This is a genomic window from Aquabacterium sp., assembly GCF_035476535.1.
Taxonomy (GTDB): Bacteria; Pseudomonadota; Gammaproteobacteria; order Burkholderiales; family Burkholderiaceae_C; genus Pseudaquabacterium.
In genome coordinates, this window is the sequence record NZ_DATILJ010000330.1 from 1 (window position 1) to 55,272 (window position 55,272).

General features: G+C 67.5%; 52 protein-coding genes and 2 pseudogenes. 28 read left to right on the forward strand and 26 right to left on the reverse strand.

Features of this window, described 5'->3' with window-relative positions; translation table 11 throughout:
* Positions 1 to 225 (forward strand): annotated as a pseudogene (locus VLK61_RS31435) (PQQ-dependent dehydrogenase, methanol/ethanol family); the annotation flags it as partial.
* A gap of 13 nt (positions 226 to 238) precedes the next feature.
* A complete protein-coding gene (locus VLK61_RS31440) occupies positions 239 to 559 on the forward strand; it encodes a high-potential iron-sulfur protein (protein ID WP_325427564.1) in 321 nt (106 codons plus the stop codon).
* 253 nt (positions 560 to 812) lie between these two features.
* On the opposite strand, the gene VLK61_RS31445 is transcribed toward VLK61_RS31440, so the two are convergent.
* From VLK61_RS31445 to VLK61_RS31455, 3 genes are all read right to left on the reverse strand, one after another.
* Positions 813 to 2,450: an FAD-binding oxidoreductase gene (locus tag VLK61_RS31445; protein ID WP_325427566.1), complete on the reverse strand. Its 1,638-nt coding sequence runs from the start codon at positions 2,448 to 2,450 to the stop codon at positions 813 to 815.
* 243 nt (positions 2,451 to 2,693) lie between these two features.
* Complete coding sequence (locus VLK61_RS31450; protein ID WP_325427568.1) at positions 2,694 to 4,160, reverse strand: amidase; 1,467 nt, start codon at positions 4,158 to 4,160, stop codon at positions 2,694 to 2,696.
* Positions 4,161 to 4,202: 42 nt separating this feature from the next.
* On the reverse strand, positions 4,203 to 4,658 hold the full coding sequence (locus VLK61_RS31455; RefSeq protein ID WP_325427570.1) for a VOC family protein: 456 nt from the start codon (positions 4,656 to 4,658) through the stop codon (positions 4,203 to 4,205).
* Positions 4,659 to 4,881: 223 nt separating this feature from the next.
* Between VLK61_RS31455 and VLK61_RS31460 the strand changes: the two genes are divergently transcribed.
* The 4 genes and pseudogenes from VLK61_RS31460 to VLK61_RS31475 all read left to right on the forward strand — a co-directional run bounded on the left by VLK61_RS31460 (position 4,882) and on the right by VLK61_RS31475 (position 6,982).
* Positions 4,882 to 6,324 carry a PLP-dependent aminotransferase family protein gene (locus VLK61_RS31460; RefSeq protein ID WP_325427573.1) on the forward strand — a complete coding sequence of 481 codons (1,443 nt, stop codon included), beginning with the start codon at positions 4,882 to 4,884 and terminating at the stop codon, positions 6,322 to 6,324.
* A 71-nt stretch (positions 6,325 to 6,395) separates the two neighbouring features.
* Entirely contained in the window at positions 6,396 to 6,713 is a 318-nt protein-coding gene (locus tag VLK61_RS31465) for a hypothetical protein (protein WP_325427734.1), read from the forward strand.
* Positions 6,659 to 6,781: pseudogene (locus VLK61_RS31470) on the forward strand (hypothetical protein); the annotation flags it as partial. The gene VLK61_RS31465 and the pseudogene VLK61_RS31470, both read left to right, overlap by 55 nt.
* A gap of 60 nt (positions 6,782 to 6,841) precedes the next feature.
* On the forward strand, positions 6,842 to 6,982 hold the full coding sequence (locus tag VLK61_RS31475) for a hypothetical protein (RefSeq protein WP_325427736.1): 141 nt from the start codon (positions 6,842 to 6,844) through the stop codon (positions 6,980 to 6,982).
* 98 nt (positions 6,983 to 7,080) lie between these two features.
* Here the strand turns inward: VLK61_RS31475 and VLK61_RS31480 are convergent, their stop codons facing one another.
* The 3 genes from VLK61_RS31480 to VLK61_RS31490 form a co-directional block, all read right to left on the reverse strand.
* Entirely contained in the window at positions 7,081 to 12,411 is a 5,331-nt protein-coding gene (locus tag VLK61_RS31480; RefSeq protein ID WP_325427575.1) for a trifunctional serine/threonine-protein kinase/ATP-binding protein/sensor histidine kinase, read from the reverse strand.
* Positions 12,412 to 12,605: 194 nt separating this feature from the next.
* A complete protein-coding gene (locus VLK61_RS31485) occupies positions 12,606 to 13,460 on the reverse strand; it encodes an isocitrate lyase/PEP mutase family protein (protein ID WP_414636896.1) in 855 nt (284 codons plus the stop codon).
* Positions 13,461 to 13,519: 59 nt separating this feature from the next.
* The gene (locus VLK61_RS31490; protein ID WP_325427577.1) at positions 13,520 to 15,643 is read right to left on the reverse strand and encodes a sigma-54-dependent Fis family transcriptional regulator; all 2,124 of its coding nucleotides are present in this window, start codon (positions 15,641 to 15,643) and stop codon (positions 13,520 to 13,522) included.
* 229 nt (positions 15,644 to 15,872) lie between these two features.
* Here VLK61_RS31490 and pedF point away from each other — a divergent pair, with 229 nt between their 5' ends.
* Together pedF and VLK61_RS31500 are read left to right on the forward strand one after the other, a co-directional pair.
* The gene (gene pedF / locus VLK61_RS31495) at positions 15,873 to 16,439 is read left to right on the forward strand and encodes a cytochrome c-550 PedF (RefSeq protein ID WP_325427579.1); all 567 of its coding nucleotides are present in this window, start codon (positions 15,873 to 15,875) and stop codon (positions 16,437 to 16,439) included.
* Positions 16,436 to 17,281, forward strand: a complete 846-nt coding sequence (locus VLK61_RS31500; RefSeq protein ID WP_325427581.1) for an ABC transporter substrate-binding protein — start codon at positions 16,436 to 16,438, stop codon at positions 17,279 to 17,281. Before pedF ends, VLK61_RS31500 begins: the two co-directional genes overlap by 4 nt.
* Positions 17,282 to 17,326: 45 nt before the next feature.
* Here VLK61_RS31500 and VLK61_RS31505 read toward each other — a convergent pair whose 3' ends face one another.
* The 6 genes from VLK61_RS31505 to VLK61_RS31530 are packed head-to-tail and all read right to left on the reverse strand — an operon-like array spanning position 17,327 to position 24,318.
* The gene (locus VLK61_RS31505; RefSeq protein WP_325427583.1) at positions 17,327 to 18,985 is read right to left on the reverse strand and encodes an ABC transporter ATP-binding protein; all 1,659 of its coding nucleotides are present in this window, start codon (positions 18,983 to 18,985) and stop codon (positions 17,327 to 17,329) included.
* Positions 18,982 to 19,815 carry an ABC transporter permease gene (locus VLK61_RS31510; RefSeq protein ID WP_325427585.1) on the reverse strand — a complete coding sequence of 278 codons (834 nt, stop codon included), beginning with the start codon at positions 19,813 to 19,815 and terminating at the stop codon, positions 18,982 to 18,984. The genes VLK61_RS31505 and VLK61_RS31510 overlap by 4 nt, the downstream gene beginning before the upstream one ends.
* Positions 19,812 to 20,756, reverse strand: a complete 945-nt coding sequence (locus tag VLK61_RS31515) for an ABC transporter permease (RefSeq protein ID WP_325427587.1) — start codon at positions 20,754 to 20,756, stop codon at positions 19,812 to 19,814. The genes VLK61_RS31510 and VLK61_RS31515 overlap by 4 nt, the downstream gene beginning before the upstream one ends.
* Before the next feature lie 27 nt (positions 20,757 to 20,783).
* A complete protein-coding gene (locus tag VLK61_RS31520; RefSeq protein WP_325427589.1) occupies positions 20,784 to 22,352 on the reverse strand; it encodes an ABC transporter substrate-binding protein in 1,569 nt (522 codons plus the stop codon).
* Between the two features lie 39 nt (positions 22,353 to 22,391).
* A complete protein-coding gene (locus tag VLK61_RS31525; protein ID WP_325427591.1) occupies positions 22,392 to 23,537 on the reverse strand; it encodes a C45 family peptidase in 1,146 nt (381 codons plus the stop codon).
* Positions 23,538 to 23,556: 19 nt separating this feature from the next.
* On the reverse strand, positions 23,557 to 24,318 hold the full coding sequence (locus VLK61_RS31530) for a GntR family transcriptional regulator (RefSeq protein ID WP_325427593.1): 762 nt from the start codon (positions 24,316 to 24,318) through the stop codon (positions 23,557 to 23,559).
* 122 nt (positions 24,319 to 24,440) lie between these two features.
* Here VLK61_RS31530 and VLK61_RS31535 point away from each other — a divergent pair, with 122 nt between their 5' ends.
* Positions 24,441 to 25,301, forward strand: a complete 861-nt coding sequence (locus tag VLK61_RS31535) for an alpha/beta hydrolase (RefSeq protein WP_325427595.1) — start codon at positions 24,441 to 24,443, stop codon at positions 25,299 to 25,301.
* 57 nt (positions 25,302 to 25,358) lie between these two features.
* Here VLK61_RS31535 and VLK61_RS31540 read toward each other — a convergent pair whose 3' ends face one another.
* Complete coding sequence (locus tag VLK61_RS31540) at positions 25,359 to 25,751, reverse strand: hypothetical protein (RefSeq protein WP_325427597.1); 393 nt, start codon at positions 25,749 to 25,751, stop codon at positions 25,359 to 25,361.
* 45 nt (positions 25,752 to 25,796) lie between these two features.
* Positions 25,797 to 26,345, reverse strand: coding sequence for a DUF2889 domain-containing protein (locus VLK61_RS31545; RefSeq protein WP_325427599.1), 549 nt, complete (start codon positions 26,343 to 26,345; stop codon positions 25,797 to 25,799).
* A gap of 233 nt (positions 26,346 to 26,578) precedes the next feature.
* On the opposite strand from VLK61_RS31545, the gene VLK61_RS32295 reads away from it, so the two are divergent.
* A complete protein-coding gene (locus tag VLK61_RS32295) occupies positions 26,579 to 26,719 on the forward strand; it encodes a sigma factor-like helix-turn-helix DNA-binding protein (protein ID WP_414636901.1) in 141 nt (46 codons plus the stop codon).
* 113 nt (positions 26,720 to 26,832) lie between these two features.
* Entirely contained in the window at positions 26,833 to 27,504 is a 672-nt protein-coding gene (locus VLK61_RS31550; protein ID WP_325427604.1) for a dihydrofolate reductase family protein, read from the forward strand.
* A 9-nt stretch (positions 27,505 to 27,513) separates the two neighbouring features.
* Here VLK61_RS31550 and VLK61_RS31555 read toward each other — a convergent pair whose 3' ends face one another.
* The 7 genes from VLK61_RS31555 to mltG form a co-directional block, all read right to left on the reverse strand.
* The gene (locus tag VLK61_RS31555; protein ID WP_325427606.1) at positions 27,514 to 27,729 is read right to left on the reverse strand and encodes a hypothetical protein; all 216 of its coding nucleotides are present in this window, start codon (positions 27,727 to 27,729) and stop codon (positions 27,514 to 27,516) included.
* Between the two features lie 108 nt (positions 27,730 to 27,837).
* Complete coding sequence (locus VLK61_RS31560) at positions 27,838 to 28,473, reverse strand: ankyrin repeat domain-containing protein (RefSeq protein ID WP_325427608.1); 636 nt, start codon at positions 28,471 to 28,473, stop codon at positions 27,838 to 27,840.
* Positions 28,470 to 29,276 (reverse strand): TatD family hydrolase, encoded by an 807-nt coding sequence (locus VLK61_RS31565; RefSeq protein ID WP_325427610.1) that lies wholly within the window; start codon positions 29,274 to 29,276, stop codon positions 28,470 to 28,472. The genes VLK61_RS31560 and VLK61_RS31565 overlap by 4 nt, the downstream gene beginning before the upstream one ends.
* A gap of 58 nt (positions 29,277 to 29,334) precedes the next feature.
* Entirely contained in the window at positions 29,335 to 29,730 is a 396-nt protein-coding gene (locus VLK61_RS31570) for a PilZ domain-containing protein (RefSeq protein ID WP_325427612.1), read from the reverse strand.
* Positions 29,727 to 30,827: a DNA polymerase III subunit delta' gene (locus tag VLK61_RS31575; RefSeq protein WP_325427614.1), complete on the reverse strand. Its 1,101-nt coding sequence runs from the start codon at positions 30,825 to 30,827 to the stop codon at positions 29,727 to 29,729. Before VLK61_RS31575 ends, VLK61_RS31570 begins: the two co-directional genes overlap by 4 nt.
* Before the next feature lie 6 nt (positions 30,828 to 30,833).
* The gene (gene tmk / locus VLK61_RS31580) at positions 30,834 to 31,448 is read right to left on the reverse strand and encodes a dTMP kinase (protein WP_325427616.1); all 615 of its coding nucleotides are present in this window, start codon (positions 31,446 to 31,448) and stop codon (positions 30,834 to 30,836) included.
* Complete coding sequence (gene mltG / locus VLK61_RS31585; RefSeq protein WP_325427724.1) at positions 31,445 to 32,452, reverse strand: endolytic transglycosylase MltG; 1,008 nt, start codon at positions 32,450 to 32,452, stop codon at positions 31,445 to 31,447. Before mltG ends, tmk begins: the two co-directional genes overlap by 4 nt.
* Positions 32,453 to 32,525: 73 nt before the next feature.
* Here mltG and VLK61_RS31590 point away from each other — a divergent pair, with 73 nt between their 5' ends.
* The gene (locus VLK61_RS31590; protein WP_325427618.1) at positions 32,526 to 33,458 is read left to right on the forward strand and encodes a YgfZ/GcvT domain-containing protein; all 933 of its coding nucleotides are present in this window, start codon (positions 32,526 to 32,528) and stop codon (positions 33,456 to 33,458) included.
* Positions 33,455 to 33,745, forward strand: a complete 291-nt coding sequence (locus VLK61_RS31595) for a DUF4936 family protein (RefSeq protein WP_325427620.1) — start codon at positions 33,455 to 33,457, stop codon at positions 33,743 to 33,745. The genes VLK61_RS31590 and VLK61_RS31595 overlap by 4 nt, the downstream gene beginning before the upstream one ends.
* A gap of 1 nt (position 33,746) precedes the next feature.
* Here the strand turns inward: VLK61_RS31595 and VLK61_RS31600 are convergent, their stop codons facing one another.
* Together VLK61_RS31600 and VLK61_RS31605 are read right to left on the reverse strand one after the other, a co-directional pair.
* On the reverse strand, positions 33,747 to 34,607 hold the full coding sequence (locus VLK61_RS31600) for a YbgC/FadM family acyl-CoA thioesterase (RefSeq protein WP_325427622.1): 861 nt from the start codon (positions 34,605 to 34,607) through the stop codon (positions 33,747 to 33,749).
* Positions 34,604 to 35,515, reverse strand: a complete 912-nt coding sequence (locus VLK61_RS31605) for an alpha/beta hydrolase (RefSeq protein ID WP_325427726.1) — start codon at positions 35,513 to 35,515, stop codon at positions 34,604 to 34,606. Before VLK61_RS31605 ends, VLK61_RS31600 begins: the two co-directional genes overlap by 4 nt.
* 113 nt (positions 35,516 to 35,628) lie before the next feature.
* Here VLK61_RS31605 and VLK61_RS31610 point away from each other — a divergent pair, with 113 nt between their 5' ends.
* The 4 genes from VLK61_RS31610 (at position 35,629) to VLK61_RS31625 (ending at position 39,062) form a co-directional block, all read left to right on the forward strand.
* Complete coding sequence (locus VLK61_RS31610; RefSeq protein WP_325427624.1) at positions 35,629 to 36,777, forward strand: iron-containing alcohol dehydrogenase; 1,149 nt, start codon at positions 35,629 to 35,631, stop codon at positions 36,775 to 36,777.
* Between the two features lie 126 nt (positions 36,778 to 36,903).
* Positions 36,904 to 37,251, forward strand: a complete 348-nt coding sequence (locus tag VLK61_RS31615; protein ID WP_325427626.1) for a GntR family transcriptional regulator — start codon at positions 36,904 to 36,906, stop codon at positions 37,249 to 37,251.
* A gap of 2 nt (positions 37,252 to 37,253) precedes the next feature.
* Positions 37,254 to 38,126 (forward strand): ABC transporter ATP-binding protein, encoded by an 873-nt coding sequence (locus VLK61_RS31620; RefSeq protein WP_325427628.1) that lies wholly within the window; start codon positions 37,254 to 37,256, stop codon positions 38,124 to 38,126.
* A 12-nt stretch (positions 38,127 to 38,138) separates the two neighbouring features.
* Complete coding sequence (locus VLK61_RS31625) at positions 38,139 to 39,062, forward strand: hypothetical protein (protein ID WP_325427630.1); 924 nt, start codon at positions 38,139 to 38,141, stop codon at positions 39,060 to 39,062.
* A 296-nt stretch (positions 39,063 to 39,358) separates the two neighbouring features.
* On the opposite strand, the gene VLK61_RS31630 is transcribed toward VLK61_RS31625, so the two are convergent.
* Complete coding sequence (locus tag VLK61_RS31630) at positions 39,359 to 39,778, reverse strand: hypothetical protein (RefSeq protein ID WP_325427632.1); 420 nt, start codon at positions 39,776 to 39,778, stop codon at positions 39,359 to 39,361.
* On the opposite strand from VLK61_RS31630, the gene VLK61_RS31635 reads away from it, so the two are divergent.
* On the forward strand, positions 39,777 to 41,024 hold the full coding sequence (locus VLK61_RS31635; protein WP_325427634.1) for an ISL3 family transposase: 1,248 nt from the start codon (positions 39,777 to 39,779) through the stop codon (positions 41,022 to 41,024). The genes VLK61_RS31630 and VLK61_RS31635 overlap by 2 nt on opposite strands.
* An 85-nt stretch (positions 41,025 to 41,109) precedes the next feature.
* On the opposite strand, the gene aceA is transcribed toward VLK61_RS31635, so the two are convergent.
* Positions 41,110 to 42,408, reverse strand: a complete 1,299-nt coding sequence (aceA, locus tag VLK61_RS31640) for an isocitrate lyase (RefSeq protein WP_325427636.1) — start codon at positions 42,406 to 42,408, stop codon at positions 41,110 to 41,112.
* Positions 42,409 to 42,661: 253 nt separating this feature from the next.
* Positions 42,662 to 43,141: an Lrp/AsnC family transcriptional regulator gene (locus VLK61_RS31645; protein WP_325427638.1), complete on the reverse strand. Its 480-nt coding sequence runs from the start codon at positions 43,139 to 43,141 to the stop codon at positions 42,662 to 42,664.
* A 124-nt stretch (positions 43,142 to 43,265) separates the two neighbouring features.
* On the opposite strand from VLK61_RS31645, the gene VLK61_RS31650 reads away from it, so the two are divergent.
* The 10 genes from VLK61_RS31650 to VLK61_RS31695 all read left to right on the forward strand — a co-directional run bounded on the left by VLK61_RS31650 (position 43,266) and on the right by VLK61_RS31695 (position 55,227).
* The gene (locus tag VLK61_RS31650; protein ID WP_325427640.1) at positions 43,266 to 44,576 is read left to right on the forward strand and encodes an aspartate aminotransferase family protein; all 1,311 of its coding nucleotides are present in this window, start codon (positions 43,266 to 43,268) and stop codon (positions 44,574 to 44,576) included.
* Positions 44,577 to 44,661: 85 nt separating this feature from the next.
* Positions 44,662 to 45,963, forward strand: coding sequence for an NAD(P)/FAD-dependent oxidoreductase (locus VLK61_RS31655; RefSeq protein ID WP_325427642.1), 1,302 nt, complete (start codon positions 44,662 to 44,664; stop codon positions 45,961 to 45,963).
* On the forward strand, positions 45,960 to 46,724 hold the full coding sequence (locus VLK61_RS31660) for a gamma-glutamyl-gamma-aminobutyrate hydrolase family protein (protein ID WP_325427644.1): 765 nt from the start codon (positions 45,960 to 45,962) through the stop codon (positions 46,722 to 46,724). Before VLK61_RS31655 ends, VLK61_RS31660 begins: the two co-directional genes overlap by 4 nt.
* A 74-nt stretch (positions 46,725 to 46,798) precedes the next feature.
* Positions 46,799 to 48,166, forward strand: coding sequence for a glutamine synthetase family protein (locus tag VLK61_RS31665; protein ID WP_325427646.1), 1,368 nt, complete (start codon positions 46,799 to 46,801; stop codon positions 48,164 to 48,166).
* A gap of 20 nt (positions 48,167 to 48,186) precedes the next feature.
* Complete coding sequence (locus tag VLK61_RS31670) at positions 48,187 to 49,566, forward strand: aspartate aminotransferase family protein (RefSeq protein WP_325427648.1); 1,380 nt, start codon at positions 48,187 to 48,189, stop codon at positions 49,564 to 49,566.
* 134 nt (positions 49,567 to 49,700) lie between these two features.
* Positions 49,701 to 50,813: a polyamine ABC transporter substrate-binding protein gene (locus tag VLK61_RS31675; RefSeq protein WP_325427650.1), complete on the forward strand. Its 1,113-nt coding sequence runs from the start codon at positions 49,701 to 49,703 to the stop codon at positions 50,811 to 50,813.
* A 48-nt stretch (positions 50,814 to 50,861) separates the two neighbouring features.
* A complete protein-coding gene (locus VLK61_RS31680; RefSeq protein ID WP_325427652.1) occupies positions 50,862 to 51,959 on the forward strand; it encodes an ABC transporter ATP-binding protein in 1,098 nt (365 codons plus the stop codon).
* Positions 51,956 to 52,882 carry an ABC transporter permease gene (locus VLK61_RS31685; protein WP_325427654.1) on the forward strand — a complete coding sequence of 309 codons (927 nt, stop codon included), beginning with the start codon at positions 51,956 to 51,958 and terminating at the stop codon, positions 52,880 to 52,882. The genes VLK61_RS31680 and VLK61_RS31685 overlap by 4 nt, the downstream gene beginning before the upstream one ends.
* Positions 52,879 to 53,751, forward strand: coding sequence for an ABC transporter permease (locus VLK61_RS31690; protein WP_325427656.1), 873 nt, complete (start codon positions 52,879 to 52,881; stop codon positions 53,749 to 53,751). The genes VLK61_RS31685 and VLK61_RS31690 overlap by 4 nt, the downstream gene beginning before the upstream one ends.
* Before the next feature lie 27 nt (positions 53,752 to 53,778).
* Positions 53,779 to 55,227: a DUF3138 family protein gene (locus VLK61_RS31695; RefSeq protein ID WP_325427658.1), complete on the forward strand. Its 1,449-nt coding sequence runs from the start codon at positions 53,779 to 53,781 to the stop codon at positions 55,225 to 55,227.
* The last annotated feature ends 45 nt before the right edge of the window (positions 55,228 to 55,272 follow it).

Sequence of the window (55,272 nt, forward strand, 5' to 3'; positions counted from 1 at the left end):
GTGTGGCAGTTCCAGACCGGCTCCGGCGTGGTGGCCCCGCCCATCACCTGGAACCAGGGCGGCGAGCAGTACGTCAGCGTGGTCTCCGGCTGGGGCGGCGCCGTGCCGCTGTGGGGTGGCGAAGTGGCCAAGAAGGTCAGCTTCCTCGAGCAGGGCGGCATGGTCTGGGTCTTCAAGCTGCCCAAGGCCGGCGCATCGAAGGCGGTTTCCACCGCCAGCCGCTGACAGGAGCGCCGCCATGACCTGCAGCACACGACGCATCTTCATCGTGCGCACGCTCGCCGGCGGCGGCGCCGCGCTGGCCTGGCCGGCGATCGCGCCGGCCGCGCCGGCGCGCGTCGAAGAGACCGACGAGACGGCCCTTGCGCTCGGCTACAAGCACGACACGGCGAAGGTCGACCGCCAGCGCTTCACGAAGCACAGCCCGGATCAGACCTGCGCCAACTGCTCGTTCTTCCAGGGTGCGGCCAGCGACGCCTGGGGCGGTTGCGCGATGTTCGGCCGCAAGCACATTGCGGCCGCCGGTTGGTGCAACGCCTGGGTCAAGAAGCCGGGGTGAGGGCGGTGAGTGGAGGGGGGTGAGTCGGTGGATCGGGCGCGTGAGCGCCTCAGCCACTGACGAGGACTTTGCGATATGTCGCGCAACCGGTGGGTTTTCGGTGCGTTTATGAGTTCGTGGGACTCGCCCGCAGGATCTGAGCCGCTCCGAAGCAGCCGTCCGTCGATACCGGGGGGGCCCAAGACCCATTGCTGCCGGTGGTGCATTGCAGCGTCTCGGCCAGATTGCGATGTGGCCTCATATGGGCTCGGCCTCAGGCCTGCCTCGTGAAGCCATCGCGACTCCAGCTTTCGCTGCCCACGCCGTGGTGCACGAAGAAGAGTCCATGGGGGTCGTACTTCGCCTTCACGCCAGCCAACCTTGGATAGTTCGACCCCCAGAAGGATTGTTGCCAAGCCGGGGCGAAGTAGTCGCTCTCCGATACATAACAACCGGCGTTCGGAACCAGCTTTCGAACCTCGTCCATGGCTCGCCCGATGGCCTGCGCGCGGCTGCGAGCCAGCGCGACATCGGGTGCATGACCTGGAACGCCCGCGTAGGCCGGTTGCTCCTCCGCGCCGCTGATGGCGAGCGCGAAGGCGTCCAGCACTGCCGGATTCATTGCCGTGTCCTTGGCCGCGGCCATCACGTCAGCCGTGGCGCCCGCAAGCCCCTTGTTCACGTGCAAGGACACGCCCCAATGTCGGGTTGCCGAGTACAGGGCATCACAAAACGCCTTCCGCTGACCCGCTTGCAACAGTGCCGACGGGAGCCACGCGGACTGATAGCCATGCAAGACTTGACCTGCCTGGCGCTGATCACCTGGCCAGAAGACATTGCCAGCCGGCGCCCCGGGCCGGTCGTCGGTGCTGATGAAGCCCAGAGCCCGCTTGATCAGCGTGGGCGCCCAGAATTCCCGGGCAGAGGTCGCCACGATCGGCAGCAACGCGAACTCGACTTTGAAGTCGTCCGGCGCGCCGTCGACGGATTGCATGAACGGCCTCCAGATGGCCTGCGCCTGACTCCGATCGAGCCCTTGGAACACCATCGAAATCTTGAGGACGTTGTCGGGCCGGAAACGGATCTGCTCGCCCCAGTGCGGATTCATCAGGTTTTGGCTGTAGAAATCAACCATCAGACCCATCAGTCGACGGAACGCGGCCGGCGACGTGGCTTGGATCGTCATGTTCACCGCCCCAAAGTCCACCGGCAGTTTGTGGACCCGCAATGTGAGTCGCGTGACGACGCCAAGACTTCCACCACCGCCTCCTTTGAGGCCCCAGAACAAGTCCGGGTTTGTGCAGGCGTTCGCGACCCGTACGACGCCGTCGGCAGTCACGACTTCGGCCTGAATCAGGCTACTGGCGGCGAGGCCATAGGCTTTGGAGAAGCTCCCGAATCCGCCGCTCTGAATGAGACCGGCCACGCCGACCGTCATGCACCCACCGCCCTGAACATACCCGCCGGCCCGCGTGGTCACGGCGTCGTAGACATGAGCCCATAACGCGCCAGCGCCAACCGTGACTGCTCGCAGCGGCGCTGCGGTGCCCTCGCACCCGGCAGCGACGAACGAGTCGTGAAGCGTGATCTCGTTCATCTTGCGCGTCCAGACCAGCAAGGAATCGGGTGCATTCGATGTGCCCTGAAAGCTGTGACCTCCGCCCTTCACGACGAGCCGCAGCTTGTGCTCGCGGGCAAAGTTGACGGCGGCGACGACGTGTGCGGTGGTGCGGGCTGCCACGGCATAGACACTCGGTGCACATCTCCAGGCGTCCACCCATCCAAGCGTTTGGGTCAGCGCGACTTCTTCGCCAATGAAGTAGGGATTTTTGATCGCCTTGAACAGTTGGGTGCAGGCCGGCCCGGAAGGCGCATTCGGGCATTCATCCAGGGGCGACCGAACCTTGATCAACGCATCTCCGACTTGTTCGCCCAATTGCCTCCAGAGAGATTCGGACGGCCATGACGGATCACCAGGCCGGACGCGTGAACCGGAGGCGGGGGCCGCACTGGCCGACTTTGGGACCAGTGCAGTGAGCCAGTGTGCGGCAAGGATGGGCATTGCTGCAGCGATCCGCAGCAGGCGTCGCCTCTTGGTTGAGCGAGGCGGTTTCATCGAAGGGCGATCGCTTCTGAATGGGCGCGAGAACGCGGACTACGCTGCGCCGGGGCCGAACATGGGTGGCGCCACAAACCCCCCGAACTCGCGTTCGGCAAGTTCGGCCAATCCGATCGTGGTGCGATCCTCCAGGTACGGGCCGATGAGCTGCACGCCGACCGGCAGGCCGGCGTCGCAAAGGCCGATGGGCATGGTGGTCGCGGGCAAGCCGGCGACGGATGCGACGCTCATCCAGGCGCCCTGGGCCTTGTAGGGCACGCTGCAGCCGTCGATGTCGATGCGACGATCGTCCATCGCAGAATGGTCATGCAAAGAAGCGGTCGTCGGCGACACCGGGCACAACACCACATCCCACGCCTGGAACAGTTGACGCCACTGGTGCTCGATGCCAAGGCGTACCCGGTCCATGCCGATCCAGTCACGATGGCTGGAAACGAGACTGCGAAGCGCGAGAACCTGTGGCGAACGATCAAGCGCAGGGATACCCATCAGCTGTGCCTTGAGGTCTTCATAGTCCTGCGTCGGCATGTCGGCACCGAAGAACGAGAAAAGCAGATGCGCGAAGGTGGCGGCGCTGCGCTCCAGGTCCGGCAGCAGCGGGCTGTTCCAGCCGAGTTTGCATCCTGCCCGCTCGAGGCTTCCAGCGAATCGGTGAATGGCGGTTCGAACCGCGTTCGAGGTGGGTACCAACGGATGTTGTTCGAGCACCAGAATGCGGTAGTGGCGTAACTCGGCATGGCGCGGCGGTGGCAGCGCCATTCGGTAGGCCACGGCTTGGGCGTCGTCCGGGCCGGCAATGACGTCCATTGCAAGCGACAGGTCGGTTGCGCTTCTGGCCAGCGGCCCGAGCACCGCAAGATCGACTTCGTGGCTCACCGACAGCACCGGTACGCCGGGTGGCACGAAGCCGCGCGTGGGCACCAAAGCGAACGTGGGCTTGTGGGCGAAGACGCCGCAACAGTGCGCCGGAATGCGCAATGAGCCGCCGAGGTCGGAGCCGAGTTCAAGCGCAACGAAGCCGGCTGCCAGCGCTGCCGCCGATCCGCCCGAAGAGCCGCCTGGTGTGCGACGCAGGTCCCACGGGTTGTTGGTCGTGCCAAAGACCGGATTGAAGGTCTGCCAGTCGGCGAGCTGGGTGCACACATTCGTTTTGCCGACGATGACGGCGCCCGCGTGCTTCAGGCGCGCGATCGCGACGGCGTCCTGCCCGACGTCCGGATGGCGCGACTCCGGGATGCCCCATGTGGTGGGCAGCCCGGCGACGTTCAACGCTTCCTTGACCGTCATCGGCAGGCCGAGCAGGGGACGCCGATCGCCCCGGGACAATGCAGCGTCGGCTGCGACGGCCGCCACGCGCGCCCTGTCGAAGTCGCGCACGACGATCGCGTTGATACTGCCATCGTGCGCCTCGATGCGCTCTATCGACTGGTCGAGCAGCTCCACCGCAGACACACGGCGCGCTCGCAGTGCATCCATGTGCTGGGTTGCAGTTTCGAACGCCACGCGATCTCCCACATTCGTTTGCGCGCCGTGCAGGTCAGCGGTTCAGGCCTCACCGAAAGCGAGGGGTTCACCATTGACGGCCCAGCTCACGCCGAAGCGATCGGTGAGCATGCCAAAGGTCCTGGCCCAGAACGACGGTGCCAGCGGCATCGTCACCTGGCCACCCCGCGACAGCGCGTGAAAGGCACCATGCGCCTGGTCGATGGTGTCGTACTGGATCGCCAGCATCACGCCCCTGACGCCGTCGTATGGCATGCCGGGTGGGGTGTCGCCGGCAAACAGCATGGCCCCGCCCGGCAGCGCCAGGCACGCGTGCATGATGCCGGGGCCGCTCGGCGGCTGGCCGTCGGCACAACCGGGGTCACCTGCGGGCATGGCGGGCATGTCGGCGTAGCTCATCATCTTTTCGATCTTGGCGCCCAGCGCCTTCTCGTAGAAGGCGAAGGCCTCACGGGTGGTGCCGTCAAAGCTCAAATAGGGGGTCAGCGTCGTGGCCATCGAGTGCTCCTGGATTGAGGGGGACGTCGATCAATGAGAGGGTCCGTCGAATCGACTCGATGGCAAGCCTACGCATTCGAAGCGGCACCATAAAGCACCAATCCGCGCCGCCGCTCTGGTACCAATTGCCGCGCCGAATGGACGACCGGTTCGGCTGAAGTGGCCCCAAAGGCATGCCGGCATCTGTATGCTCGAAGGCACCGCTTCGGAGCGTGTACCGACCATGTACTTGCAGTTCGATGGCAATGGCGCGCTGTATGCCCAGCTGGCCCGGGCGCTCAAGCGCGCCATCCTCGAAGCTCAGCTGAAGGCTGGCACGGCGCTGCCCGCGACGCGCGTGCTGGCGGCGGAGTTGGGGCTGTCGCGAAACACGGTGCTCACGGCCTACGAGATGCTGTGCGCAGAGCACTTGGCGGTGACCAGGATCGGCTCCGGCACCTTCGTGTCGGCCTCGATGGTGTCGAGGGACAGGCTGCCGATCAAGGCAACGGTGCCCGCCCAGACACGCTACGCCGCCAGGCTGCGGCGCTTGCCGGCGTTGACCCTGCGCAGGGTGGTGCCTCGGCTGCGCTACGACTTGCACTACGGCGAGCCTTTGGTCGATCCACCGCTGATCACCGCGTGGCGGCGCGAACTGGCACGCGCAGCAAGTGCCGGCGAGTGGGGCTACCCGCCGAGCGCCGGGTTGCGCGTCCTGCGTCTGGCCATCAGCGAATACCTCGCACGGCGGCGTGGGCTGGTCTGCCAGGCCGACGACGTGGTCGTCGTCAGCGGCACGCAGCAGGCGATCGCGTTGCTCGCCCGCGTGCTGCTCGACGAAGGGGCGGTCGTCGCGATCGAAGATCCCGGCTACGAACTCGCGTCGCGCGCACTGCAAGCGCATGGAGCGCGTCTGCTGCCGGTCAAGGTAGATGCCGCGGGATTACGGGTCGAGGAGCTGCCGCGCGGGAACCGTGTCCGTATGGTCCTGGTTTCGCCGTCGCATCAGTTTCCGTCCGGTGCCGTGATGTCGCTCGCACGACGAATGTCCTTGCTCGACTACGCCGCGCAACGCGGCTGCTGGGTGATCGAGGACGACTATGACGGCGAGTTCCGCTACGACGGCGTCGCCATCCCGGCCCTTCGATCGCTGGACGTGCGGGAACGGGTGATCTACGTCGGCAGCTTTTCGAAGGTACTGTTTCCAGGTCTGCGTCTGGGTTATGTGGTGTGTCCGAGCGGCCTGCGCGCCGATCTCATCGCTGCCAAGTTGAATGACGACCTGGGTTGCGGCAGCATCGAGCAGGCAGCGCTGGCCGAGCTGATGCAAAGCGGCGCCTTCGATCGCCACTTGCGGCATGCCGCCGCGGAACTGCGCCGCCGACGCACTGCGTTGCTCGAAGGCCTGCGCGAACACTGCAGCAGGCACTTGGTGGTCAACGATTCGCACGCCGGCATGCACATGGTGGGGTGGCTCCCCGATTGGACTTCGCGCCAGGTCGAGGCGCTGGCCGCGCATGCGGCGGGGCATGGCCTGGGCCTGCACCCGATCGGCCCACACTACCGGCGCCAGCCTGCGCCGCAGGGCCTGCTCCTGGGATACGCCGCTCTGTCTGCCAAACAGTTGCGCGCCGCGACGGCACTGCTTGGCCAGTGTCTCGACGAGATCGCTGACCGAACCGCGTAGTACGGGCACACACAGTTCTGTGATTCGGGTGCGCGACTTGGCATCGTAGCGGCAGCTTTGCCGAAGCTAGATTGGTTCGCAATGCGACAGCTTTGGGTCGTGCTCTGCCGATCAGCCGCCTGAACTCGTTCCCCGAGAGCTGTCACAACGAGCGAATTGATCAGCATCCCAGCGCGCGCCATCATCGACAACACACGATCGGTGCAGCCGGGCCAGCCCTGAAGATTGATGGCATCGAACTCCAGCTGATCCGCCTGCTCTTCGACATCGGCATGGCGCCGACAGTCTTTGCCGGCATGAACTGGACGTCCGTGGACTCCTTGTTCGTGTGCGTGTGCACCGATGCCGGCGTCGACGGCTTGGGGGGAAGGGCTGGGGGCACGTTTTAAGCTCAAGCATCCCGCAAGTCCGCGTCGAGCCGGCGCTGCGCGCTGAACTCGATGCCGTTCTCGGCGAGAACGAAACGCTCAGTGAGTTCGTCGAAGAGGCCGTGCGCCGGGCTGTCGAACACAGACGCGTGCAGACCGCGTTCCTCGCCCGCCGGGAAGCTGCATGGCAGGCGTACCAGCGCACGGGGAAAGCTGTCGAAGCCGACGACGTGCTGGCAAAGCTGCAGACGCGGCTCGATGAGCGACGCAGGCAGCTGGGGCAGCTGTGAGCGTTCGAGTCCGGTTCGCGCCTGCCACCGAAGAGGACCTGATCAGGCTCTTCGACCCCCTGCTCGTGCGCGCCGAAACGATCGAGGAACTCGAAGGATCACGTGATCGGGATGTCCAGCGTGAACGTGGCGCCGTGGCCGAGCCCGTCACTGTGCGCGGCGAGCCTGCCGCCCATTTCCTGTGCGGCCAGCACGCTGCTGTGCAGGCCGAAGCCATGCCCGTTCTCGCGCGTGGTGAAACTGTGCGCGAAGACGCGTGTCAGGTTTTCCGGCGCGATCCCTTCGCCGTTGTCAGCGACCGTGATACGCAGGACACGCCCCTCTGCAGCGTCCACGAGTGTCGCGCCCAGCGTGATGCACGGGCTTCGGTCGGCCGCGTCGTCCACCGCGTGCCTGGCGTTGCTGATCAGGTTCACGAGGATCTGCATCAGACGGTGCCGATCCAGCGGCAGCAGCGGGAGCACGGCGATGTTCTTCACGACAGCCACCTTGTGGCGCGTCAGCGCATCGGCGTGCATGCGCAGCGCATCATCCAGCAGTTCGTCGAAGCGCAGGGATTCGACGACGCTCGATGGGCCGGCATACGACTGCTGGGTCGCGACGACGTCCTTGATGTGGTCGATGCTCTTCTCGAGCACGCCAAGCTCCCCGGCCATGGCTTCGTGTTCGCCCTCCAGGGCCTGCGCCAGCTCACGCAGGTAGCCGGGCAGCTGCCTGCCTTTGTCGTCTCGGGTGAGGAATTCGCCCAGATCATGGGGGTGCTCATCCATGAGCTCGACCGCGCGCGCCAGCCCCTTGAGCTTGGACGTGCGCAACTGCGTGCTGACCAGGCCCGCGGAGACGTTGACGCTGTTGAGCGCGTTGCCCACGTTGTGCAGCACGTTGGTCGCGATCTCCGCCATGCCGGCCAGGCGCGCGCTGGCCAGCAGCTGGGTTTGCGCGTGCTGCAACTCCTGCGTGCGCTCCTGCACCCGGCGTTCGAGTTGCTCGTAGAGCTGCGCGTTGGCCAGCGACACCGCGAGTTGGCCGGTGATCAGCATCACCGCGTCGAGCCGATCGGCGGTGAAGGCGCCGCGGCTCAGGCCGTTCTCGAGGACCAGCATCGCCCTCGTCGCACCATGCTTCAGGATCGGCACGACCAGCAGCGAGCAGCAGTCGGCGCCGCGCAGGTACGGGTCGCTGGCGAAGCGGTCGTCGTGCGTCGCGTCCTCGACCAGCAGCGGCTCGCGGGTGCGTTCGGCGTAGCGGAAGGCCGACAGTGGCAGCAGGCCGCGCGCACCCGCCTCCTCGATGCCGAGGGGCGCCGCGTCAGGCCGGTCCTGGGCCGCCACGAACCAGTCCTTGGCGTGCTCGTCCCACAGTGCCAACTGCACCTGGGTGGCGCCCGTGAGGGTGCCCAGCAGTTCCACCACCCGGGCTGTCAGCCGCGCCAGGCTGGTCTCTGAACTCAGGGCTTGCGAAGCACGCAGGACGGCCAGCGTGTCGATGCTGTTGGCGGTGAGCTGGCTGCTGTGGCCGGGATCCCGGTCGCGCAAGGCAGCGGGGGACACCAGCAGGGCTCTGTGGGTCTGCTCCAGCTGACGCACTTTGGCATGGGCGCCCCAGGCCGCATAGAGGCTTCGCGCTTGCGCCAGCAGCATGTCCCCGGTGCGCCCCATGCCATGGGTCAGGTGAAACAGCCCGGCTCGTTCGGTGATCAGCGCCTGATGCCAGGGGCGCTGGCGCGGCGCGACTTCGCGCAGCGCGGTATCGAAGGCGCAAGCGGCACCCCGGAAGTCGTCGATCGCCCAGGCGCGTTCGGCCTCGACCAGACTGAACAGGTGCCCGAAATTGAAGGGCGCATCGGCGGCGCGCAAGGCCAGCCAGTCGCGGTAGGCATCCAGCTCGGCCAGCGGGGCAGCACGGGCATCGGGCGCGGCGCTGCGAACACGCTCGGCCGCAACCAGTGCCTGCAGAAAGCGCAGCTGGGCGGCACGGTAGTTGGCCGGAATCCGATGCAGCAGCTGGTAGCCCGCGGCAGCGTGCCGCGCCAGCTCGGCAGCGTGTCCGAACAAGGCCGCGCAGAGCGCGCGGGTGATGTGGAAATTGGCGACGGCCGTGGGATTGACGGCCGCATGGGCGAGGTGGGTCTCCTCGTCGAAGCTGGCATCGGCAAAGCTGCCCGGCGCATGGGTCTCGCCGCGCAGCGCCCGCAACAATTGCCGGTACGCCAGAAGGGACAGGGCAGTGTGGTCATTGCCGGTCCTCGCGGCAAAGGCGAGACCGGCGTCGACCTCGGCAGCGCAGGTGTCGAGGGTCGGCGCGCAGTCGAGCAGCGACGGCGTCGATGTGTAGTAGGTGAAGCAGGCGTATTGCAGATCACCGCTGCGCAGCAGGCTTTCGCGCGCACGCTGCGCTTGCACGGCGCACTCTTGCAGCGGTTCGAACCAGTGCGCAGCAAAGGTCGCAAAGGCAAACCGGGTCTGCGAGGTCTCCGGCTCGTAGCCGTGCGTCTGGCCCACGGCCAGGGCGTAGCGCGAAGCGGCATAACCGCATCGATAGTCCTGCCGCAGCGCCACCGTCAGATTGCAGGCGTCGCCGAGCGTGGCGACCAGCGATGCTGTCGGGCCGTGCTCGACCCACAGGCGCTGGCTCTCCAGGGTGAGCCAGCTGCGCATCATCGGGTTGCAGGAAAAGGCCGGGGCCAACAGCACATTGGCGAGCTTGGCGGCCACTTGCACACGCCGTGACTTGGCCTGCGGGCGTGTCAGGTCGCAGGTCTCGGTCTGGTCGGTGACCCAGCGTTTGAATCCGTCGAGCTGCCGTTCGATCTCGGCACCGAGATCCCGCGGCGGTAGCGTCAGCTCCAGGCGTTGCAGCAAAGCCATGCCCAGTGCCATGGCGTCGTGCGGCCGGTTGCGATTGGTCAGGCTGCGCACTTGCGTGCAGGCCACCTCGGCGAGATCGACGGCGTCGTGGCAATTGCGCTCGATCGACCGGTAGACGCCGTCGGCCTCGTCAAGGCGCCCCAGGCTGTAAAGCACGGCGTGGCGCTCGATTTCCAGCGCGGCCAGCATCTGCGTGTCCGCTGTTGCGTTCTTGTCGTTCAGCAGCCCGATCGCCGCCGCCAGGAAGCGTTCCACCGTGTTGTGGTTGGCCACGCGGTGGGCCTGGGCCGCGGCCCCGCGCAGCAGGCTGACGACACGGCGGCGTTCGTCGGGGTCGTGAACCTGCGCCGCGACCGGCAGGTACTGTTCCGCCGCGATCGTGGCGAACGCCTGCAGCGGCGCCAGGCGCCGCGCAAGGCTGAGCTGCAAGGCCTGGCGCCGGGCCGGCTCCAGGCCGTCGCGGGCAACCTGCTGCACGTGGTCGTGCCGGAACCGCAGCGCGTGGTCGCCGGCCGGTTCCTGCACCAGCAGCCCGCCGTCGAGCAAGGGCGACAGCAGCTCTTCCAGCTCGGAGGCTGGCAGGCCGGTTGCGGCCGCCAGCAGGTCAGGTTTCAGCTCGCCGCCGAGGCAGGCCATGGTTTCGAGCAGCGAGCGCCTGGCTGGCGGCAGCTTGGCGATGCGCTGGGACAGCAGGTTCACCACATCGACCTGGCCACTGCGCCGCTGCAGCGTGGTGGCGTCCCATTGCCATCCGTCCGGGCTGGGCGTCAGCGTGCCGTCGCGGCGCAGTGCGTTGATCAGCTCCACCGTGTCGTAGGGGTTGCCGCCGGTGTGCACGCCCACCGCCTGCGCCAGCGCGGCTGCCTGGGCCGCGGGCATGCGCATCATGTCCATCAACAGCGTGCCGAGCTCGGCCAAGGGCAGGTTCGGCAACGGCAGCAGGACCGGCGCAGGGTCCATCCGGGCCCAACGCGGCAGCGCGGTGGCCAAGGGATGGGCCGCATCGACTTCGCCCTCGCGGTACGCACCCACCACCAGCAGGCCGGGCAGCTTGGCATCGGCCAGCACGGCCTCGATGAAGCGGATCGACGCCGCACCAGCCCACTGCAGGCCGTCGAGCACCATCACCACCGGTCGCTGCGGCGAGACGATGGCGCGCAGGAGCGCCAGCGCCGTCAATCGCAGTCGGGATTCGGCCCCGATCGGATCGGTCGCGGCGGCCTCCGGCTGCGGCCCCAGCAGCACTGCAAACTCCGGCAGCGCCGCCGTGATCAGGCCGGCCTGGGCACCCAGTGCCTGCAGAATGGCTGCGCGCTGCTGCACCAGTTCGCGTTCCGGCTCGGCCAGCAGCAGCCGGCCCAGGGCGCGCAGCGCCTGCACCGTGGCCGTGGGGGCATCCTGGCGATATTGATCGAACTTGCCGGCGATGAACCAGCCGTGCTGTGCGCTCACCCAGGGCTTCAGTTCGTTGATCAGCGCCGTCTTGCCGGCACCCGGCGCACCGGACACCAGAACGACACGGCTCGCGCCCTGCGTCACGTCCGACAAGGCTAGTCGCAACGCGCCGACCTCGGCCGCCCGGCCCACCAGCCGGGAAGGGGCCGACAGCCGCAATCCAAAGTCTCGCTCGCCCAGCTGGAACGGCTCATGACTGCCCTGCGCCACGCTGCGCAGCAGCCGCGCCAGGTCGTGGGCCAGGCCCTCGGCGCTCTGGTATCGGCGGTCCGGCTCCTTTTCCAGCAGCCGAAGAACGATGCCGGACAGCATCTCCGGCAGGCCGGGTCGCAGCGTGGCCGGCGCCTCGGGCAGCCGGGCCAGATGGTCGTGGATCAGCCGCAGCGGGTCCTGCGCCTCGAAGGGCGGCCGACCGGTGGCCAGCTCATACAGCGTCGCCCCCAGGCTGTACAGGTCGGCGCGCTGGTCCACGCCGTGGTCGGTGCGCCCGGTTTGCTCAGGCGCCAGGTAGGACAGGTCGCCGCGAATATCGCGAATGTCACGGGGCTGCGTGAAGCCCGGCGGCCCACCGGCACATGTGGCTCTGCCACTTTGCTGGACCCCCTCGGGGGGCGGACGACGTATTTCGTCAGCCTGGGGGTGCTCTTCGAAGAAGGTCGTCGCCAGGTGGAAGTCGATCAACAGCGGCAGCCGTTGGGCGCCGCGCAGCAGGATGTGCGCCGGATTGATGTTGTGGTGCAGCACGCCGCGGTGGTGCACCGCCGACAGCGTGCGCGCCAGCCGCAACGCCAATGCCAGCAAGGGCAGCACCTCCAGTGGACCAGGCCCCAGCGCTTGTGCCAGTGGCCGGCCGCCGCAGTCCTCCAGGGCGATCACGCCTGGGTGTTCGGCGGCCAGCGACGGCACGCCTTCGATGCCGGCCAGCCGCGTGAGCATGTCGCTTTCGTGGCGCAGCCGCTCGGCGGCATCCGGCCCCAGCGGCTGCTTGTGGATCACGCCAGGCCCGGACCGCGGACGCAGGCGCAGCACCCGCGTCGTGCCGCTCTCATACAGAATCTCGCGCTCTGTGCCGTCGGCCGCGAGCAGCGCGAACGAGCTTGCTTGCATGACGATCTCCTCTGGCGCGTTCACGCCTGGCCCGGCAAGGCGTCGATCGGCAGCTCGATCGTGAACATGGCGCCGTGCCCTGGCTGACGATGATGCCAGCCAGCGGGCGCCGCAGCACGTCTGTTCGTGTCACACCGCTGCGCTGCGCGATCCGGCCGGCACATGGCAACGGGTGGCGCGCCTTCACGCGGCGATCATGGCGCGCTTCGCTTCGCCAGATCGTCCCGAAAGAACGCATCGAGTTCGGCGCCGGAAGCGGCATTCGCGAGGCCATCGAACTTGCCTTCTTCCGCGATCAATCTCGCCGCACGCATGAACCCGCCCCAGGCGGTTCGCGCCAGCGCACCGCCGACACTGACCCGGCGCACGCCGAGCGAGGCGACGTCCGCCATCGTCAGCTCGCTCGCCGAGCCGATGAGCAGGTTCAGCGGCTTCGGTGCGACGGCTGCCACCACGGCGGCGATGTGCTCGCGCGTCCGGATGCCGGGCGCGTACAGGCAGTCCGCGCCCGCCTGGGCGTAGGCCCGGAGTCTGGCGATCGTCTCGTCAATATCCGGCCTGCCGACGAAAAAGCATTCGGCGCGGCCGACCAGCAGCGTATCGCCGCCCGCCTTGTCGATGGCTTGGCGTGCCGCGCGCATCCGCTCCACGGCGGTGTCGATCGGATAGAGCGGCGTCGCCGCATCGCCGGTCGAGTCTTCGATCGACAGGCCGGCCACACCGGTCTCGACCGCGAGGCGCACACTCTCCGCCACGCCCGCTGCGTCGCGTGCGTAGCCATTCTCGAAATCGGCATTCAGCGGCAGATCGCTGGCCGCGACCATCTCGCGCAAGTGGGCGAGGGCGGCGTCACGTGAACCGGGCACATCAGGTCGCCCCTGCGACCAGGCGAATCCGGAGCTGGTGGTCGCCAGTGCCTTGAAACCCAGGTTTTGAAGAAAGCGGGCGCTGCCGATGTCCCAGGGATTGGGAATGGCAAAGCATCCGGCCTGGTGCAACTGGTGAAAGGCGCGCCGCTTGTCGGCAACGCTGCGGCGGATCTCGGTCATTGGGGCGCCGGTCGGGTTGAAGAGCGCCGATTCTCCGCCCGGCGCGCGCTCGCGGCCTCTCAGCCGCCCTGGCCCCAGCGCAGCTTGCGATAGATCGTGTTGCGGCTGATGCCCAGGCGCTTGGAGGCGACCGAGATGTTGCCGTTGGCGGCGGCCAGCACCTGGCGGATCATCTCGATTTCGGCTTCGCCCAGCGTGCGGGCGGCAGCGGCCGGCGCCGGCGTGACCGGTGGGGCCGGCGGTGAGGCGGCGGGTGGCGCGGCGACAAGCGGCGGCACGGGCTGATCAGCGACCACCGGCGCGGCCGCCTCGGGCGCAGGATCTGCCGCCGGCGCCGCCACGCGCACGCCGGCCGCGGGCACGCGGCGCACGTCTTCCAGGAAGTCGTCGGACAAATGCTGCTCGGTGATCTGCGCCTCGCCTGCCGCCATCACCGCGGCCGTGCGCAAGACATTGGCGAGCTGGCGGATGTTGCCGGGCCAGGCGTAGCGCTCGAACATCGCCATCACCGCCGGGCTGATGCCCGGCGTGGCCTGCGGGCATTCGGCCAGCAGGATGCGCTGCGCCACCAGCCGCAGATCGCTGCGCTGGCGCAGCGCCGGCAGGCGCACCACCAGGCCATTCAGGCGGTAGTACAGGTCCTCGCGGAAGCTGCCGGCTTCGATCATCTCGCGCAGGTTGCGGTGGGTTGCACCGATCACCGCGATGTCGACGGGAATCGATTTCTGGCTGCCCAGCGGCATCACGCAGCGTTCCTGCAGCACGCGCAGCAGCCGCGCCTGCAGCGACAGCGGCATGTCGCCGATCTCGTCGAGGAACAGCGTGCCGCCGTTGGCCTGCACGATGCGGCCGGGCGCGCCCTTGCGGCGGGCACCGGTGAAGGCGCCGTCCTCGTAGCCGAACAGCTCGGCCTCGATCAGCGATTCCGGAATCGACGCGCAGTTGACGGCGACGAAGGCCTGCCGGACGCGGTTCGAGTCCTGGTGCACCGCACGCGCGAGCAGTTCCTTGCCGGTGCCGGTTTCGCCCAGGATCAGCAGCGGAATGTCGCGGTTGAGCACGCGCTGCACCTTGTGCACGGTGGTCTCGATCTGCGCATCGCCGGTCTTCAGGTAGTGCAGGCCCGACAGCCGGCCCGCGGCGTTTCCCGCCGCGGCGGACGGGTCGGGCAGCCGGCCCGGCTGCAGCGGCGCCGTGGCGGCAGCCGGCTCGGCCTTGCCCGATTCGTCGGCATCGAAGCCGATCACCATCGCCCGTGGCGGGCCGTTGAAGCGGGCGTTGACGTGGAAGCGCCGCCCGTTGGGCAGGCTCAATGGCATCGGCACCTGCAGCGGCGCGCGGAAATGGTCGAACACCGCCGCGGCCGTGGTGCCGAACAGGCTGCTCAGGCTGTGCATGCGCAGCGCGGCGCTGCTGATGTCGAGCTGATCCAGCGCGCTGCGGTTGCCGCCCAGGATCTTGCCGTCGGCACCGATGACGACGATGCCTTCGAGCAGCGTGCCGATGAATTCCACGCGGCTGTGAAAGTGCAGCCGCAGCCGGTTGCCGCAGTCGTCGGACAGCCAGTGGTTTTCGATCATGCGTGCCGACATGCGCACCAGCCCCATGGTGTGCTGGTGGTACGAATGCTGGTCGCCGGTGACATCCAGCACGCCCAGCATGTTGCCGCGCGGGTCGAAGATCGGCGCGGCCGAACAGGTCAGGAAGCTGTTGGCATGGATGAAGTGCTCGCTGCCGTGCACAAGCGTCGGCGACTCCTCGAACAGCGCGGTGCCGATGGCATTGGTGCCCTTGGACTGTTCGGCCCAGTTGACGCCGGGCGCCAGCGCCACCTTGCCGGCCCGCTGCAGGAAGTCCAGGTCGCCGACCGAATGCAGGATGGTGCCCTGGGCATCGGTCAGCAGGATCATGCTGTCGGTGTTGACGATCTGCTCGAACAGCATCTCCATCACCGGCGCGGCATGCGCGAACAGACGCTGGTTGCGTTCACGCGCGACGCTCAGGTCGCTGCGCATCAGCGGTTCGAAGTCGGGGCGCTCGACACGCGTCAGCCCGAGCGCGGCGCAGCGCAGGTGCGACTGCTCGATCAGTTCGACGCGCGCCGGGTGCTGCGCGACGGGCAGCGCCGCAGGCGGGGTCGCGGTCTTGGTGGGCATCACCACCGCAGCTTGGCTTGGAGGCATCGAGGCCCTTCCTGTTCTCCTGCCGCGGCAGGTTGTCTCCGTCGAAACCCTGTGCCGGTGTGCAGCGGGGCGGACCGGTCAAGGGTGCCTGGGTCTTGTCCTGCTGCGTTGATCTGGCGCAACTGCGGACTGTGCCACGCGATTTGTGTACCGGCTTGCAGCACCAGCGCGTGGCACGGGCTTTGCGGTTGCAACACATCGTCCACCCACAGCTTGACGGAGACCTGACATGCCGCGCACCAGCCTTTCCTCGACCCGCGATCATCCGCACAACGGCCCGCACCCCGGCCCACACCACCGCTCGCGACGGACCACCGCGGCGTGGGCCGCCCGGGCTGGCACGGCGCTGGCCGCGCTGGTGCTGAGCGCCGCCGCGTGGTCGCACGGCGACGTGACGCCGCAGGCCGTCGACACCGCGGCGCTGCCCAAGCTCGGCGAGACCTGGCGTGGGGAGAACCCGTTTCGCGGCAACGAGGTGGCGGTGCGCATCGGCAGCTCGGCCTACAACCAGAACTGCGCGCGCTGCCACGGCCTGGAGGCGATCTCCGGCGGCATTGCGCCGGACCTGCGCAAGCTCGACGATGAATGCGCCTCGCTGAAGGAGGGCGCGCGCCGCACGGCCTGCATCACCGAGATCGACGACTACTACGCCACCACCGTGCGGCGCGGCCGCACGCGCAACGGCGCGGTCTACATGCCGCCGTTCGAAGGCGTGATGAACCAGGAGGCCGTGTGGGCCATCAAGGCCTACCTGGAAACGCGGCGCGACAAGCCGCTGCAGGCGGCGCAGAAATGAGCACGCCGGCCGTCCATCGCCGCGCGTGGCTGGGCCGCATCGGCGCCCTGGTGGCCGCGGGCGCCGCACCGCGGGCCCTGTCCGCAACACCGCTGGAGCGGGTGCAAGAGCGCGGCGTGCTGAAGGTCGGCCTGTACCACGCCATGCCGCCGTTCCATGTCGATGGCCGGGGCATCGACGTGGAGCTGGCGCATGCGCTGGCCGCGGCGCTCGGCGTCAAGGCCGCGCTGCTGCCCTTCCATGCCGACGACAGCATGAACGACGACCTGCGCAACATGGTCTGGCGTGGCCATTACCTCGGCTACGGCCCGGCCGATGTGCTGCTGCACGTGCCGGTGGACCGGCCGCTGATGGAAGGCAACCCGCAGGTGAGCATCTTCGCGCCGTACTGCCGTGAGCGGGTGGCCATCGCGCGCCGGCTCGAGCAGGTGCCGCGGCTCGACACGCTGGCACCGCTGGCCGAACTGCAGGTGGCAGTGCCGGGCCAGTCGCTCGCCGGCTGGCTGCTGATCGGCGCCGACAGCGGCGCCTACCGGCAGCGGCTGACCACGCGCTGGAGAGACGGCGCCGAGGCCGCACAGGCCTTGCTGCGCGGCGAAACGCCAGTGGCCGCCGGCCTGGCCTCGGAGCTGGAGTCGGTGCTGCGCGGCGATGCGCGTTTTGCCATCGAGCCGCTGCCGGTGCCGCGGGCGCCGCGCGACGGCTGGGCCGTGGGCATGGCGGTACGCCGCGATGCCACCGAACTGGCGCAGGCCCTGCAGCGTGCGGTCAACGCGCTGGCGGCCAGCGGCAGCCTGCGCCAGATGTTCGCGCGCGCGAACCTCGGCTGGCAGGCGGCATGAACGTGGCCGCACACGGAAGGCGCTAGCTCGCCGGCGCGCGCGGGCCTAGGCCTCGGCGAACTGCCGCCGCAGCAGGCGAAAGCCGCTGCCTTCGGGCTGCAGCGCCGGCATCGCGCCGAGCAGCCGGCGCGTGACCGGGTGGCGCGCGCCGTCGAACACCGCGTCGCGCAGCCCGTGCTCGACGATGCGGCCGTCATCCATCACCAGCACGCGGTCGGCCACCTGCTCGACGGCGCCCAGGTCATGCGAGACGAACAGGCAGGCAAAGCCGTGTTTGTCCTGCAGCGCACGGATCAGCGACAGGATCTGCTTCTGCACCGTCATGTCCAGCGCCGACACCGGCTCGTCGGCGACGACGAAGGCCGGCTTGCGCACGATGGCCCGGGCGATCGCGACACGCTGACGCTGGCCGCCCGACAACTCGTGCGGAAAACGATCGCCGAACGAGGGATCGAGGCCGACCTCGAGCAGCGTCTGCCTCACGCGCGAAGCACGCGCACCGGCGTCCAGCGAGGGCAGGGCGCGCAGCGCCTCGGCCACCAGATCGGCGACGCGCATGCGCGGGTCCAGCGAGCCGTAGGGGTCCTGGAACACCATCTGGCAGCCGAAGCGCCAGGCCTGGCGCGCGGACGCGTCCAGGCCGGCGATCGGCTTGCCCTGGAACAGCACATCGCCACTGCTGGGCGTGAGCAGGCCGACGATGGCGCGGCCGACGGTGGTCTTGCCCGATCCGCTGGCGCCGACCAGCGCCACCGTCTCGCCCGGCATCACCTGCAGCGAAACGCCGCGCACGGCCTGCTTGGGGGCGCTCTTGCGCGAGAACAGGCCGCCGCGGCCGGGGAAGTCGACGACCAGGTCGCGCACTTCGAGGACCGGCACCGGCGCGCTGCTTGCCGGGTGAGGCAGGCTGCGTGCCGGCGCGCGGCGCGGCAGCGCATCGAGCAGGCGGCGGGTGTAGGCATGGCGCGGGTTCAGCAGGATCTCCTCGCTGCTGCCGGTCTCGACGATGCGGCCGCGCTCCATCACGACGACGCGGTGCGCGAACTCGGCCACCATCGCCAAGTCGTGGCTGATGACGATGGCCGCGGCGCCTTGCTCGCGCGTCAGCCCGAGCATCAGCTGCGCCACCTCGCGCTGGATCACCGCATCGAGCGCGGTGGTCGGCTCGTCGGCGATCAGCAGCGCCGGCTGCATCAGCATCGCCGAGGCGATCATGATGCGCTGGCGCATGCCGCCGGAGAACTCGTGCGGATAGGCGTTCAGCCGCGCCGCGCCGTCGGGCAGGCCGATGCGCGCGAGCATCGCGACGATGCGGTCGCGGCGCGCGGCCGCGTTCATCGAGGTCTGGTAGGCCAGCCCCTCGTCGAGCTGGCGGCCGATCGTCAGCGCCGGGTTCAGCGAGGTCATGGGTTCCTGGAACACCATGCCGATGCGGCGCCCGCGCACGCGCCGCAGCGCGCCGGGCGCGATCGTCGCGAGGTCCTGGCCTTCGAAGCCGATGCGGCCGGCGGTGCGCCGGATCGCCTGCGGCAGCAGGCCGATGACGGCACGCGCCGCCATGGTCTTGCCGCTGCCGGATTCGCCGACGATGCCGAGTACTTCGCCTGCATGTACGTCGAAGGAGAGATCGTCGACCACTGTGGCGCTGCGGCTGGCCAGCGTCAGGCCCTGCACGCTGAGCAGTGGATGATTCGCGCTGTTCATTGCCGCATCCTCGGGTCGAGGCGGTCGCGCAGGGCGTCGCCCAGCAGGTTCACGCCCAACAGTGCAAGCGATATGCACAGTCCGGGAAAGATCGCCAGCCACGCCGCCTGGCCGATGAAGGGGCGCGCGGCCGACAGCATGTTGCCCCAGGTCGCCTCGGGCGGCGGCACGCCCAGGCCCAGGAAGGACAGCGCACCTTCGGCGAGCAGCACCCAGCCGAGCATGGAGGTGGCCAGTACCGTCAGCGGCGCGATGCAGTTGGGCAGCACGTGGCGCCACGCGGTGTAGGCCTCGGAGTTGCCGAGGATGCGCGAGGCCTCGACGAACTCGCGCGCGCGCACCGACAGCACCGAGCCGCGCACCACCCGCGTGACCGAAGGCATGTAGGCCAGCGCCAGTGCCAGCACGATGCCGTACTTGTTGGCCCCGAACACCGCCAGCAGCCCGAGTGCCAGCAGGATGCCGGGGAAGGCCAGCAGCGCATCGTTGATCATCATCAACAGCCGGTCGACGTGCCCGCGCGCATAGCCGGCGAGCAGGCCCAGCAGCGCGCCGGCGCTCACCGCGCCGCCGACGGTCAGCGCCGCGATCAGCAGGCTGTTGCGCGCGCCGGCGATCAGCCGGCTCAGCACGTCGCGGCCGAACTCGTCGGTGCCCAGCAGGAAGGCAGCGCCGGGTGGCTTCATGCGCTGCAGGATGTTGATCTTCAGCGGGTCGTGCGGCGTCCAGACGCTGCCGATCAGCGCCGCGGCGACGAAGAAGCCGACCAGCACGATGCCGATCGCGGCGCCCAGGCTGAGCTGCCGGCCTCCGGGCAGTTTGAGCATCATTCGGCCACCACGCGCGGGTCGAACAGCGGATAGAGCAGGTCGACGACGAGGTTGACCAGCACGTAGACGAAGGTGATGAACAGCATGCAGCCCTGGATGACCGGGTAGTCGCGCGCGAAGATCGCACCGACCAGCAGCCGGCCCAGCCCCGGCAGCGTGAACACCGTCTCGACCACCGCGATGCCGCCGAGCAGGTTGCCGAGCACCAGGCCGATCAGCGTCCAGGTCGGCGCGAAGGCGTTGGGCAGCACGTGGCGGGCCAGCACGATGGGCTCGGGCAGGCCCTTGGCGCGCGCATGGGCAACGTAGTCCAGCCGCAGCACCTCGAGCGCCGCGGCGCGCGCCATGCGGATCAGCACGCCGGACTCGACCAGCACCAGCGTCAGCACCGGCATCGCCAGGTAGATCAGCCCGGCCTTCAGGTCGCTGGCCATCGACACATAGCCGACCACCGGCAGCCAGCCGAGCTGCAGGCCGAGCACCAGCAGCAGCAGCAGGCCCATCCAGAAGCTGGGCACCGACATCAGCAAGGTAGCCGTCGCGACGACCCCGAGGTCCCAGCCGCTGCCCTGCCGCCACGCAGCCAGCAGGCCGGCGGGCACCGCGATCAGCGCGGCGATCGCGACCGCGGTGACCACCACCGCCGCGGTCACCGCGAAGCGGTCGAGCAGCAGCGGCCGCACCGGCACCGCGAACTGGATCGACTGGCCCAGATCGCCGCTGAGCACGCGACTCATCCACAGGCCGAACTGGGTGACAAGGGGCCGATCCAGCCCCATCTGCGCGCGCAGGTCGGCGACGCTGGCCTCGGTGGCCATGTCGCCGAGCATCAGCGAGGCCGGGTCGCCCGGCACCGCGCGCACCAGTGCGAAGACCGCCAGCGACACCAGCAGCAGTGTCGGCAGCGCGGTCAGCAAGCGCTTGAGGGTGAAGCTCAGCATGGTGTGGGGATGTGAGGCTTGCTGGACCTACTGGACTGAAACTTCCCACAAGCGCGGCGTGCTGGCATACCACGGCGCGTAGCCCTTGACGCGCTTGGCGACGGCGCCGAAGTCGACGTTGTTGAAGAGCACGATGATCGGCACCTCGTCGATCTGCATCTTGTGCAGCTCGTCGAACAGCTTCTGACGCTCGGCCGGCACCGTCACTTCCATCGACTTGTCCAGCAGCGCCTGCGCCTGCGGGTTGTCCCAGACCTTGCGCGGCTGCTTGGCCTTGGGGCCGGTGATGGCTTCGTAGCTCAACGCCGGGTCCAGCCGCGCCGAGTAGCTGAACGACTGCAGCTGGTAGTTGCCCTTTTGATAACGCTCAAGCTGGGTGGCCCACTCGATGTTCTCGATCTCCACGTTCAGGCCGACCGACTGCAGCATCGCCTGTGCGATCACCGAAACCTCGAAGCTCGGCACGATCGGCCGCTTGTTGGTCAGCATCTTGATGGGCTCGCCCTTGTAGCCGGCCTCGCGCAGCAGCTTGCGGGCCTTGTCGAGGTCGTGCTTGAAGCCTTGCTTCTGCACCGCGGTGTAGTAGGCCGAGGCCGAGGGCACGATCGAGTTGTTCGGCACACCGAAACCGTCGGACACCGCCTGCACGATCTGCGTGGTGTCGAGCGCGGCAGCGATGGCCTGGCGCAGCGCCTTGTTCTGCAGCAGCGGATCCTTGGTCTGCAGGATGATGGTGTGCATCTGCGCCGTTGGCGCGCTGACGATCGCCAACTTGTCCGAAGCCTTCAGTTCCTTGACCTGCGATGCGTCGACGTCGGCGATGTCGATCGCGCCGGACAGCAGCCCGGCCTTGACCGTCGCTGCATCGGGCACATGCAGGAAACGCAGCGTCGGCACCAGCGGGCGCTTGCCGCCCACCGTGCCGTTGGGCGGGCCGGGCAGTGGCTGGTAGGCGGCGAAGCGGCCCATCATCACCACCTCGCCGCGGCGCCATTCGTCGAGCTTGAACGGGCCGGTGCCGACCGGCTTGATCCAGGCGCCGTCGGCGCCGACCGAGTCCTTGTGCAGGATGGCCGTGCCGCCACAGTCGAAGCGGGCCAGCGTCGCGAGAAAGAGGGCGCTCGGCTTGTCGATCACCATCACGACGGTCTCGGCATCCGGCGCCTCGACCTTCTCGACCTTGACCGCGCCGCGGCCGTCGAACTCGGAGGTGCAGCGCCACTGCGTCTTCGGATCCATGTAGCGGTTCCAGCTCCACAACACGTCGGCGGACGTCATCTCGGCGCCGTTGTGGAACTTCACGCCCTTGCGCAGCTTGAAGGTGTAGGTCTTGCCGTCGGCCGAGGCCTGCACGCTGCGCGCGAGCATCGGCGCGGCCACGCCTTTTGCGTCATAGCCGACCAGGCCCTCGACCAGGTGCAGCATCACCGCATCGGTGTTGCCGTCGCGGTTGACGCCGGGGTTGGTGCTGCGGATGTCCTGGTTCATCGCGTAGGTCAGCGTCTGTGCGCTGGCGCCCAGCGCCGCACCGGCGAGCGCAGCGGCGCCGACAGCGCCGCGGAGGGTGGAACGACGGGGAATCCAGCTCGGCTTCATCGGTCTCTCCAAGATGCGGGGTGCAAGACAGGGCAGCGCTCAGGCCAGCGTCTGTGGTTCGTGCGTCAGGCTGTAGCGCGTGAAGACGCGGTTCAGCGCCGGCAGCGGCGCGACCTCCATCCAGCCGGCGCCCGGCTCCATCACGACCATCGCGACGGTGGCCGACAGGTCGTCGTGGCTGCCGGGGCGCGGCGGGCGGCAGACCGAGTAGGGCTTGCCGAAGTCATCGAACAGCGCGTGCTTCAGGTCGTCCGGCGTCAGGGCGGTGCCGGCGGCTTCGAGTGCTTCGCGCACGCGCAGGTCGCGGTAGTGGCTGTCGGGCGAGTCGGCCATGCCGGTGTCGCGCAGCTTGGACAGCGCCGCCATACTGGTGAAGTGGTTCGCATGCACCAGCAGGCCGTGGCTCGGAGATAGCGCAAAGCTCTCGTCGGGCGCGCATTCGAAGTCGATCGCGACACCATCGGCATGGCTCAGCATCATGTTGTTCGAGCAGGACTTCGGCGTTGCCGCGACCGTGCGAATCGCAAGTGCGAAGTGTTCCTGCTCCAGCACCTTGCGGCGGATCAGCGCCAGCGGCACGCCGGTCTGGCTGTAGTCGCGGTCGCTGCGCAGGTAGTTCGCGGTGATCGCGATGCCGGCCGCATTGAAGCCGTTGCGCGCCAGACCGCCGGCCTCGACGAAGGTGACGAAATCGGGCCCGTCGTCGCGACGCACGCGCAGCACGATGGCGGTCTCGGCGCACTCGGCACGCCAATCCCAGTTCTGGCCGTGGATCAGCCGGCCCGCGCTGCTGCGCCCGGGCAGGATGATCGCGCCGGTGCAGCCGTCCTTGGTCGCCAATGCCGCGGCGGCCTGCGTTTCGGCTTGGGACAGGCGGCGCGCCTCGGCGATCACCTCGGTGCGCGCGTTGATCATCACCACCTGCTCGAAGGGCAGCTCGGCGCCGTCAGCAATGCCGCGCATCTCTTCGACATAGTGCGCACCGAAAGCCTCGATCTGCGCGGCGAACTTGCGGATCAGCGCGTTGCCGCGCTCGCCGCCGAAGCCCAGCTTGTCAAGCGTGCCGTTGTACAGCGCGGCGCTGCGCCTGACGCGTTTGGCGAGCGTGCTGCCATGCTGGCGGCCGCGCTCGTAGGGCGTGCCGGAGACGCTGAGGAACGGAAAGGGATCGGTCGAGAAGCTCATCGCTGAAGTCTTGTGGGTTTCATCCGGCCTTGCGCGACAGCCGGGTGGGCAGCAGCGCTGAGGGCGATTGGCGCTCGGCGGATTCGGTCTGCTGGATGTGTTCACGCAGCAGCTTCTGCAGCCGCGCGGGCTGGTGGGCCTCGATCGCGTCGACCATCGCGAAGTGCTCGCGGCTGGACTGCTCCATGCGCGCACGCGTCTTCCACTGGAAGATCGGCGCGGAGGGCCCGCGGCGGCGGATGGCCATGATCATCTCGGCCAGTTCGTGGTTGCTGCACATCGCGAGCATGCGGCGATGGAAGGCGATGTTCGCTTCGTACTGCTCGAACACGGTGCCGTCCAGCAGCAGCTCGTCGAAGCGCTTGGCCAGGCGGCGCAGCTCGCGCACGTCGGCGGGCGTGGCGCTTTCTTCGATCAACTCGGCGGCGCGCAGCTCGAGCACGATGCGGATGTCCTGCAGCTCGGCGTAGACGCGCGAGTCGGCCTCGTAGACGTGGTAGCCGCGGTTGTGCACGTGCTCGACAAGGCGGTTCGCGACCAGCCGGTCGAGCGCGCGGCGCAGGTCGATGCGGGTGCAGGCGTAGCGCGCCTCGAGGTCGACCTGCTTGAGCCAGGTGCCGGGGCCGAACACGCCGCCCTGGATGTCGAGCGCAATGCGGTTGACCAGTTCGTCCAGCGCGGTCTGGGAGCGCGTTCCGCTCGGTGCCACGGCTTCGCGTGGATCGCCCGGAACCACGGCTTCGCGTGGGTCGGCGGCAGGGATATTTCGTTTGCTGGGCATGCGTGGCATCAAATTGGCGCCAATAATACCGCCAATAGGGTGGCCGATGTCAAGACCGCGATGACAAGTTCGCGAACTTCTCCCACCGCCTCATTCACCCGAACCCTGTCGGAGGACAAACGATGCTGGCCCAGAAAGACGATGCACCCGCGGCGCGGCGCCGCCAGATGTACGAACGCGGCGCGACGCCCGCCTTCGCCTGCCGCGCCGACCCGCGCTTCAGCTACTGCCTCTACGTACCGCCCAGCTTCGACGATGACCCGGCAGGCCATGCGCTGGTCGTCGCGATGCACGGCTCGGGCCGCACGATGGAGGCCTACCGCGACCGCTTCGCGTCATTCGGGCGTTATCGCCGCTGCGTGATCCTGGCGCCCTTGTTCCCGGTCGGCCCGCTGGGCGACGGCAATGCGCACGGGTTCAAGGTGATGGAAGAGGGCGGCGTGCGCTACGACAAGGTCCTGCTCGCCATGGTCGACGAGGCCGGTGCGCGGCTCGGCGCGCGCTTCGGCCGCTTCTTGCTGTTCGGCTACTCGGGCGGCGGCCACTTCGCCCATCGCTTCTTTTACCTGCATCCCGAGCGGCTGCAGGCGGTCGCCATCGGTGCGCCGGGGTCGGTGACCTTGCTCGACGACCGCCGCGACTGGCCCGTCGGTACCCGCGATCTGAAGGCCCGCTTCGGCCGCGAGATCGACCTCGAGGCGATGCGCGCGGTGCGTGTTCAGCTCGTCGTCGGGGCGGCCGACATCGAGACCTGGGAGATCAACTATCCCGAAGACAGCGTGCAGTACGCACCGGGCATCAACGACACCGGGCGCACGCGCCCCGAGCGCATCGCCACGCTCGCGGCCAACCTGGCGCAGCACGGCATCGCGTGCCGGCACGACATCGTGCCCAACGTGGCGCATGAAGGCGCCCAGGTGCTGCCCCAGGTGTGCGACTTCTTCGAACAGGTGCTGGCGGACAGCGATCGAGCTTCTGCTTGAACCGGTGGCGCGGCAAGGGAGTGCGTGAGGGACGAGTCGATCGCCCGTTGAGTGCTCTCAAGCGCTGCGGGCCGCCGGCGTTCGATCGACGAGATCGGCCTGCACTTCGCGGATGCGCTCGTCTGTGTAATAACCCCCAAACTCGGTGTAGCGCAGGAACGGCCTGGCGCAGCCGACGCATTGCCAGACGTCGCAGCGGTTGTACGGGAACCAGGCGAGGGCGATCGGCGCGTCGGCAGACCAGCCGTGCGTGCCCGCGGGGTGATGTTCGGCGAGCGTGGGTTCATCGTCGTCGTCGGCATGGCGCAGGCTGCCGACGCATCGCAGGTTCGACCTGTCGAATCCGCCGGGCAGCGACTCCCAGCCTTTGCACACCAGCGTGGAACACCTGGGGCATCCCGCGCCGGCGCCGAAGGCCTTCGCCAGGTCAATGAGTTCATCCGCTGTCATGGTGCTCATTTTGACCTCCCGCCGTGCCGAGCCAGGCAGTGCACGTCAGCCGTTCTCGGTCGCGGGCCGGTACCAGCGCGGGAAGTACCTCATCACCTGGGGACCCGACGACTTCAGCGCGTGGCAGCCGTCGATGCTGAACGGCTTCTCGTCGGCGTTCTCGTTCAACTCGTGCCACAGCGCCTGGAGCGCCGCGCTGCCCATCACGCCCGCCAGTTCGTTCATGTGCGTGCAACCAGCCGTGCGGCCGAACAGGCGGCGGATCGTGTCGCGGTAACCGCGCGCGACGCGCACACCGACGAGTTGGCCGTAGTCGGGCGCGATCGTCCCGCAAGCCGCGTCGTACGGGCCGGCATCGGTGGCGGCCTGCACCGCAACGATGGTCGCGCTGCGGTCCACCGTCAGGCGCAGCCACATCGAATGCATCGGCTCTCCAGCCGGCAGCATGCCGTCGGCCTTGGTGATCGGCTCCGACCAGGCATCGGTCAGGTGGCCCTCGATGTCCCACAGGCCGTCGGTGCGGGCATAGGCGCGGATGCTGATGGAGCGCTGGTGCGAGGCTTCGCGGGCGCAGTCGGGGGGAAGCAAGGGCATCTTGGAAAACCGGGAGGAAGTGCAACCAGATCAAGCCTACACCGCCGGACGACGACGTCTGGCGTCGGCGAACTCTGGATGCCTTTGATTTGACATAATATACATTGTCGCGCATTTTCACAGTTGTCCGCGCAGGTGGCCTGCGCGGGCTGCGGCCGAGCCGGCCCGCGCCGCCCGCGATGAGGCGCTGACCCCTGCGGAAGCGCGCGTGGCCGGGCTGGTGGCAAAGGGTCCTGAGCTACAAGGAAGTGGCACGGGAGCTCGGCCGATCGCTGTCGACGGTCGACCGCCAGCTGCGCAGCATCCGGCAGAAGCTGGGGGCGAGCTCGACCTCGCGCCTCGTGCGCATGCTGAACGAGCGCAGAGCGCGCTGAACCGGTCGTGCCGCTGGCGGGTGCCGTCAATTCCTTTTAGAATCAACAGGTTACTACGCGCACAGCATCGCCAAACTTGCTCACGGCGCACAACCGACTGGAAGCTGCAGCCCATGAGCCAACTCCGCGTCCATTGCTTTGCGTCGTCGATCGACGGTTACGGCGCCGGGCCGCACCAGAGCCTGCAAGATCCGCTCGGCGTGGGCGGTGTCGCACTGCATGAATGGGCGCTTGCCACACGCACCTTCCAGCGCATGTTCGGCAACGCGGGTGGCTCGGTGGGTGTCGATGACGACTTCGCCCAGCACGGGCTCGACAACATCGGCGCCTGGATCCTGGGCCGCAATATGTTCGGGCCCGTGCGCGGCCCGTGGCCGGATGAGCGCTGGCAAGGCTGGTGGGGAGACAACCCGCCGTATCACGTGCCGGTGTTCGTGTTGACGAATCACCCGAGGGCCTCGATCACGATGGCCGGTGGCACGAGCTTCCACTTCGTCACCGAAGGCATTCACGCGGCACTGGAACGCGCCAGCGCGGTAGCCGGCGGCCGAGATGTGCGGCTGGGCGGTGGTGTCGCCACGGTCCGCCAGTACCTGCAGGCCCGGCTGGTGGATCAGATGCACCTGGCGATGGCCCCGGTCTTGCTCGGCGCCGGAGAGTCACTGTTCGCCGGCCTCGACCTTCCAGCGCTCGGCTATCGGTGCAGCGAACATGTCGCCACGCCGGCCGCCACGCACCTGGTGTTGACGAAACAGGGCCGAGTACAGGGTCAAACGCCCCGTTGATCGCCCGGGTCAGTTCAGGTCGTCGCTGACGTCGTCGTCGATCTCACGATCGAAGGCCTTTGTTGCCTGCGCCTTGCCGCCCGCAGGCAGCAGCGGCTTGTCCAGCGGCCGGCAGATGCGGCTGTGCAGGCGCACCAGGCGTTCAGACCGCTCGATGCTGGCCAGCACCGTCTGCGGATCGAGCAACAAGGCGAACGGGTTGGCGGCGGAGGTCAGAGTCGTCATGCGAAGCTCCTGGTGTGTGTTCACACTGTAGGAGTTTCATCGTCGATGCTGTATCGGACGCGGGCCATGAAGCGTGTCAGATTTCCGCTGACAACGGGGTCATCCCCCTCAGCGTGCGGCCTGGTCCAGGCGTTCGCCCAATTTGTCACGGCCGGCCAGGCGCGCAAAGTCCGCGGCCGTGAGCTGGCGGTCATTGCGCAGGCGGGCATCGGCGCCCTTGCCCAGCAGCAACTGCGCGGATTCCTCGCTGCCATAGCGCGCGGCCATCATCAGCGGCGTGCTGCCGTTGGGCGAGCGTGCATTGATGGCCGCACCGCGTTCGAGCAGCCAGGCCACGATGGTGGCTTGCGGCCCGGTGGCCGCGTAATGCAGCGGTGTCCAGCCGCTGCGCTCAATGCGCGCACCGCGTTCGACCAGGCGCTGGACCCAGTCTGCATGGCCCTTCAACGCGGCCATCATCAGCGGTGTTTCGCCGGCCTCGTTGGCTATGTCCACCTGCGTCTGCGGTGATTGCAGCAGCGTCGCCGCCACCTTGAACGAACCGTCGCGCAGGCTCAGGTACAGCGCCGCCTGGCCTTTTTCGTCGCGTGAGTTCGGATCGAAACCGCGCTGCAGCAAGGCCTGCACGCCACCGGCGTCGTCAGTGGCCACGGCCTTGAAGAAGTCCTCATAGGCGCCGGCATGGGCGGCCATCGGTGGGGCCAAAAGGCAGACGGCCAGCGTCAGGACGATTCGTCGTTTCATGCCGCATGTTCCAACGGCGGCAGCTTGAAAAGCTGTTCGAAATTGCGACTGGTGGCTTCGGCCACCGCTTCGACCGCCAGGCCCTTCAGCTGCGCGATCTGCGCCGCCACATGCGGCACGTAGGCCGGCGAGTTGGTCTTGCCGCGGTAGGGCACCGGCGCGAGGTAGGGGCTGTCGGTTTCGATCAGGCAGCGGTCCATCGGCACGAAGCGCGCCACCTCGCGCAGGTCCTCGGCATTGCGGAAGGTCAGGATGCCGGAGAACGAGATATGGAAACCCAGGTCCAGCGCGGCACGCGCCACCTCGGCCGTTTCGGTGAAGCAATGGAACACGCCGCCCGGGCCGCCATCGGTGGTGCCGCCCTGCTCTTCACGCAGGATGGCCAGCGTGTCGGCCGAGGCACTGCGGGTGTGGATGATCAGCGGCATGCCGGTGGCGCGCGCGGCGCGGATGTGCACGCGGAAGCGCTCGCGTTGCCAGGCCATGTCGGCGATGCTGCGGCCGTTCAGGCGGTAGTAGTCCAGCCCGGTCTCGCCAATGCCGACCACGCGCGGCCGGCGCGCCAGGTCTAGCAGGCGTTCGAGCGTGGGCTCCTCGATGCCTTCGTTGTCCGGGTGCACACCGGCTGAGGCCCAGAAGTTGTCATAGCGCAGGGCCAGCGCGTGCACGCTGTCGAACTCTTCGAGCGTGGTGCAGATCACCAGCGCGCGGTCGACGCGGGCCGCGGCCATGTCGGCACGGATCGCATCGATGCGGCCCAGCAGTTCGGGGAAGCTCAGGTGGCAGTGGGAATCGACGTACATCAGCCGAGCATAGCCGGGACCGCGAAGCGCTGGCCGCCCGGCGGCCGCGGCACACAGGTCAAACCGTTTGTGTCGGCTTCGAGGAAGAGATCGAGGTGCCCAGGATCTCTTCGATCTTCAGCTTCAGCAGCCGGGTCTTTTCATCGGCCGGGAAACGCACGCCGACGCCCTGCGTGCGACCGCCCGAGGCATTGGCCGGTGTGATCCACGACACCTTGCCGGCCACCGGGTAGCGCTGCGGGTCGTCCGGCAGCGACAGCAGCAGGTAGATGTCTTCGCCGAGCCGGTACTCACGCGTCGTCGGCACGAACAGCCCGCCATCGTTGAGCACGGGGATGTAGGCGGCGTACAAGGCGCCCTTTTCGCGGAACACCAGCTGGATCACGCTCGGCCGTGTCGCCGGGGGTGCGGCGGCCGCGGTGCCGACGGGGCGACTGGGGGGCGCGATGCTCATCGGGCCGAGTGTAGCGGCGGCATGTTGCGCGGCGCACGGCCTGCGGCAGCCTTGGGCCACAGCACCGTGGCTTGTGTCACGAGCGACTCGACCAGCAACGCGGCATTCCACGGATGTTCGTCATGCCGCGCGGCGCGCAGCAGTGCGCGCTGCCAGGCCACCAGGCCGGCCATGTCGGCCGGCGGCGGCCAGCGGCTGGCGATGTAGAAGCGCGGTGCACCGCCTGCTGCCTGGGCCATCAGGTCATGCGCCAGCTTCAGCAGCAGGTCGATGGCGCGCGGCAGCGGCCGGCCGCTGAAGGCTGATGCATCACCGGCTGCCACGCGTTGCGGCAGCTCGGCCAGCCAGCCCGGCGTGATGCCCTCCTCGCCCCAGGCCAGCGCCTCCAGCGGGCTGCCACTGGCCAGCGCCAGCAGCGGCGCGGGCTCGTCCAGACCACGGGCCTGCAACCAGGCGGTGGCGGCGGCGTCATCGGGCAAATCGAGCTTCAGGCGCTGGCAGCGGCTGCGCAGTGTCGGCAGCAGGCGCTCGGGATCGGTGCTGCTCAGCAGCAGGCGCAGGCCGGCGGCGGGCTCTTCCAGCGTCTTCAGCAAGGCGTTGGCCGACGGGCCGTTCAGTGCATCGGCCGGGTGCAGCAGCATCAGCTTGCCGCGACCGCGGCCGCTGGTCTGGTGCGACCAGTCGATGGCCTGGCGCACCTGCTCGACACGGATGTCGCGGCTGGGCTTGGCATCGGGCTTGGCGCCGGCCTCGTCGTCGCCCAGCCAGCCCAGGCGCGCACGCCAGGCATCGGGCAGCACCAGCAGCAGGTCGGGATGGCTGCGCGTGCGCACCAGGTGGCAGCTGGCGCAGCGGCCGCAGGGCATCGCGCCGCGCCCTGCCCGGCCCGGCGCCTCGCACAACCAGGCCTGGGCCAGCAGGCCGGCGAACTCCAGGTGGCCGGCCCCGGCCGGGCCCTGCAGCAGCAATGCGTGCGAGCGCTCCAGCGCCTGGGCATGCTGCATTGCCGGACCCAGCCAGGGCAGCGGCAAGCCGCCTTGTTCATCGACGCCGATGCGCATGGGCTCGGCGCTGCGTTCACTCGCGCGGGTGGCCATGCCGCGCTACCACCAGGGCCGCGCGGCCAACGCCGCTTCGACCTGCTGCCACACGGCTTCACGCGGCTGGTCGGCATCGATGCGGGCAAAGCGCTGCGGCGCCGCGACGCAGCGGGCGGCATAACCGGTGCTGACGCGCTCGAAGAAGGCCTCGGTCTCGCGCTCCAATCGGTCGGCGTCGCGCGCCGCGGCACGGCGCTGCGCGGCCACCGAGGCCGGCAGGTCGAACCACAGCGTCAGGTCCGGCTGCCGCCCCTGCTGCACCCAGTGTTCCAGCTGCTGCAGCTGGGTCAGGTCGAAACCGCGGCCGGCGCCCTGGTAGGCAAAGGTGGCATCGGTGAAACGGTCACAGACCACCACGGCACCGCGGGCCAGTGCCGGCTCGATCACCTTGCACAGGTGATCGCGCCGAGCGGCGAAGACCAGCAGCGCTTCGCTGAGCGCGTCCATCTCACGGTGCAGGAAAAGTTCACGCAGTGCTTCGGCCAGCGGGGTGCCGCCCGGTTCACGGGTTAGCACCACCTCCACGTCCTGCTGGCGCAGCCAATGCGCCAGCGCCGCGATGTGCGAGGACTTGCCGGCACCGTCCATGCCTTCGAGAGTGATGAAACGGCCGCTCATGGCTTCTTCGGGGCGCTTGCTCGTTGATAAGTGTTGACCGCGCGATTGTGCGCCGCGAGGTCCTCGCTGAAGACGCTGCTGCCGTCACCGCGGGCGACGAAGTACAGCGCACGGCTGGGGTCGGGCTGCACGGTGGCGCGCAACGCGGCGAGGCCGGGCATCGCGATCGGCGTCGGCGGCAGGCCGGCGCGGGTGTAGGTGTTGTAAGGGCCGTCGGCGAGCAGATCGCGCTTGCGCAGGTTGCCGTCGAAGGCTTCGCCGAGGCCGTAGATCACCGTCGGGTCGGTCTGCAGCGGCATGCCGGCGCGCAGCCGGTTGATGAACACCGCGGCAATGCGGCCGCGGTCTTCGCTGCGGCCGGTTTCCTTCTCGACGATGGAGGCCAGCACCAGCGCTTCATCGGCGGTCTTCAGCGGCAGATTCGGCGCCCGCTCGGCCCACACCGCGGCCACGCGCTGCTGCATCACGCTCAGCGCGCGGCGCATCACGGTGACGTCGCTGACATTGCGGCTGTAGATGTAGGTGTCGGGAAAAAATCGGCCCTCGGGCGATACGCCGGGCAGGCCCAGCAGCTGCATCAGCTGCGCGTCGTCCAGCGCGGTGCTGGCCGGTTTCAGGTGCGGCGCCCTGGCCAGCGCGGCGCGGAACTGGCGGAAGGTCCAGCCTTCGATCAGGCGCACCCGCTCGAAGGCTTCGTCGCCCTGCACCATCTTCGCCAGCAAGCCGCGCGGCGTGATGCCGGGCTCGAGTTCATAGCTGCCGGCCCGGATGCGCCGGGCCTGGCCAGACCAGCGGAACCACTGGAACAGCAGCCAGGGCTGTGCCTGTACACCGGCCTGCACCCAGGCCTGGGCCACGTCGCGCGGCGTGCTGCCGGCTTCGATCGACAGCTCCACCGTCGGCGTGGCCAAGGGCAAGGCGCGGTCGAGCCACCACCAGGCGCTGGCAGCAAGCGCGGCAAGGCACAGGACAAGCAGGATGAGCAGGCGGCGCAGCAGCTTCATGCGGCCGACCAGCGGGCGGTGGCCGATGGCCACCCTTCAAGATCGAACATGGGACTTGATGATAATCGGCCACATGAGCCTGCCCACCCGCTTGACCGGCGCGCTGCGCCTGACCGACTGGGGCGTGATCCGCGCCCGCGGCGCCGACGCCGCCAGCTTCCTGCACAGCCAGTTGACGCAGGACGTCGAACACCTCGCCGAGGGCCAGGCCCGGCTGGCCGGCTACTGTTCGGCCAAGGGCCGGCTGCTGGCCAGCTTCATCGCCTGGCGCAACGGCGCCGACGAGATCCTGCTGGCCTGCAGCGCTGACTTGCTGCCCGCCACGCTGAAGCGCCTGTCGATGTTCGTGCTGCGGGCCAAGTGCAAGCTCGACGATGCCAGCACCGACTGGGCGCTGTACGGGCTGGCCGGTGATGCCGCGCTGGGTTGGCTGGCGGCCGATGCGCCAGCCGCTGCGTGGCAGGTGAACAAGAGCCTGGACGGCCAGGTGCTGCGCCTGCCCGATGCCCAGGGCACGGCGCGCTTCCTGCTGGTGCTGCCCGCCTCGTCGCCGGCGCCGACCCTGCCCGCGCTGGACGCGGACGCCTGGCGCTGGCTGGAAGTGCACAGCGGCGTCGCCCGCATCGTGGCGCCCACCGTCGAGCATTTCGTGCCGCAGATGGTGAACCTGGAGCTGGTGGGCGGCGTGAACTTCCAGAAGGGCTGCTACCCCGGCCAGGAGATCGTGGCGCGCAGCCAATACCGCGGCACCCTGAAGCGCCGCGCGATGATCTTCGACAGCGAGGCCGAACTGCAGCCGGGCCAGGAGGTGTTCCACAGCGCCGACCCGGCCCAGCCCGCTGGCCAGATCGCCAACGCCGGGCGCCTGCCGAACGGCCCCAGCAGCGCGCTGATCGAGGTAAAGCTGGCCGCGCTGGGCAGCGGCAGCTGGCACCTGGGTGCGGCCGATGGGCCGCTGCTGCACCCCGCCGCCCTGCCCTACGAGCTACCGGCCGACACGGCTTGAGTCGCCGGCTCTACATCTACTACCGGGTCGCTGCCGGCGACCTTGCACAGGCCGTTGCAGCGATCCGGGCGCTGCAGGCGGGCTTGAGCCTGACTGTTCCTGGCCTGCGGGCCGAGTTGCTGCGCCGCCCAGGTGCGCCTGATGAGCAGGTCACGCTGATGGAGACCTACGCGGCGCCATTCGGCATCGACGAGGCGCTGCAGCATCGCATCGAAGCGGACTTCGCCGCACTCGCGCTGCCGCTGCAAGGTCCGCGACACGCGGAAGTGTTCGAGCCGCTCGCCTGAGTCACAGCGCCCGTACCATCTCGACGTGCGGGATACCGGCCTCTTCGAACACCGGGCCGCGTGTCGTGAACCCGGCCCGCGCGTAGAACGGCGCAGCCGACATCTGCGCATGCAGCAGCGCCTCGCGGAAGCCGCGTTCACGCGCGGCCTGCATCAGGGCGTCCAACACCGCGCGGCCGACGCGGCTGCCGCGCATCGTCGCCAGCACGGCCATGCGGCCGATCTTCGCGACGCCGGGCACGTGCTCGAGCAGGCGGCCGGTGGCCAGCGGCGCGCCGAAGCGGTTGTAGGCCACCGCATGCACGCAGTCGGCATCGCCAGCATCCCATTCCATGTCGGCCGGGATCTTCTGTTCTTCGACGAAGACCCGGGCACGGATCGGCGCGGCGTCCCGGCCGAGCTCGGTCCAGCTGCCGACGCGCACCTCGACCATTGGCTTGCCGGCCTCGAAGGCCTGCAGCACATCGCGCAGTTGCTGCGGCACCGGCCTGGAGGTCTGCGTCGCAGGGTCCGCGAAGACATAGACCAGCTCGCCACTGACCAGCAACTCGTCGCCACGGAACACGCCGCAGCCCAGCACCATCGACGAGGTGCCGATGCGCACGGTGCGCACGCCGACATCGAGCAGGTCCTCGTAGCGCGCCGATGCGTTGTATTCGACGGTGGCCTTGCGCGCGTAGAGATCACCCTCGAGGTAGTGCATGGTGTCGCTGTAGGGCATGGCCATCGCGCGCCAGTAGCCCGCCACCGCTGTGTCGAAGTACATCAGGTAGTGGCCGTTGAAGACGATCTTCTGCATGTCCACCTCGGCCCAGCGCACGCGCAGGCGTTCGGTGAAGCGGTAGTCCGAGCGTGTCGTCATGGAAACCAGTATCTCCTCAGTGCGTGGCCCGCAGCTTCCTGCGCTTGTCCGGCTTCCTTCAAGGCCCGGCCCATCTTGATGAAGTCATGCGTCATGCCACGGTACAACTCCAGGTCGACCGGCACACCGGCCATGCGCAGGCGGTCGGCATAGGCCAAGCCTTCGTCGACCAGCGGATCGCATTCGGCGAGGATCATGCACGCGGGCGCCAGGCCTTCCAGCGCATCGGCCTCCAAGGGCGCAAAGCGCCAGTCGCGACGGTGATGGTGCGGGATGTAGTGGTCGAAGAACCAGCACACATCCGCCGCTTCGAGCAGGAAGCCGTTGCCGAACAGCTTGTGCGACGCGGTGTCGGCATGCGCCGTGGTGCCGGGGGTGATCAGCAGCTGCATCGCCAGCGGCAGGCCGATGTCGCGGGCATGGATCGCGCAGGTGGCGGCCAGCGTGCCGCCGGCACTGTCGCCGCCGACGGCGAGGCGGGTGGTGTCGAGCCCCATCGTGTCGCCATGTGCCGCCAGCCAGCGCATCGCCGCCCAGGCATCGTCCACCGCGCTAGGAAAGCGGTGCTCGGGCGCCAGCCGGTAGTCCAGCGCCACCACCGCACCGCCACTGCGCAGCGCCAGTTGGCGGCACAGGCTGTCGTGGGTTTCCAGGCCGCCGATCACGAAGCCGCCGCCATGCAGGTACAGCAGCACGGCCGGCTTGCCGGTGTGATGGGTGTACAGCCGCGCCGGCAGAGCGGCGCCATCGGCCGCACGCACGGTGAAGTCTTCGACGCGCGCCAGCGGCGCACGAGGTGGCTCCAGCACCTCGGCGGCCATCGCATACGCGGCACGCGCTTCGGCCGGCACCTGCGCATGGAACGGCGTGCGCTTGGCGCGGCCAATGCGTTCCAGCAATCCGGCCATGGCGGGGGTCAGCAGGCGTTGGGTGGTCACCGAAGCACTGGTCGTCTGAAGGGTTGGCAAGGATACTGTGGCTCCCCGCCGCCTGGCCCCTCCACTGTGCAGAGTCCCCCACCATGGCCCGCATCCTCTACCTCACGCAAATCGAAATCGACCACGGCGCTGTCGCCTGCCTGCCGCAGGAATGCGAACGCGTGGGCATGCACAAGCCGCTGGTCGTCACCGACCCCGGCGTGCGCGCCGCCGGTGTGCTGGACAAGGCGCTGGCCGCACTGGGCGCGCTCGAGCATGCGGTGTTCGACCAGACGCCCAGCAATCCGACCGAAGCCGCCGTGCGCGCCGCCGTAGAGGTCTACCGCGCGCAGGGCTGCGATGGCCTGGTGGCCGTGGGCGGCGGCTCCAGCATCGACCTGGCCAAGGGCGTGGCCATCCTCGCCACCCATCCCGGCGCGCTGAAGACCTACGCGACGATCGAAGGCGGCAGCCCGCGCATCACCGAGGCCGTGGCGCCGCTGATCGCCGTGCCCACCACCGCCGGCACCGGCAGCGAGGTGGCGCGCGGCGCCATCGTCATTGTCGACGACGGCCGCAAGCTGGGCTTCCACAGCTGGCACCTGATGCCCAAGACCGCCGTCCTCGACCCCGAGCTGACGCTGGGCCTGCCGCCGATGCTGACCGCCGCCACCGGCATGGATGCGATCGCGCATTGCCTGGAGACCTTCATGGCGCCGGCCATCAACCCGCCGGCCGACGGCATTGCGCTGGACGGGCTGGAGCGCGGCTGGGCCCACATCGAGCGCGCGACGAACAACGGCCAGGACCGCGAGGCCCGCTGGCACATGATGAGCGCCAGCATGCAGGGCGCGATGGCCTTCCAGAAAGGCCTGGGCTGCGTGCATTCGCTGAGCCACAGCCTGGGCGGCGTGAACCCCAAGCTGCACCATGGCACGCTGAACGCGATGTTCCTGCCGGCGGTGGTGCAGTTCAATGCGCCGGCCGAGTCGATGCAGAAGGACCGCCGCCTGCAGCGCATGGCGCACGCCATCGGCCTGCCCGGATGCGATGCCAAGGGTACGGAACTGGCCGAGGCGATCCGCGCGCTGAACGCCCGTATCGGCCTGCCCACCGGCCTGGCCGCGATGGGCGTGACGCGCGATCTCTACGAGCGCGTGATCGACGGCGCGATGGCCGACCACTGCCACAAGACCAACCCGCGCATCGCCACGCGGGATGATTACCGCGCGATGCTCGACGCGTCGCTGTAGCCCCGGCCGGCTGGATCGGCAGGCGCTGCAATCCGTCGTCCGGCGCTGCAGTCTGTCGCATCGGCCGCGCCAGCCCCAGTCGGGCTTGTTATGGTGTGCTACATCAGCAACACACCGGACCCGCCCATGCAGACCTGGGACCACAAGCAGCCGATCTACCAGCAACTGGCCGACCAACTCGCCGCCAGCCTGCTGGACGGCGACCTGCCGGAAGGTGAACCGATGCCGTCCGTGCGCACCCTGGCCAGCCGCTACCTGTTGAATCCGCTCACCGTGAGCCGCGCGCTGCAGGCGCTGGGCGACGAAGGCCTGGTGGAAACGCGCCGTGGCCTGGGCATGTTCGTGCGGCCTGGTGCGCGCCAGAAGCTGAAACAGGTCGAGCGCGAACGCTTTCTGAAAGAGGAATGGCCGCAATTGCGCATCCGCCTGCGCCGCCTGGACATTGCCGCCAACGAACTGAGCTGGGAGGAATGATGATGGAACCCTTGATCCGGGCCCAGGGCCTGACGCTGCGTTACGGCCGCAAGCTGGCGGTGGACGACGTCAGCTTCACGATCCCCAAAGGCCGCGTCGTTGGCCTGTTAGGACACAATGGCGCCGGAAAGACCTCGCTGATGAAGGCGCTGGTCGGGCTGATGCCCGGCGAGGGCCAGCTGAATGTGCTGGGCCTGGACCCGCGTCGACAGCGCGTCGAGCTGCTGAACAGCCTGAGCTACATCCCCGACGTGGCCATCCTGCCGCGCTGGGCCCGCGTCGAACAGCTGATCACCTTGATGAGCGGGCTGCACCCGCGCTTCTCGGCCGACCGGGCCCGGGCACTGATCAAGCGCACCAGCGTGGCCTTGACCGACAAGGTCAAGGCGCTGTCCAAGGGCATGGTGGTGCAGGTGCACCTGGCGCTGATCGCCGCGATCGATGCCCGCCTGATGATCCTCGACGAACCGACGCTGGGCCTGGACGTGCTGTCGCGCAAGGCCTTCTACGAGATGCTGATCGACGAGTGGTGCGACGGCGAGCGCAGCGTGCTGATCTCGACCCACCAGGTCGAGGAGATCGAGTCGCTGCTGTCCGACGTGATGATGCTCAACGAAGGCAAGCTGGTGCTGTCCATCAGCCTCGAAGAGATGGACCGCCGCTTCGTCGCGCTGAGCCACGACCCGGCGCAAGCCGAGGCGATGGCCGCCGCCCACCCCCTGCTGCGTTACCGCGTGCAAGGCGGCTCGGCCGCACTGTTCGACGGGCCGCCACCGGAGGCCGTGCAGGCACTGGGCCAGCGTGTGCGGCCCAGCCTGGTGGACCTGTTCGTCGCCTTGACGCGGGCGCCCGAGATGAACCGCACGCAAGGCTGAAGGAGAGCACCGATGAACCGCTTCAACACCCTGCTGCAACGTGAATGGATGCAGCACCAGCGCGGCTGGATGATCCTGCTCGGCCTGCCGCTGGTGCTGGTGATCCTGGCCGGCCTGTTCACCGATCTCGGCATCAGCATCGAGATCGACGGCGACACCGTCGTCAAGCATGTGCCCTCGGCGGCGCTGCAAGCCTTCGGCAGCATCGCGGCGATGGCCGCGATCACGCTGGGCCTGGCCTGGTTGTCCGCGCTATTCCAGGCGCCTGGCCTGGCGCGACGCGACCAGCAGGACCGCTCAATCGAGTTCTGGCTCTCGCTGCCCACTGGCCATGTGCCCAGCCTGGGCGCCACGCTGCTGACGCACCTGCTCTTGCTGCCCTGGGCAGCGCTGGCCTTCGGCGCCGCCGGCGGGCTGCTGGTCTCGCTGCTGCTGGTGGGCAAGGCCTGGGGCCTGGCCGCCTGGTTCAGCCTGCCCTGGGGCAGCCTGCTCATCGGCGCGCTGGTGCTGCTGCTGCGCGTGGCGATCGGCATCCTGCTCGCCACGCTGTGGATCTCGCCGTTGATCCTGATCACGATGGCCGCCTCGGCTTGGCTCAAGCGCTGGGGCGTGCCGCTGGTCGCTGGCGTGATCGGTGGCGGCGGCCTGGTGCTGGACAAGGTCTATGGCATCCCAATGGTCTGGGAGGTGCTTCGCACATTGGTCGAACACGGTTCGCAAGCGCTGATCGTCGCCGATCAGGGTGGCGCGGCTGGCGAGCTGGCGATCCACAGCGACGCCGATGTACTGCCCTTCATCCAGGGTCTGCCGTCCTGGGCCCTGCACGACTTGGGGCAAGCCCTGCAGGCGCTGGCGTCGCCGGCATTCGCCGGCGCACTGGCGGTCGCCGCAGCGGCCTTCATGCTGTTGGTCTTGCGGCGCCAGCGCGGGGCTTGATCCGGCAGCTGCGTGGTGTGTGGCCCCGGCGGGCCGGGCAAAAAATGGGTTCTTCCGGACTATTTGTGGGCGTCTAGTCAGCAACCTGAGCGTCCAAGCCGTGGCGCTCATCAGACAAGGCCAAAGGCCATGATGGCGCGCATCCCACGGCTCTACAGGGCGGGGGGCTTGATCCCGCGGGGTAGTGTGTTGACCTTCGAAGATCGCTGCCGCTGGCTATCTTGTTCGACGATGGCTTGTACTGGGACTGCGCCCCAGCCCCCCATTCCCCGCTACCTCCCCCGCTGCCGCCCGCTTCACCGCCCGAACCGATGTAGCTTTCGACAAGTAGCATCGAGCGACCGCTGTTCCTCTTCGGTGATGCGGGGGTACATGAGTGGCCCGCCATCAACGTCGATGAGCTGCTGCAGCGCGTCCTGGACACTTCGTCGGGCCAGGCCGGGATCCTCGTAACGGCGCCGAATCAGCTCGCCTCCGAGCAGCCAGAGATTGTCGCGATGCCTGCGCACGGTCGACTTGGCCAGCCCCTGGTCCAGCAGATCGAGCAGGAACGGAGTGAGGGCCTGGACGACCTGCTGGCCCACGACGATGTCCGCCGGCTCGAAGTGCCAGATCTCGGGCCACTTGTGCAGGTCTGGACATGCCTGGCGCAGCCGCTGCTCGTCATGCGGCGTGAGAATCGCCGCGCCGTCAGCGTTGACGGCGGAGTCGACCATGTTGCTCGCCCGCTTGCTCAATGCCTGCCACCACTTTCCCGGCTTCGTCTATGCCGCGGTGCGACTGATCGAAGCCACCAGCACCATCTTGGTGGAGGTACGACCGCGCCGGGGCTCCAAGCCGCATTGCTCGTGCTGCGGCAAGCGCGCTGCCGGATATGACGTGCTGCCTGCGCGGCGGTTCGAGTTCATCCCGATCTGGGGCTATGCCGTGATGCTGGAGTATGCGATGAGACGCGTGCAGTGCGGGCAATGCGGCGTAAAGGTCGAGACGGTGCCCTGGGCCACGGGCAAACACACCCTCACCAAAGCCTACATGTTGTACCTGGCGCACTGGGCGCGCAAGCTGTCGTGGAACGAAACCGCCATCAGCTTCGGTACGACCTGGGACAAGGTCTGCCAGGCGGTGGAGTATGTCGTGCAATGGGGGCTCGAGCATCGCCAACTCGGACCGCTGCGCGCCATCGGGGTGGACGAGATCGCGGTCGGGCGGGGGCACAAGTACCTGACGCTGGTCTACCAGATCGAGGCCGACTGCGTCCGGCTGCTGTGGGTGGGCAAGGAGCGCACGGAGCAAAGCTTCGAGCAGTTCTTCACCCTCATCGGCCAGGAACTGGCCGGCAAGATCGAGTTCGTCTGCTCGGACATGTGGCGGCCCTACCTGAAGCTCATCGCCAAGCACTGTACCCAGGCGCTGAACATCCTGGACCGCTTCCATGTCGTGGCCAAGCTCAACCTGGCACTCGACGAGGTGCGCGCCAGCGAGGCTCGCCGCATGGTTCGCGAAGGATACGAGCCGGTGCTCAAGAAAAAGCGCTGGTGCCTGCTCAAGCGGCCCGAGAACTTGACGGACAACCAGCGCATGAGTCTGCGCGAGTTGCTCGGCTACAACCTCAAAAGCGTTCGGGCCTATCTGCTCAAGGAGGAGTTCCAGCTGTTTTGGGACTACGACTCACCCGCCTGGGCCGCCAAGTTCCTCGACGCCTGGTGCACCCGGGCAATGCGCTCGCGCATCGAGCCGGTGAAGAAGTTCGCCCGCACCGTGCGTGCCCACCGCGAGTTGCTGCTCAACTACTTCCGGGCAAAAAAGCAGTTCTCCAGCGGCGTCATCGAGGGGCTGAACAACAAGGCCAAAGTCACTATGAGAAAAGCATACGGCTATCGGACCTTCCGCATCGCCGAGCTCTCTCTGTACCACGTGCTCGGCAAGCTTCCTGAGCCAAAACTCGCCCACAAATTCTTCTGACGAGGCAAAAAAATGGGGGCGAATGATCGCCCCCATTTCCATAAGCCGGCTCTTGTGCCGGCCCGTTGCCAGACCGGCTCTCTGATCAGCCGTGCTTGGCTTCGAAGAACTGCTCGTCTTCGGTCGATCCCTTCAGCGCCGCGGTCGAGGCCTGCGCTTCGATCGTCGTGGTCACCGCGTCGAAGTACCCGGTGCCCACTTCGCGCTGGTGCTTCACGGCGGTGAAGCCCTTCTCGGCGGCGGCGAATTCCTTCTCCTGCAGCTCGACGAAGGCGCTCATGTTGTTGCGGGCGTAGCCATGCGCCAGCTCGAACATCGAGTAGTTCAGGCTGTGGAAGCCGGCCAGCGTGATGAACTGGAACTTGTAGCCCATCGCGCCGAGTTCACGCTGGAACTTCGCGATGGTGGCGTCGTCGAGGTTCTTCTTCCAGTTGAACGACGGCGAGCAGTTGTAGCTCAGCAGCTTGCCCGGGAACTTGGCATGGATGGCGTCGGCGAACTTCTTCGCGAAGGCCAGGTCCGGCGTGCCGGTTTCGCACCAGATCAGGTCGGCGTACTCGGCATAAGCCAGGCCGCGGCTGACGGCTTGGTCGAAGCCGTTGCGGGTGCGGTAGAAGCCTTCGACGGTGCGCTCGCCGGTCATGAAGGGCTTGTCGTTGTCGTCGACATCGCTGGTCACCAGATCGGCGGCTTCGGCATCGGTGCGGGCCAGCAGGATGGTCGGCACACCCATCACGTCGGCGGCCAAGCGGGCGGCGACGAGCTTGCTCACCGCTTCACGCGAGGGCACCAGCACCTTGCCACCCATGTGGCCGCACTTCTTGGCGGCGGCCAGCTGGTCTTCGAAGTGAACGCCGGCGGCGCCGGCCTCGATCATTGCCTTCATCAGCTCGAAGGCGTTCAGCACGCCGCCGAAACCGGCTTCGGCATCGGCCACGATGGGCTGGAAGTAGTCGATGTCGTTCTTGCCTTCGCTCCACTGGATCTGGTCGGCGCGGGCAAAGGTGTTGTTGATCTTCTTGACCACCTTCGGCACCGAGTCCACCGAGTACAGCGACTGGTCGGGGTACATCTCGCCATTGCTGTTGGCGTCGCCGGCCACTTGCCAGCCAGACAGGTAGATCGCCTTCAGGCCGGCCTTGACTTGCTGCATGGCCTGGTTGCCGGTGAGTGCGCCCAGCGAGTTGACGAAGGGTTCGGTGTTGATCGAGTTCCACAGCTTCTCGGCACCGCGGCGGGCCAACGTGTATTCGATCGGCAGCGAGCCGCGCAGGCGCACCACGTCGGCGGCGCTATAGCCGCGCTTGATGCCCTTCCAGCGCGGGTTTTCGGCCCAGTCTTTTTCGAGGGCGGCAATCTGTTGGTCGCGTGTCGGTTGGGTCATGTCAGCTCCTTGCGTCGTTGAGGTTGTGAACCAGGGAAATCGATGGCTCAAGCCTACCGAGGCCGCAAGCGCTTGGGAACACTTATGTCTTATAGAAGACTTATATTTTTCATCATTGATATCAATGACTTACGTTCGTCATCTCATGATGCGGCAAGCGATTCTTCACCATGAAAAATCTTGCTGCAATGCAGCAGTCCATGATTCCGTATTGCGAAATCATAATTTCTTCATGTGGAATACGGACGCCGCGCTACAGCGGCAGCGCCGTCGTCTTCTTCACCGTGCGCAGCACCAGCATCGAATTCGAGCGCTCCACCCCCGGCAGCCGCATCAACACCTGGGTGTGGAAGCGTTCCAGGTCCTCGGCGTCGCGGTAGCTGAAGCGGATCAGGTAATCGTTCGATCCGGCGACGTAGAAGCAATCGAGCACCTCGGGCTCGTCACGCACCGCCTGCTCGAAGGCCTTCAGCACGCCATCGTTCATCGTCTGCAGGTTGATGATCGAAAAACAGGTGCCATGCTGGCCCAGCGCCTTGGCATTGAGCAGCGCCACATACTGCGCGATGACGCCGGAGTCTTCCAGTTGCTTGACGCGGCGCAGGCAGGCCGAAGGTGACAGGTGCACGCGCTCGGCCAGTTCCACATTCGACAGCCGGCCATCGGCCTGAAGCGCTGTCAGGATCTGTCGGTCAATCGCATCGAGTTGCGGCTTTGGGCTTTCTGTTCGCATGAAATGCGGTTTCTTGTTTGATTCTTCGAATGATATGGCGTTGCTCAGGGTGGACCCCCTGCGTTTTTGCAAGCACATTGCGCGCCGGGCTGCTTAGACTTGTTGGATTCACGAAAGGCCCGCCATGACCCAGCCCAACCTCGATGCCTACTGGATGCCGTTCACGGCCAACCGCCAATTCAAGAAGGCGCCGCGGCTGTTCACGAAGGCCTCCGGCATGCACTACTGGACCGACGACGGCAGGCAAGTGCTCGATGGCGTGGCCGGCCTGTGGTGCGTGAACGCCGGCCATGCGCGGCCGAAGATCGTCGAAGCCATCCGCGCCCAGGCGGCCGAGATGGACTACGCGCCGCCGTTCCAGATGGCGCACCCCAAGGCCTTCGAGCTGGCCGACAAAGTCGCCAAGCTGGCGCCGGCCGGCATGAACAAGGTGTTCTTCACCAACTCCGGCTCCGAATCGGTGGACACCGCGCTGAAGATGGCGCTGGCCTACCACCGCGTGCGCGGCGAAGGCCAGCGCACCCGGCTGATCGGCCGTGAGCGCGGCTACCACGGCGTCAATTTCGGCGGCATCTCGGTCGGCGGCATGGTCGCCAACCGCAAGATGTTCGGCGCGATGCTGTCCGGCGTCGACCACATCCGCCATACGCACGACCCGCTGCGCAACAGCTTCACCGTCGGCCAGCCCGAGCATGGCGCCGAGTTCGCCGACGATCTGGAAAAGCTGTGCGCGCTGCACGACCCGTCGACGATTGCCGCGGTCATCGTCGAGCCCGTCGCCGGCTCCACCGGTGTGCTGATCCCGCCCAAGGGCTATCTGAACAAGCTGCGCGAGATCTGCGACAAGCACGGCATCCTGCTGATCTTCGACGAGGTCATCACCGGCTTCGGCCGCACCGGCAACGCCTTTGCGGCGCAGACCTTCGGCGTGACGCCGGACCTGATGGTCATCGCCAAGGGCCTGAGCAATGGCTGCGTGCCGATGGGCGGTGTGATCGCCAGGCAGGCCATCTACGACACCTTCATGACCGGGCCCGAGCACCTGATCGAGTTCATGCACGGCTACACCTACTCGTCGCACCCGCTGGCCTGCGCCGCCGGCCTGGCCACGCTGGCCACCTACGAAGAGGACGGCCTGCTGACGCGTGCCCAGCAGTTGCAGGGTTACTTCGCCGAAGCGCTGCATTCGCTGAAAGATGCACCGAACGTCATCGACATTCGCAACATCGGCCTGGTCGGTGGCATCGAATTGAGCCCGCTGCCCGGCGAGCCGGCCAAGCGCGCCTTCAACATCTTCCTCGACTGCTACGAGAAGGGCGTGCTGATCCGCACCACCGGCGACACCCTCGCGCTGTCGCCGCCGCTGATCATCGAGCGCCAGCAGATCGACCAGATCATCGACACCGTGCGCGGCGCGATCCAGCGCGCCGCTTGAGGCGCGCCGGGTTCATCATCGCCGCCTGACGCAAGACGTACGCGGCCAATCCACCATCACCGAGGGCCCTGCCTAGCGCATACACATGACCTTCCTGAGCGCTGATCGTGAACTCACGCGCCACTCGTACTACGCCGACACGGCGGTACGGGAGGCGCGGTATCCGGCGCTCGAAGGCGATGCGTCCTGCGACGTGGCCATCGTCGGTGGTGGTCTGGCCGGCCTGTCGGCCGCGATCGAACTCGCCCAGCGCGGTTTCTCGGTGCGCGTGCTGGAGGCCCGGCAAGTCGGCGCCGGCGCCAGCGGCCGCAACGGCGGCCAGGCCATCCATGGCCTGGCCTGCGACATCGGCGAGATCGAATCGCAGCTGGGGCTCGATGAAGCCAAGCGCATCTTCGGCATGTCGATCGAGGCGCTGGACCTGATCCGCAGCCGCTGCCAGCGCTTCAATATCGATGCCGATTGGCGCGACGGCTACCTCGGCGTGGCCGTCAATGCGCGCAAGGGCCGTGAACTGCTCGAAGGTGCCGAGCGCCTGGCCAGCATCTACAGCTACCCGATGACGCCGATCGCGCAGGCCGATCTGCCGCAGTGGATCAACAGCCCGCGCTACGTGGCTGCGGTGCACGACCCGCGCTCCGGCCACCTGCACCCGCTGAAGTACACGCTGGGCCTGGCGCGTGCCGCAGGGGGCTTGGGCGTGCGCATCCACGAAGGCACGCCGGTGATCGGCCTGACACCTTCGACGCGCCCTGTCCTGCACACCGCCACCGGCCGCATCATCGCCGGCCAGGTGCTGCTGGCGGGCAATGTCTACCTGCAGGGCATCGCGCCTCAACTCGAATCGCGCATCATGCCGGTCGGCACCTACATCGTCGCCACCGAACCGGTGGGGCCCGCCCTGGCCCGGCAGCTGATCCCGTCCTTGTCAGCGGTGTGCGACAACAACTTCGTGCTCGACTATTTCCGTTTCTCGGCCGACAGCAGCCTGCTCTACGGCGGCCGCGTCAGCTACTCCACCACCACGCCGGCCAACCTGGCCGAGAGCATGCGCCAGCGCCTGGTGCAGACCTTTCCGCAACTGGCCGCCACGACCATCAGCCATGCCTGGGGCGGCTTCGTCGACATCTCGATGAACCGGGCGCCGGACTTCGGCCGCCTGGCCGCGTCACCTCAGGTCTATTATCTGCAAGGCTTCTCGGGCCACGGCCTGGCGCTCACGGGCCTGGCCGGTCAACTGGTGGCTGAAGCGATGAATGGCGATGCCACGCGCTTCGACACCTTCGCACGCATCCGCCACAAACCCTTTCCTGGTGGGCGCATGCTGCGCACACCGGCGCTGGTGCTCGGCATGGCCTGGTACCGCATGAAAGACGCATTGTCATGAGCAGCAACAAGCCCATCGTGCTGGTCCCCGCCTGCAACCGGCCGCTGGGCGAGCATCCCTTCCACGTCGCCGGCAAGAAATACGTCGACGCAGTGCGCCTGGCCGGCGCCCTGCCCTTGATCGTGCCGAGCGCATTGACCGAAGAGCTGGACGCCCTGCTCGACCTGGCCGACGGCGTGCTGCTGACCGGATCGGCCTCCAACGTGCATCCCCGTTACTTCGATGAAAGCGTGCACGACAGTTCGCTGCCGCTGGACCCGGCCCGTGATGCCTGGACCTTGCCGCTGATTCCGAAGGTGCTGGCCCGCGGCATGCCGCTGTTCGCGATCTGCCGCGGCACGCAGGAGGCCAATGTGGCACTCGGTGGCTCGCTGCACCAGGCGGTGCAGGAAGTCCAGCCGTACATCGACCACCGCGCCCCGGCAGGCCAACCGGCGGCCGTGCAGTACGCCGATGTGCATGAGGTGAATGTCCTGCCCGGTGGTGTGCTGGCCAGCATCGTCGATCGTGCGCAGTTCAAGGTGAACTCGGTCCATGGCCAGGCCGTGAACCGCCTGGCACCGGGCTTGCGTGTCGAAGCACGTGCACCCGATGGTTTGGTCGAAGCCTTCTCGGTGACCGCCGCCGCGGGCTTCAACCTCTGTGTGCAATGGCATCCTGAATGGCAGGCCGAAGACAATCCCGTGTCGATGCAGATGCTCCAGGCCTTCGGTCACGCCTGCCGCAACTACCACGACCGCCATCGAACCCCGATCCCCTAGCGCCTCATGTGGTGCGGAGCAGGCGGCTTCCCCAAAATGCCGTCGCCAACCTCAAGAGAGATCAGGTGTTTTCCATGGTGAACCGAGACAATTTCAACTTCAGCGAGCTCGAACAGTGGCTCAACGAACGCCGCGTGACCGAGATCGAGTGCCTGGTGCCCGATTTGACCGGCGTCGCCCGCGGCAAGATCCTGCCGCGCGAAAAATTCACCGAAGACCGCGGCATGCGGCTGCCCGAAGCCGTGGTGGCGATGGGCGTGACCGGTGAATTCCCCGAAGAAGGCCCGTACTACGAGGTCATCAGTCCCAACGACAAGGACATGCACCTGCGCCCGGACCCCAGCACCGTGCGCATCGTGCCCTGGGCCGTGGACCCGACGGCACAGGTGATCCACGACTGCTACGACAAGGACAACAAGCTGGTGCCGTTTGCGCCGCGATCGGTGTTGCGCCGCGTGTGCGACCTGTACGCCGCCGAGGGCTGGAACCCGGTGGTCGCGCCCGAGCTGGAGTTCTACCTGGTCGCCCGCAACACCGACCCGGACATGCCGCTGAAACCGCCGATCGGCCGCAGCGGCCGCGCCGAGACCTCGCGCCAGGCCTATTCGATCGATGCGGTGAACGAGTTCGACCCGCTGTTCGAAGATGTCTACGACTACTGCGAAAAGATGGGCCTGAACGTCGACACGCTGATCCACGAGGTCGGTGCCGGCCAGATGGAGATCAACTTCTTCCACGACCACCCGCTGGGCCTGGCCGACGAGGTCTTCCTGTTCAAGCGCACGGTGCGGGAAGCCGCGCTGCGCCACGACATGTTCGCCACCTTCATGGCCAAGCCGATTGCCGGTGAACCCGGCAGCGCGATGCACATCCACCAGAGCGTGACCGATGTGAACACCGGCCAGAACATCTTCAGCAACGAAGACGGCACGCCCAGCAAGGAGTTCTACTGGTTCATCGGCGGGCTGCAGAAATACATCCCGGCGGCGATGGCGCTGTTCGCGCCCTATGTCAACAGCTACCGCCGGCTGGCCCGCTTCACCGCGGCGCCGATCAACATCCAGTGGGGCACCGACAACCGCACGGTGGGCATCCGCTCCCCGCTGGCGTCACCGGCGGCGCGCCGCGTGGAGAACCGCGTGATCGGCGCCGATGCCAACCCGTATGTCGCGCTGGCCGCGACCATGGCCTGCGGCTACATCGGCATCAAGAAGAAGATCGAACCCTCACCAGAATGCAAGGGCGACGCCTACCTCGGCGCCTTCGCACTGCCGCGCAGCCTGGGCGAAGCCCTGTCGCTGCTGCGCGCCGAGAAGGACCTGCACGATGTGTTGGGTGCCGAGTTCATCACCGTCTACACCGAGGTCAAGGAGATCGAGCACGCCGAGTTCATGAAGGTGATCTCGCCCTGGGAACGTGAGCATCTTCTGCTGCACGTTTGATCGAACACGAGCACAGCATCATGAGCATTCAACGAAGCACTCAGCAATGGCAGGCCGCCGACGCGGCCCATTTCCTGCATCCCTTCACCGATTTCCAGTCGCTGGCGAAGAAGGGCTCGCGCATCATCACGAAGGCCGAGAACATCTACCTGACGGACAGCGAAGGCCAGCGCATCCTCGATGCGATGTCGGGTCTCTGGTGCGTCAACGTCGGCTACGGCCAGCAGGCGCTGATTGACGCGGCCACGCGACAGATGAAGGAACTGCCCTTCTACAACGCCTTCTTCCAGACCGCCACGCCACCAGCCATCGAACTGGCCGAGTTGCTGAGCGAGGTCACGCCGCCGCAGTTCCAGCACGTGTTCTTCTCGGGCTCCGGCTCCGAGGGCAACGACACCGTCGTGCGCATGGTGCGCCGCTACTGGGACATCCTGGGCCAGCCGGAGCGGCAGGTGATCATCAGCCGCCACAACGCCTATCACGGATCGACGATGGCCGGCGCCTCGCTCGGCGGCATGAGCGGCATGCATGCGCAAGGCGGTTTGCCGATCCCCAACATCGTGCACATCGACCAGCCCTATTGGGCCGAACACGGGCAGCACATGAGCCGTGATGAGTTCGGCCTCATCGCGGCGCGTTGGCTCGAAGACAAGATCCTCGCCGTCGGGCCCGAGAAGGTCGCGGCCTTCATCGGCGAGCCGGTGCAAGGCGCCGGTGGCGTGATCATCCCGCCCGCCACCTACTGGCCCGAGGTGCAACGCATCTGCGACCAGTACGGCATCCTGCTGGTCAGCGACGAGGTGATCTGCGGCTTCGGCCGCACCGGCCGCTGGTTCGGCTGCGAGACCATGGGTTTCCGCCCCGACCTGATGACCTTCGCCAAGGGCGTGACCAGCGGCTATGTGCCGCTCGGCGGCGTGATGGTCGGCGAGCGCATCGCCAAGGTGCTGATCGAACAAGGCGGAGAGTTCGAGCATGGCTACACCTACTCGGGCCATCCGGTTGCCTGTGCGGTGGCTTTGGCCAATATCAAGCTGATCCAGCAGCTCAAGCTCGTCGAGCATGTGCACGACGATGTCGGCCCGTATCTTGCTGAAGCCTTTGCAACGCTGCGCGATCACCCGCTGGTGGGTGACGCCGAAACCTGCGGACTGATGGGTGCACTGTTGCTGGTGAAGGACAAGGCCGGGCTGAAGCCCTTCGACGAGAGCGTGGGCATCGGCATGGTCTGCCGCGGCCATTGCTTCGGCAACGGGCTGATCATGCGTGCGGTGGGCAACCGCATGATCATCGCGCCGCCGCTGGTGATCACCCGTGCGCAGATCGACGAGATGATGGGCCTGATCCGCCGCTGCCTGGACCTGACGCTGGCCGATGCCCAACGCGAAAAGTGGCAGTGACCGTCGCGGCGATGCGCGTGCCGGGGGGCGGGCCCTGTGGGTTACCCCGCTGATCCCCGTCGCGCGCCGTGCATAGACTCGCTCGCTGGCATGTCCTGGATGGTTTCTCTCTCTACAAGACCGGAGGTCGATTCATGAAGGTGTTCTCTCGCCGATCGCTGACGCTGCTGACCCTGGCGCTGAGCGCCGCGTTCGGCGCGGCGCAGGCCCAGGAAGAAGAAAAGGTCGTCAACGTCTACAACTGGTCCGACTACATCGCCGAAGACACGCTGAAGAACTTCGAGAAGGAAACCGGCATCAAGGTCCGCTACGACAACTACGACAACAACGAAATCCTGCATGCCAAACTGGTGGCCGGCAAGACCGGCTACGACGTCGTGGTGCCCTCCTCCTACTGGGCCAAGCTGCAGGCCGACGGCGGGCTGCTGCGCAAGATCGACAAGAGCAAGATCCCCAACCTGAAGTACCTCGATCCCGAGATCGAAGCCACGCTGGCCAAGCTGGACCCCGGCAACCAGTACATGGTCGACTGGCTGTGGGGCTACACCACCGTCGGCATCAATGTCGACAAGGTCAAGGCCGCGCTCGGCAGCCTGCCGATGCCCGACAACGCCTGGGACCTGGTGTTCAAGCCCGAGTACATGGCCAAGCTCAAGAGTTGCGGCGTCTCCTACCTCGACTCACCAACGGACATCGTGCCTGCCGCGCTGCACTACCTCGGCAAGCCGGCCTTCAGTCGCAACCAGGGCGATTACCAGCAGGTGCCGAACCTGCTGAAACAGGTGCGGCCCTACGTCACGCTGTTCAGTTCGTCGGGCTACATCAACGACATGGCCAACGGCTCGATCTGCGTCGCGCTCGGCTGGTCGGGCGACATCAACATCGCCCGCCAGCGCGCCATCGACGGCAAGACCGGGCAGAACATCCAGGCGCTGATCCCGAAGACCGGCGGCGTGCTGTTCTTCGACACGATGGTGATCCCGATCGATGCGCCGCACCCGGACAACGCGCACAAGTTCATCAACTACATCCTGCGCCCGGAGGTGCATGCGGCGCTGACCAACAAGGTCTTCTACGCGAATCCGAACAAGGAATCGAAGAAGTTCATCAAGCCTGAGGTGGCCAACAACCCGACCGTGTTCCCGCCCGATGCCGAGATGAAGAAGATGGCCTTGCCCGAAGCGGTGACCAACGACATCCGGCGCACGATGACGCGCATCTACACCTCGTTCAAGACCGGCGTCTGAATACCGCCGGCAGCGGCGTCACCGGCGAATTCGGGAGGAGAAGCATCCATGGCGGCAGCGCGGGACCAGGCCTTCCTGGCGATAGAAGACGTCGTCAAGGACTTCGGCGGCGTCAAGGCCGTCAACCACGTCAGCCTGGACATCGCCAAGGGCGAGATCTTTGCGCTGCTGGGCTCGTCAGGCTGCGGCAAGACCACGCTGCTGCGCATGCTTGCCGGCTTCGAGACACCGAGCGCCGGGCGCATCGTGCTCAACGGGATGGACCTGGCGGGCATGGAACCCTACTCCTGCCCGATCAACATGATGTTCCAGTCCTATGCGCTGTTCCCGCACCTGACGGTGTGGGACAACATCGCTTTCGGCCTGAAGCGGGAAGGCATGCCGCGCGAGCAGATCGCGCAGCGCGTCGAGGCCATGCTCAAGCTGGTGCAGTTGGGCACTTATGCCAAGCGCAAGCCTCACCAGCTGTCGGGCGGCCAGCAGCAGCGCGTGGCGCTGGCGCGCAGCCTGGCCAAGCGGCCGCAGCTGCTGCTGCTGGACGAGCCGCTGGGCGCGCTGGACAAGAAGCTGCGCGAGGAAACGCAGATCGAGCTGGTCAACATCATCCGCGATGTCGGCGTCACCTGCGTGATGGTGACGCACGACCAGGAAGAGGCGATGACCATGGCCACGCGCATCGCGGTGATGAGCGAAGGCCGCATTCTGCAGGTCGGCGCGCCGCACGAGATCTATGAAACGCCGGCCACGCGTTTCGTGGCCGACTTCATCGGCAACGTGAACCTGATGGACGGCACGCTGTCGGTCGACGAGGCCGACCACTGCGTGATCGCCTGCGCCGACTGCCAGCACTATGTCGGCCATGGCATCACCGGCACGCCGGGCATGGCGGTGTCGGTGGCGATCCGGCCCGAGAAGATGATGCTGTCGCGCGATGCGCCGGCCGAGCCCTACAACCGCACCGAAGGCACGGTGAAGGCCCTGTCCTACTTCGGCAGCTTCACCGTCTACCACCTGGGCCTGGCCAGCGGCGCCGGGCTGAAGGTCAGCCTCAACAACAGCCAGCGTCACCGCGACGACGAGATCAACACCGGTGACAAGGTCTGGGCGCATTGGTCGCAGAGCGCGCACGTGGTGCTGACGCAATGAACCAGGCGAGCTTGCGCCGCTGGTTCCGGGGCCGCACGGCGGTCATCGGCATCCCCTACCTGTGGTTGCTGATCTTTTTCCTGACGCCGTTCCTGATCGTGCTGAACTACAGCGTGTCCGAGATGGGCGCGGTGCGGCCGGAGAACATCGTCAGCTTCGCCGACGGCGTGATGAAGCTGGTGATCAAGTTCGGCAACTACCCCTTCCTGCTGAGTGAAGACCTGTACTTCAAGGCCTATGTCTCGAGCCTGAAGTACGCAGCCATCGCCACCGTGGTGTGCCTGGGCATCGGCTACCCCTTCGCGTACTTCATGGCGCGCGCGAAGCCGACGCTCCAGCCGGCGCTGCTGATGCTGGTGATGCTGCCCTTCTGGACTTCGTTCCTGCTGCGGGTCTATGCCTGGAAGGGCCTGCTCGACGAAGGCGGGCTGGTGGCCGGCCTGCTGATCGGCACGGGGCTCGACCAGCTGATGGCCGCGGCCGGCATGATCGCCACGCCCGGCAAGTTCATGAATACGCCGTTCTCGCTGGTCGTCGGCATGAGCTACACCTACCTGCCGTTCATGATCCTGCCGCTGTACGCCAACCTGGCGAAGATGGACCTGCGGCTGCTCGAGGCCGCGGCCGACCTGGGCGCTTCGCGCTGGGTGGCGTTCTGGTTGATCACCGTGCCGCTTTCTCGCGCCGGCATCATCGCGGGATCGATGCTGGTGTTCATTCCCTGCGTCGGCGAGTTCGTCATCCCTGAACTGCTGGGCGGCCCGCAGACGCTGATGATCGGCCGCGTGCTGTGGGACGAATTCTTCAGCAACAACGACTGGCCGATGGCCTCCACCGTCGCGGTGGTACTGGTGCTGCTGATCGTCGTGCCGCTGGCCATCTTCAGCAAGGTCCAGGCCGAAGCGCGGGAGCGTGGGCGATGATGGTCGGTGATCGGTCGCTGTTCGGCGCCAACTTCGCGCGCCGCTTCGGCCGTGCCTGGCTGCTGGGCGGCTTCGTCTTCCTGTACCTGCCCATCGTCACGCTGGTCGTCTACTCGTTCAACAACTCGCCTCTGCCCACCCGGTGGGGCGGCTTCACCTTGCAGTGGTACGTGAAGCTGGCGTCCGACCAGGAAATTCTCGGCGGCCTGTGGCTGTCGCTGAAGATCGCCTTCCTCAGCGCCACCAGTTCGGTGGTGCTGGGCACGCTGGCCGCGTTCACGCTGGTGAAGTACCGGCGCTTCGGCGGCCGCACGCTGTTCTCCGGCATGGTCACGGCGCCGTTGGTGATGCCCGAAGTGATCGTCGGCCTGTCGCTGCTGCTGATGCTGGTGGCGCTGCAGCGCACGACAGGCTCGGCGCTGTTCGATCGCGGCCTGACGACCATCTGGCTCGGCCACCTGCTGCTGGGCATGGCCTATGCCACGGTGGTGATCCAGGCCCGGCTGGTCGACCTGAACCCGCAACTGGAAGAAGCGGCGATGGACCTCGGCGCGCGGCCGCACCAGGTGTTCCTGCTGGTCACGCTGCCCCTGATCCTGCAGGCGCTGGCCTCGGCCTGGCTGCTGACCTTCACCCTGTCGCTGGACGACGTGGTGATCTCGGCCTTCCTGTCCGGCCCGGGCTCGACGACGATGCCGCTGGTCATTTTTTCAAGGGCGCGCCTGGGCGTCAGCCCCAGCGTGAACGCCGTCGCCACGGTGATCATCGTCGTCGTCGCCGTCTGCGTCACCGCCGCCAGCGTGTGGATCGCGCGTGCCGAACGCAAGCGCGCCGCCGAGATCAATGCCGCCCTGCGTGGCCAAACCTGAAGTTCATCGAAACAAGAGGAGAAACCGATGTCCCGATTCAAGCTCAGCCTGGTGACACTGGCGGCACTGGCCAGCCTTGGCAGCGGTGCACAGGCCCAAAGCAATGACGAGGTGCTGAAGGAATTGCGTGCGCTGCGCGACCGCGTCACCGAACTCGAGCGCAAGCTGAAGGACGCCGAAGCCAAATCGGCCAAGCCCGCCGAGGCGCAATGGGGCATGACGCCGCAGCAGGTGCAGGACTTCAACCGCATCGCGGTGAAGACCGAGGCGCTGGAAGACGCCATCGAGTCGCAGGGCCTGAAGATGCTGAAGATCAGCGGCTACGCCGATCCGACCTACCTGTACAACCAGCGCCAGCGCCGCGGCGGTTTCCAGTTCCTGAACCCGGTCGACAGCGACGGCTACAACTACGACAACTCCTACTTCGGCAGCGCCTCGCTGGACTTCCAGAAAGAGATGGAAGGCGGCACACGCTGGCGCCTGACGCTGGTGCCCAACCGCGGCACCGGCGCGGTCATCGGCGATGCCTCGGTGGTGCACGAGGCTTCGGTGTCGGTGCCGCTGGGCGATTTGCAGACGCGCTTCATTGCCGGCCAGGTGCCGGACTGGTCGGGCTACGAATACCTGCAGCCGACGCTGAACAAGCTGATCACGCACAACCTGCTGTTCGATTTCACGCTGCCCACGGCTTACACCGGCGCCGGCATGGAAATCACGCGCGGCAAGTGGATCTACAAGTGGATGCTGGGCAACATGAACGCCAGCAAGCGCAACGCCAACGAGCGCACCCCTGCCTTCGCCTACCGCGTGGACTACTCGCGCGGCGAGTTCCAGGGCTTCGGCTTTGCCGGCGTGCACGGCAAGGCGGCGAACTTCAGCGAGAACGCCGGCCACATCGAACAGACGGTGAATGAAGAGACCGGCGAGGTCGTGGACGTGCTGGTCAACGACGCCACGGCGCAACGCGATTCGCGCGTCGACCTGTTCGAGTTCGACGCCTACTTCATCCGCGGCGACCTCACCGTGCAGGGCCAGCTCAGCTACGGCCGGCAGCGCTTTGCATCGATCACACCGCGGGCCGACGGCAGCCTGCGCGATTCACGCTGGGTTGGCGCCTCGGGTCTCATCGCCTACAAGTTCATCCCGCGCTGGGAAGTCATCAGCCGGCTCGACTACCTGCGCAACAACAAGAACGGCGGCGGCCTGCTGGGCTACACCGCTGCGGACGATCGCAACGGCTTCGGCCCGGATGCGACGCTCGGCTGCGCTGCCGACAACATCGTCGATGGCTGCGACAAGGGCGCCAACCGCGTGGCCTTGTCGGTCGGCCTCAGCTACCTGTTCAACCTGAACACCGTGCTGAAGGCCGAGTACCGGGTCGACCGCGCCAACCTGCCGGTGTTCCTGGACGTGCGCACCGGCGAATACCGCAAGAGCAATGCGGTCTTCGGCACCTCGGTGGTCGTCAGCTTCTAAGCCGGCAACACTGGCCGCCGGGGCCGGGTGGCAGACCGCCCGGCC

What these genes read in the sequence shown, in the direction of transcription:
- VLK61_RS31440 (WP_325427564.1), top strand. Translation starts at nt 239, where the DNA reads ATGACCTGCAGCACACGACGCATCTTCATCGTGCGCACGCTCGCCGGC.
- VLK61_RS31455 (WP_325427570.1), bottom strand. Translation starts at nt 4,658, where the DNA reads ATGGCCACGACGCTGACCCCCTATTTGAGCTTTGACGGCACCACCCGT.
- VLK61_RS31460 (WP_325427573.1), top strand. Translation starts at nt 4,882, where the DNA reads ATGTACTTGCAGTTCGATGGCAATGGCGCGCTGTATGCCCAGCTGGCC.
- VLK61_RS31480 (WP_325427575.1), bottom strand. Translation starts at nt 12,411, where the DNA reads ATGCAAGCAAGCTCGTTCGCGCTGCTCGCGGCCGACGGCACAGAGCGC.
- VLK61_RS31485 (WP_414636896.1), bottom strand. Translation starts at nt 13,460, where the DNA reads ATGACCGAGATCCGCCGCAGCGTTGCCGACAAGCGGCGCGCCTTTCAC.
- VLK61_RS31490 (WP_325427577.1), bottom strand. Translation starts at nt 15,643, where the DNA reads ATGCCTCCAAGCCAAGCTGCGGTGGTGATGCCCACCAAGACCGCGACC.
- pedF (WP_325427579.1), top strand. Translation starts at nt 15,873, where the DNA reads ATGCCGCGCACCAGCCTTTCCTCGACCCGCGATCATCCGCACAACGGC.
- VLK61_RS31500 (WP_325427581.1), top strand. Translation starts at nt 16,436, where the DNA reads ATGAGCACGCCGGCCGTCCATCGCCGCGCGTGGCTGGGCCGCATCGGC.
- VLK61_RS31505 (WP_325427583.1), bottom strand. Translation starts at nt 18,985, where the DNA reads ATGAACAGCGCGAATCATCCACTGCTCAGCGTGCAGGGCCTGACGCTG.
- VLK61_RS31510 (WP_325427585.1), bottom strand. Translation starts at nt 19,815, where the DNA reads ATGATGCTCAAACTGCCCGGAGGCCGGCAGCTCAGCCTGGGCGCCGCG.
- VLK61_RS31515 (WP_325427587.1), bottom strand. Translation starts at nt 20,756, where the DNA reads ATGCTGAGCTTCACCCTCAAGCGCTTGCTGACCGCGCTGCCGACACTG.
- VLK61_RS31520 (WP_325427589.1), bottom strand. Translation starts at nt 22,352, where the DNA reads ATGAAGCCGAGCTGGATTCCCCGTCGTTCCACCCTCCGCGGCGCTGTC.
- VLK61_RS31525 (WP_325427591.1), bottom strand. Translation starts at nt 23,537, where the DNA reads ATGAGCTTCTCGACCGATCCCTTTCCGTTCCTCAGCGTCTCCGGCACG.
- VLK61_RS31530 (WP_325427593.1), bottom strand. Translation starts at nt 24,318, where the DNA reads ATGCCCAGCAAACGAAATATCCCTGCCGCCGACCCACGCGAAGCCGTG.
- VLK61_RS31535 (WP_325427595.1), top strand. Translation starts at nt 24,441, where the DNA reads ATGCTGGCCCAGAAAGACGATGCACCCGCGGCGCGGCGCCGCCAGATG.
- VLK61_RS31540 (WP_325427597.1), bottom strand. Translation starts at nt 25,751, where the DNA reads ATGACAGCGGATGAACTCATTGACCTGGCGAAGGCCTTCGGCGCCGGC.
- VLK61_RS31545 (WP_325427599.1), bottom strand. Translation starts at nt 26,345, where the DNA reads ATGCCCTTGCTTCCCCCCGACTGCGCCCGCGAAGCCTCGCACCAGCGC.
- VLK61_RS31550 (WP_325427604.1), top strand. Translation starts at nt 26,833, where the DNA reads ATGAGCCAACTCCGCGTCCATTGCTTTGCGTCGTCGATCGACGGTTAC.
- VLK61_RS31555 (WP_325427606.1), bottom strand. Translation starts at nt 27,729, where the DNA reads ATGACGACTCTGACCTCCGCCGCCAACCCGTTCGCCTTGTTGCTCGAT.
- VLK61_RS31560 (WP_325427608.1), bottom strand. Translation starts at nt 28,473, where the DNA reads ATGAAACGACGAATCGTCCTGACGCTGGCCGTCTGCCTTTTGGCCCCA.
- VLK61_RS31565 (WP_325427610.1), bottom strand. Translation starts at nt 29,276, where the DNA reads ATGTACGTCGATTCCCACTGCCACCTGAGCTTCCCCGAACTGCTGGGC.
- VLK61_RS31570 (WP_325427612.1), bottom strand. Translation starts at nt 29,730, where the DNA reads ATGAGCATCGCGCCCCCCAGTCGCCCCGTCGGCACCGCGGCCGCCGCA.
- VLK61_RS31575 (WP_325427614.1), bottom strand. Translation starts at nt 30,827, where the DNA reads ATGGCCACCCGCGCGAGTGAACGCAGCGCCGAGCCCATGCGCATCGGC.
- tmk (WP_325427616.1), bottom strand. Translation starts at nt 31,448, where the DNA reads ATGAGCGGCCGTTTCATCACTCTCGAAGGCATGGACGGTGCCGGCAAG.
- mltG (WP_325427724.1), bottom strand. Translation starts at nt 32,452, where the DNA reads ATGAAGCTGCTGCGCCGCCTGCTCATCCTGCTTGTCCTGTGCCTTGCC.
- VLK61_RS31590 (WP_325427618.1), top strand. Translation starts at nt 32,526, where the DNA reads ATGAGCCTGCCCACCCGCTTGACCGGCGCGCTGCGCCTGACCGACTGG.
- VLK61_RS31600 (WP_325427622.1), bottom strand. Translation starts at nt 34,607, where the DNA reads ATGACGACACGCTCGGACTACCGCTTCACCGAACGCCTGCGCGTGCGC.
- VLK61_RS31605 (WP_325427726.1), bottom strand. Translation starts at nt 35,515, where the DNA reads ATGGCCGGATTGCTGGAACGCATTGGCCGCGCCAAGCGCACGCCGTTC.
- VLK61_RS31610 (WP_325427624.1), top strand. Translation starts at nt 35,629, where the DNA reads ATGGCCCGCATCCTCTACCTCACGCAAATCGAAATCGACCACGGCGCT.
- VLK61_RS31615 (WP_325427626.1), top strand. Translation starts at nt 36,904, where the DNA reads ATGCAGACCTGGGACCACAAGCAGCCGATCTACCAGCAACTGGCCGAC.
- VLK61_RS31620 (WP_325427628.1), top strand. Translation starts at nt 37,254, where the DNA reads ATGGAACCCTTGATCCGGGCCCAGGGCCTGACGCTGCGTTACGGCCGC.
- VLK61_RS31625 (WP_325427630.1), top strand. Translation starts at nt 38,139, where the DNA reads ATGAACCGCTTCAACACCCTGCTGCAACGTGAATGGATGCAGCACCAG.
- VLK61_RS31635 (WP_325427634.1), top strand. Translation starts at nt 39,777, where the DNA reads ATGTTGCTCGCCCGCTTGCTCAATGCCTGCCACCACTTTCCCGGCTTC.
- VLK61_RS31630 (WP_325427632.1), bottom strand. Translation starts at nt 39,778, where the DNA reads ATGGTCGACTCCGCCGTCAACGCTGACGGCGCGGCGATTCTCACGCCG.
- aceA (WP_325427636.1), bottom strand. Translation starts at nt 42,408, where the DNA reads ATGACCCAACCGACACGCGACCAACAGATTGCCGCCCTCGAAAAAGAC.
- VLK61_RS31645 (WP_325427638.1), bottom strand. Translation starts at nt 43,141, where the DNA reads ATGCGAACAGAAAGCCCAAAGCCGCAACTCGATGCGATTGACCGACAG.
- VLK61_RS31650 (WP_325427640.1), top strand. Translation starts at nt 43,266, where the DNA reads ATGACCCAGCCCAACCTCGATGCCTACTGGATGCCGTTCACGGCCAAC.
- VLK61_RS31655 (WP_325427642.1), top strand. Translation starts at nt 44,662, where the DNA reads ATGACCTTCCTGAGCGCTGATCGTGAACTCACGCGCCACTCGTACTAC.
- VLK61_RS31660 (WP_325427644.1), top strand. Translation starts at nt 45,960, where the DNA reads ATGAGCAGCAACAAGCCCATCGTGCTGGTCCCCGCCTGCAACCGGCCG.
- VLK61_RS31665 (WP_325427646.1), top strand. Translation starts at nt 46,799, where the DNA reads ATGGTGAACCGAGACAATTTCAACTTCAGCGAGCTCGAACAGTGGCTC.
- VLK61_RS31670 (WP_325427648.1), top strand. Translation starts at nt 48,187, where the DNA reads ATGAGCATTCAACGAAGCACTCAGCAATGGCAGGCCGCCGACGCGGCC.
- VLK61_RS31675 (WP_325427650.1), top strand. Translation starts at nt 49,701, where the DNA reads ATGAAGGTGTTCTCTCGCCGATCGCTGACGCTGCTGACCCTGGCGCTG.
- VLK61_RS31680 (WP_325427652.1), top strand. Translation starts at nt 50,862, where the DNA reads ATGGCGGCAGCGCGGGACCAGGCCTTCCTGGCGATAGAAGACGTCGTC.
- VLK61_RS31685 (WP_325427654.1), top strand. Translation starts at nt 51,956, where the DNA reads ATGAACCAGGCGAGCTTGCGCCGCTGGTTCCGGGGCCGCACGGCGGTC.
- VLK61_RS31690 (WP_325427656.1), top strand. Translation starts at nt 52,879, where the DNA reads ATGATGGTCGGTGATCGGTCGCTGTTCGGCGCCAACTTCGCGCGCCGC.
- VLK61_RS31695 (WP_325427658.1), top strand. Translation starts at nt 53,779, where the DNA reads ATGTCCCGATTCAAGCTCAGCCTGGTGACACTGGCGGCACTGGCCAGC.